General features: G+C 41.6%; 46 protein-coding genes and 1 tRNA gene (2 of these 47 cut by a window edge). 13 read left to right on the forward strand and 34 right to left on the reverse strand.

Features of this window, described 5'->3' with window-relative positions; genetic code table 11:
* Positions 1-115, reverse strand: partial view of an MATE family efflux transporter gene (locus tag E2P86_RS05070; RefSeq protein ID WP_085473808.1) — the start only. It extends 1,241 nt beyond the left edge of the window; 115 of the gene's 1,356 nt are visible here — the first part of the coding sequence; its start codon is at positions 113-115; its stop codon lies beyond the left edge, outside the window.
* A gap of 277 nt (positions 116-392) precedes the next feature.
* Between E2P86_RS05070 and E2P86_RS18320 the strand changes: the two genes are divergently transcribed.
* The 3 genes from E2P86_RS18320 (at position 393) to E2P86_RS05085 (ending at position 3,714) form a co-directional block, all read left to right on the forward strand.
* Entirely contained in the window at positions 393-899 is a 507-nt protein-coding gene (locus E2P86_RS18320) for a Sec-independent protein translocase subunit TatA/TatB (RefSeq protein ID WP_085473809.1), read from the forward strand.
* 189 nt (positions 900-1,088) lie between these two features.
* The gene (locus E2P86_RS05080; RefSeq protein ID WP_134431234.1) at positions 1,089-3,305 is read left to right on the forward strand and encodes a Tex family protein; all 2,217 of its coding nucleotides are present in this window, start codon (positions 1,089-1,091) and stop codon (positions 3,303-3,305) included.
* Positions 3,306-3,429: 124 nt separating this feature from the next.
* Complete coding sequence (locus E2P86_RS05085) at positions 3,430-3,714, forward strand: hypothetical protein (protein ID WP_085473811.1); 285 nt, start codon at positions 3,430-3,432, stop codon at positions 3,712-3,714.
* Here E2P86_RS05085 and E2P86_RS05090 read toward each other — a convergent pair.
* A complete protein-coding gene (locus E2P86_RS05090; RefSeq protein WP_449448551.1) occupies positions 3,706-8,160 on the reverse strand; it encodes a translocation/assembly module TamB domain-containing protein in 4,455 nt (1,484 codons plus the stop codon). The two genes, E2P86_RS05085 and E2P86_RS05090, sit on opposite strands and share 9 nt — an antisense overlap.
* Here E2P86_RS05090 and tsaD point away from each other — a divergent pair.
* Together tsaD and E2P86_RS05100 are read left to right on the forward strand one after the other, a co-directional pair.
* Positions 8,154-9,155 carry a tRNA (adenosine(37)-N6)-threonylcarbamoyltransferase complex transferase subunit TsaD gene (gene tsaD / locus E2P86_RS05095; RefSeq protein WP_085473813.1) on the forward strand — a complete coding sequence of 334 codons (1,002 nt, stop codon included), beginning with the start codon at positions 8,154-8,156 and terminating at the stop codon, positions 9,153-9,155. The two genes, E2P86_RS05090 and tsaD, sit on opposite strands and share 7 nt — an antisense overlap.
* Before the next feature lie 127 nt (positions 9,156-9,282).
* Entirely contained in the window at positions 9,283-10,155 is an 873-nt protein-coding gene (locus tag E2P86_RS05100) for an energy transducer TonB (protein ID WP_085473814.1), read from the forward strand.
* Between the two features lie 77 nt (positions 10,156-10,232).
* On the opposite strand, the gene E2P86_RS05105 is transcribed toward E2P86_RS05100, so the two are convergent.
* Complete coding sequence (locus tag E2P86_RS05105; RefSeq protein ID WP_085473815.1) at positions 10,233-10,634, reverse strand: hypothetical protein; 402 nt, start codon at positions 10,632-10,634, stop codon at positions 10,233-10,235.
* 157 nt (positions 10,635-10,791) lie between these two features.
* Here E2P86_RS05105 and E2P86_RS05110 point away from each other — a divergent pair, with 157 nt between their 5' ends.
* On the forward strand, positions 10,792-11,544 hold the full coding sequence (locus E2P86_RS05110; RefSeq protein ID WP_085473816.1) for a copper homeostasis protein CutC: 753 nt from the start codon (positions 10,792-10,794) through the stop codon (positions 11,542-11,544).
* Between the two features lie 54 nt (positions 11,545-11,598).
* On the opposite strand, the gene E2P86_RS05115 is transcribed toward E2P86_RS05110, so the two are convergent.
* A complete protein-coding gene (locus E2P86_RS05115; RefSeq protein ID WP_085473817.1) occupies positions 11,599-11,778 on the reverse strand; it encodes a spore protein in 180 nt (59 codons plus the stop codon).
* Positions 11,779-11,806: 28 nt separating this feature from the next.
* Positions 11,807-11,877, reverse strand: a tRNA-Cys gene (locus tag E2P86_RS05120).
* A 255-nt stretch (positions 11,878-12,132) separates the two neighbouring features.
* Between E2P86_RS05120 and E2P86_RS05125 the strand changes: the two genes are divergently transcribed.
* Positions 12,133-12,750, forward strand: a complete 618-nt coding sequence (locus E2P86_RS05125; RefSeq protein WP_134431237.1) for a porin family protein — start codon at positions 12,133-12,135, stop codon at positions 12,748-12,750.
* 326 nt (positions 12,751-13,076) lie between these two features.
* On the opposite strand, the gene E2P86_RS05130 is transcribed toward E2P86_RS05125, so the two are convergent.
* The 12 genes from E2P86_RS05130 to rpsL all read right to left on the reverse strand — a co-directional run bounded on the left by E2P86_RS05130 (position 13,077) and on the right by rpsL (position 28,839).
* Positions 13,077-14,417 carry a TlpA family protein disulfide reductase gene (locus E2P86_RS05130; RefSeq protein ID WP_234991269.1) on the reverse strand — a complete coding sequence of 447 codons (1,341 nt, stop codon included), beginning with the start codon at positions 14,415-14,417 and terminating at the stop codon, positions 13,077-13,079.
* Between the two features lies 1 nt (position 14,418).
* Positions 14,419-15,930: a retropepsin-like aspartic protease gene (locus E2P86_RS05135; RefSeq protein WP_134431240.1), complete on the reverse strand. Its 1,512-nt coding sequence runs from the start codon at positions 15,928-15,930 to the stop codon at positions 14,419-14,421.
* Positions 15,931-15,943: 13 nt separating this feature from the next.
* Positions 15,944-17,467 carry a PKD-like family lipoprotein gene (locus E2P86_RS05140; RefSeq protein WP_085473819.1) on the reverse strand — a complete coding sequence of 508 codons (1,524 nt, stop codon included), beginning with the start codon at positions 17,465-17,467 and terminating at the stop codon, positions 15,944-15,946.
* Positions 17,468-17,494: 27 nt separating this feature from the next.
* On the reverse strand, positions 17,495-18,262 hold the full coding sequence (locus E2P86_RS05145) for a DUF4843 domain-containing protein (protein WP_159451859.1): 768 nt from the start codon (positions 18,260-18,262) through the stop codon (positions 17,495-17,497).
* 1 nt (position 18,263) lies between these two features.
* Positions 18,264-19,709, reverse strand: coding sequence for a RagB/SusD family nutrient uptake outer membrane protein (locus tag E2P86_RS05150; RefSeq protein ID WP_085473821.1), 1,446 nt, complete (start codon positions 19,707-19,709; stop codon positions 18,264-18,266).
* A 10-nt stretch (positions 19,710-19,719) separates the two neighbouring features.
* A complete protein-coding gene (locus tag E2P86_RS05155) occupies positions 19,720-23,157 on the reverse strand; it encodes a SusC/RagA family TonB-linked outer membrane protein (RefSeq protein WP_085473822.1) in 3,438 nt (1,145 codons plus the stop codon).
* 170 nt (positions 23,158-23,327) lie between these two features.
* Positions 23,328-24,467 (reverse strand): FecR family protein, encoded by a 1,140-nt coding sequence (locus E2P86_RS05160; RefSeq protein ID WP_085473823.1) that lies wholly within the window; start codon positions 24,465-24,467, stop codon positions 23,328-23,330.
* A gap of 138 nt (positions 24,468-24,605) precedes the next feature.
* Positions 24,606-25,181 (reverse strand): RNA polymerase sigma-70 factor, encoded by a 576-nt coding sequence (locus E2P86_RS05165; protein WP_085473824.1) that lies wholly within the window; start codon positions 25,179-25,181, stop codon positions 24,606-24,608.
* A 125-nt stretch (positions 25,182-25,306) separates the two neighbouring features.
* Positions 25,307-25,612 carry a 30S ribosomal protein S10 gene (gene rpsJ, locus E2P86_RS05170; protein WP_002993539.1) on the reverse strand — a complete coding sequence of 102 codons (306 nt, stop codon included), beginning with the start codon at positions 25,610-25,612 and terminating at the stop codon, positions 25,307-25,309.
* Positions 25,613-25,683: 71 nt separating this feature from the next.
* A complete protein-coding gene (gene fusA, locus E2P86_RS05175) occupies positions 25,684-27,807 on the reverse strand; it encodes an elongation factor G (RefSeq protein ID WP_085473825.1) in 2,124 nt (707 codons plus the stop codon).
* A 131-nt stretch (positions 27,808-27,938) separates the two neighbouring features.
* Complete coding sequence (rpsG, locus tag E2P86_RS05180; protein ID WP_085473826.1) at positions 27,939-28,406, reverse strand: 30S ribosomal protein S7; 468 nt, start codon at positions 28,404-28,406, stop codon at positions 27,939-27,941.
* 19 nt (positions 28,407-28,425) lie between these two features.
* On the reverse strand, positions 28,426-28,839 hold the full coding sequence (gene rpsL, locus E2P86_RS05185; protein ID WP_002993550.1) for a 30S ribosomal protein S12: 414 nt from the start codon (positions 28,837-28,839) through the stop codon (positions 28,426-28,428).
* 426 nt (positions 28,840-29,265) lie between these two features.
* Between rpsL and E2P86_RS05190 the strand changes: the two genes are divergently transcribed.
* The gene (locus tag E2P86_RS05190; protein ID WP_134431243.1) at positions 29,266-29,787 is read left to right on the forward strand and encodes a DinB family protein; all 522 of its coding nucleotides are present in this window, start codon (positions 29,266-29,268) and stop codon (positions 29,785-29,787) included.
* Positions 29,788-30,082: 295 nt separating this feature from the next.
* Here the strand turns inward: E2P86_RS05190 and E2P86_RS05195 are convergent, their stop codons facing one another.
* The 6 genes from E2P86_RS05195 to E2P86_RS05220 form a co-directional block, all read right to left on the reverse strand.
* Positions 30,083-31,063, reverse strand: a complete 981-nt coding sequence (locus E2P86_RS05195) for a deoxyhypusine synthase family protein (protein ID WP_134431247.1) — start codon at positions 31,061-31,063, stop codon at positions 30,083-30,085.
* 34 nt (positions 31,064-31,097) lie between these two features.
* The gene (locus tag E2P86_RS05200; RefSeq protein ID WP_134431250.1) at positions 31,098-32,246 is read right to left on the reverse strand and encodes a calcium:proton antiporter; all 1,149 of its coding nucleotides are present in this window, start codon (positions 32,244-32,246) and stop codon (positions 31,098-31,100) included.
* 220 nt (positions 32,247-32,466) lie between these two features.
* Positions 32,467-32,844, reverse strand: coding sequence for an ACT domain-containing protein (locus tag E2P86_RS05205; protein WP_085473830.1), 378 nt, complete (start codon positions 32,842-32,844; stop codon positions 32,467-32,469).
* Positions 32,845-32,907: 63 nt separating this feature from the next.
* Positions 32,908-33,345 (reverse strand): GNAT family N-acetyltransferase, encoded by a 438-nt coding sequence (locus tag E2P86_RS05210; protein WP_134431253.1) that lies wholly within the window; start codon positions 33,343-33,345, stop codon positions 32,908-32,910.
* 116 nt (positions 33,346-33,461) lie between these two features.
* A complete protein-coding gene (locus tag E2P86_RS05215) occupies positions 33,462-33,743 on the reverse strand; it encodes a GNAT family N-acetyltransferase (RefSeq protein WP_085473832.1) in 282 nt (93 codons plus the stop codon).
* A gap of 64 nt (positions 33,744-33,807) precedes the next feature.
* Entirely contained in the window at positions 33,808-34,686 is an 879-nt protein-coding gene (locus E2P86_RS05220; protein ID WP_134431256.1) for a pirin family protein, read from the reverse strand.
* 225 nt (positions 34,687-34,911) lie between these two features.
* Here E2P86_RS05220 and pdxY point away from each other — a divergent pair, with 225 nt between their 5' ends.
* On the forward strand, positions 34,912-35,784 hold the full coding sequence (pdxY, locus tag E2P86_RS05225; RefSeq protein ID WP_134431259.1) for a pyridoxal kinase: 873 nt from the start codon (positions 34,912-34,914) through the stop codon (positions 35,782-35,784).
* A gap of 13 nt (positions 35,785-35,797) precedes the next feature.
* The gene (locus E2P86_RS05230) at positions 35,798-36,523 is read left to right on the forward strand and encodes a YggS family pyridoxal phosphate-dependent enzyme (protein WP_134431262.1); all 726 of its coding nucleotides are present in this window, start codon (positions 35,798-35,800) and stop codon (positions 36,521-36,523) included.
* A gap of 123 nt (positions 36,524-36,646) precedes the next feature.
* Here E2P86_RS05230 and rnr read toward each other — a convergent pair whose 3' ends face one another.
* From rnr to fsa, 5 genes are all read right to left on the reverse strand, one after another.
* A complete protein-coding gene (gene rnr, locus E2P86_RS05235) occupies positions 36,647-38,776 on the reverse strand; it encodes a ribonuclease R (RefSeq protein ID WP_085473836.1) in 2,130 nt (709 codons plus the stop codon).
* A gap of 558 nt (positions 38,777-39,334) precedes the next feature.
* Complete coding sequence (locus E2P86_RS05240; protein WP_234991271.1) at positions 39,335-39,802, reverse strand: Fur family transcriptional regulator; 468 nt, start codon at positions 39,800-39,802, stop codon at positions 39,335-39,337.
* Positions 39,803-40,836: 1,034 nt separating this feature from the next.
* Positions 40,837-42,042 carry an OmpA family protein gene (locus E2P86_RS05245; RefSeq protein WP_134431264.1) on the reverse strand — a complete coding sequence of 402 codons (1,206 nt, stop codon included), beginning with the start codon at positions 42,040-42,042 and terminating at the stop codon, positions 40,837-40,839.
* A gap of 175 nt (positions 42,043-42,217) precedes the next feature.
* A complete protein-coding gene (locus tag E2P86_RS05250; RefSeq protein ID WP_134431267.1) occupies positions 42,218-44,068 on the reverse strand; it encodes a collagen-like domain-containing protein in 1,851 nt (616 codons plus the stop codon).
* A gap of 518 nt (positions 44,069-44,586) precedes the next feature.
* Positions 44,587-45,246 (reverse strand): fructose-6-phosphate aldolase, encoded by a 660-nt coding sequence (fsa, locus tag E2P86_RS05255; protein WP_085473840.1) that lies wholly within the window; start codon positions 45,244-45,246, stop codon positions 44,587-44,589.
* A gap of 124 nt (positions 45,247-45,370) precedes the next feature.
* Between fsa and E2P86_RS05260 the strand changes: the two genes are divergently transcribed.
* Positions 45,371-46,591, forward strand: a complete 1,221-nt coding sequence (locus E2P86_RS05260) for an MFS transporter (protein ID WP_134431270.1) — start codon at positions 45,371-45,373, stop codon at positions 46,589-46,591.
* Here the strand turns inward: E2P86_RS05260 and E2P86_RS05265 are convergent.
* From E2P86_RS05265 to E2P86_RS18110, 6 genes are all read right to left on the reverse strand, one after another.
* A complete protein-coding gene (locus E2P86_RS05265; protein WP_134431273.1) occupies positions 46,577-47,020 on the reverse strand; it encodes a retropepsin-like aspartic protease in 444 nt (147 codons plus the stop codon). The genes E2P86_RS05260 and E2P86_RS05265 overlap by 15 nt on opposite strands.
* Positions 47,021-47,266: 246 nt before the next feature.
* The gene (locus tag E2P86_RS05270; RefSeq protein WP_085473843.1) at positions 47,267-48,193 is read right to left on the reverse strand and encodes a malate dehydrogenase; all 927 of its coding nucleotides are present in this window, start codon (positions 48,191-48,193) and stop codon (positions 47,267-47,269) included.
* Positions 48,194-48,247: 54 nt separating this feature from the next.
* On the reverse strand, positions 48,248-50,578 hold the full coding sequence (gene tamL / locus E2P86_RS05275) for a translocation and assembly module lipoprotein TamL (RefSeq protein ID WP_134431276.1): 2,331 nt from the start codon (positions 50,576-50,578) through the stop codon (positions 48,248-48,250).
* Entirely contained in the window at positions 50,544-55,817 is a 5,274-nt protein-coding gene (locus tag E2P86_RS05280) for a translocation/assembly module TamB domain-containing protein (RefSeq protein WP_134431279.1), read from the reverse strand. The genes tamL and E2P86_RS05280 overlap by 35 nt, the downstream gene beginning before the upstream one ends.
* A 222-nt stretch (positions 55,818-56,039) precedes the next feature.
* Positions 56,040-56,522 (reverse strand): DUF6169 family protein, encoded by a 483-nt coding sequence (locus E2P86_RS18370; protein WP_085473846.1) that lies wholly within the window; start codon positions 56,520-56,522, stop codon positions 56,040-56,042.
* Positions 56,506-56,670, reverse strand: a complete 165-nt coding sequence (locus E2P86_RS18110; protein WP_159451860.1) for a hypothetical protein — start codon at positions 56,668-56,670, stop codon at positions 56,506-56,508. Before E2P86_RS18110 ends, E2P86_RS18370 begins: the two co-directional genes overlap by 17 nt.
* A 124-nt stretch (positions 56,671-56,794) precedes the next feature.
* On the opposite strand from E2P86_RS18110, the gene E2P86_RS05285 reads away from it, so the two are divergent.
* Positions 56,795-57,466 (forward strand): response regulator transcription factor, encoded by a 672-nt coding sequence (locus E2P86_RS05285; protein ID WP_134431282.1) that lies wholly within the window; start codon positions 56,795-56,797, stop codon positions 57,464-57,466.
* Positions 57,467-57,671, forward strand: the 5' portion of a protein-coding gene (locus E2P86_RS05290; protein ID WP_134431285.1) for a sensor histidine kinase. The gene runs 1,073 nt beyond the window's last position; the window shows 205 of its 1,278 coding nt (coding positions 1-205); its start codon is at positions 57,467-57,469; its stop codon lies beyond the right edge, outside the window.

Consider the following 57,671-nt stretch of genomic DNA (forward strand, 5'->3'; position numbering starts at 1 on the left):
CTGTGTCAGCCGTCTGGACCAAGGTTTGCCCAAGTTGCGAAATAATGACAGGCCCAGCCAATGCAAAAGCACTCCAATAGAAATGCTTGTTTTGTTTGTAGTATGTATTCTGCATAATGAATCCGCAAAAGTACGTATTTAGTTTTAACGGAATCTCCACGAAGCGTGTCTCGAGGACGAATTGCCAATTCTTTTACTTTTGGATGTTTTATTGAAATATCCATAGATAACTAAAATATAAATACGAAATATTATAGCGGTATTCGGTATAATCGTTTAAAAGCGAATCGAAGCACATAGGAAATGTTACTAAATATTTACAACTAAACGTTGATGAATAATAAATTTACACTTACCTTAGTCGCATAATTTTTGATAAAAAGAGAAGAAAAATGACTTTAGGATTCTTAAATATTGGTACGCAGGAAATGATTTTTATTGTAATCATTATCTTGTTATTGTTTGGAGGAAAGAAGCTTCCTGAATTGGCTAGGGGTTTAGGTAAAGGTATTCGGGAGTTTAAAGATGCTTCAGAGGGTATTAAAAGAGAAATATCTGATCAGATTAATAATTTCGAAAAGGATTTGGATGTAACGGTTGAAGATAAACCGGCTTCACAGCAAAATAAATCAGCTACAATTGCGCAAGAAATCAATGAGCAAAAAGAGGGGGAGGCAACAGAAGGAACAGCTGATGAGGGAACAGAAGAGAAAAAGGCTTTCCCTCAATTTAGTACACCAGATCATGCTGTGCAGCATAACCCAGGTCAGCAACCTGGTGATGAACATTACACCTATGGTTACCAAGATCACTTCGCTTCAGACAAAATAGAAGACGAAAATAAAGAAACGGAAACAGCGAAAGCTTCTTCCGAAGGTGATCAAACAAAAAACGTATAAAATTATTTTTTTTAATATAGCGAAGAGAGGCTGAATTATAAGTCTTAATACTCGTCATTGCGAACCCGAGGGATTGGGGTGTAGGAATCTTTAGAGGCGATAAACCGAAGGAGATGGCTATATCGAACCTTGCCGCAGTGACGAGTTTTTAAGTTTTTTGAAGGCAACTCTTTTTTTACTTTAAATCGTATGGGATACGAAATTATTATTTCGAATGAGTTAGGGATAACAGGAAAACAAGTGCTCACCACACTTGGATTGTTAGATGAAGGTGCTACTGTTCCTTTTATCTCGCGGTATCGTAAAGAGATGACAGGTAGTTTAGATGAAGTGCAGATTACGGCGATTCGAGATCGCCTACAGCAGCTGCGAGATCTAGATAAACGTAAAGAGGCGGTTCTGAAATCAATTGGTGAACAAGGAAAATTAACACCAGCGTTAGAAGCTCAAGTTTTAGGTGCTGAAACCATGGCGCTTTTAGAGGATATTTACTTGCCATACAAACCAAAGCGCAAAACTCGCGCTTCCATGGCCAGAGAGAAAGGGTTACAACCACTAGCTGATCTATTGTTAGAGCAGGAACGTATCGATGTTTCTCAACAGGCAGAAGGTTTTATCAGTGAAGAAAAAGGCGTATCTACCATCGAGGAGGCGCTTGCTGGTGCTCGGGACATCATTGCAGAACAAATTGCAGAAGATGCCGAGGTACGTACGCGTGCCCGTAAGATCTTTTTAGATCAAGGTCAGTTTGTTTCACGGGTTGTGGCAGGTAAAGAAGACCAAGCTATTAAATATAAAGACTACTATGAATGGTCTGAGGTGTTGAAAGATGCTCCCTCACACCGGGTGCTCGCGATGCGTCGCGGAGAGAAGGAGGAGATGTTGTATTTGGATATCCAAGTGGATGAACAAGCGGTAGTTCCAGTCATCGAAAAATTACACCTTAAAGGTAACAACGAAGCAGCCAATCAAGTACAATTGGCGATTCAAGATAGCTATAAGCGTTTACTTAAGCCTTCGATGGAGACTGAAGTTCGTGTGGTAACCAGACAAAAAGCGGATGAAGAAGCTATTCGTGTGTTTGCGGACAATGTACGTCAGTTGCTGCTTGCGGCGCCTTTAGGGCAGAAGCGTTTGTTAGCAATTGACCCGGGTTTCCGTACGGGGTGTAAGACGGTGGTATTGGATGCACAAGGTACGTTATTGGAGAATACCGCAATCTTTCCGCATAATGGTGCTGGTGGTCTTGCAGAAGCGGCCAAGACCATTGAACACTTGGTAAAGAAATATGATGTAGAAGCTATTGCGGTTGGAAATGGTACCGCAGGACGGGAAACGGAAGAATTTGTACGTAAACTTGGATTGCAAGGGGTAACATTAGTAATGGTGAACGAATCGGGAGCTTCCATTTACTCGGCATCGGATGTTGCGCGTGAAGAGTTTCCTGATTATGATGTTACCGTTCGGGGCGCTGTTTCTATTGGGCGTCGATTGATGGATCCGTTAGCGGAGTTAGTGAAAATCGATCCTAAATCTATTGGGGTAGGTCAGTACCAGCATGATGTGGACCAACAGAAGTTACAAACAGCGCTTGATGATACGGTTATTTCTTGTGTAAATGCGGTGGGTGTGGAATTGAATACTGCCTCAAAGCAGATTTTGGCGTATGTATCAGGGCTCGGTCCTTCTTTGGCGCAACAGATCGTAAATTACAGAGGAGCTAATGGGCCTTTTAAATCACGTAAGGAATTGAAAAAGGTACCGCGTTTAGGAGATAAGGCATTTGAACAGGCTGCTGGGTTTTTACGGATCCGCAATGCCGAGCACCCGCTGGATGGTTCAGCCGTTCACCCGGAAAGATATTCGCTGGTAGAGCAAATGGCGAAGGATTTAAATGCGAAAGTAACGGATTTGTTAACGGATGATACCTTGCGTAAACAGATTGACCTGAAGAAATATGTAACAGAAGAAGTGGGGCTTCCGACGTTAAATGATATTCTTGCAGAGCTTTCGAAACCAGGGCGTGACCCACGTGAGCAGTTTGAGGAATTCTCTTTTACGGACGGCGTGAATAAGATTTCGGACTTAAGAATAGGTATGCGTCTTCCAGGGATTGTTACGAATATCACGAACTTTGGTGCTTTTGTTGATATTGGCGTACACCAAGATGGTTTAGTGCATTTAAGCCAATTAGCGAACCGTTTTGTGGCAGATCCGAATGAAGTGGTTAAAGTGCAGCAAAAAGTAATGGTGACGGTTACAGAGATTGATGAGCGTAGAAATAGAATTGGTTTGACGATGAAGACTGAAGCACCAAGACCAGTAGCGAAAGGTAAAGCGAAACCGCGTCAAGAGGAGTCTGATATGGCTTCTAAACTTGCTGCATTAGCAAGCAAGTTTAAGTAGGACGGATGGAGGATCATGTCGAATACAAGAATTTGTTTTTACTGACTGTTCCAAAATAAAGGATATAAAAGGTAAAAGGGCGAAAAATTTTTCGCCCTTTTACCTTTTATATCTATATTCAACCATGACAATAACCGAATTTACCGACACATTAAAAAACGCCACACCGCCGGAGGGGCTATCCGTTCAGTTACGGGCACTTTGGTACGATGGTAAGGGAGATTGGCAACAAGCACACGATTTAGTTGATCAGCTCAGTGACCCACAGTCGGCACATGTGCACGCCTATTTACACCGGGTAGAGGGCGATCAATGGAATGCAGGTTATTGGTACGATCGGGCTAAACAGCCCGTCTTTAAAGGATCGTTAAAAGACGAGTGGACAGCGTTGGTCAAACAACTACTTTAAGGGACCTTGCGTCGCTGTTGAATCAACGGGGAGAATATCCTTCTTATCCCGCTTGTCATTCCAGATCCACATCTTCCGCCAGAACTCCGATAAACTATTAAACTCCTGTCTGTATACCACACCGGCAGCACTGATATAATCACTATACGGTGTAAAAAGGAAATTACGTGTATTTAATCGGTTGTAAGCACGTAGGATCAGACTTCCATCTTTCCGTAACTTAAACGTCACCTCCGCGTCAGTTGCTACTTGATCGGAGAACGGCGTCAAGTCCGTCATCAAGGTGTTTTTACTGCGATCACTTACGCCTCCTGTAAGTGTCAAACGATCATCGAAGAAGCGTAGGGACGCTGAAGCATCATTGAAGGATCGGATATTCAGATCGAAGAAGTTCATATTGAGCGACTGCGAAATAATACTGTTCAACTGATTGAAAGCAATCTCCGTTCCGGCCGAAATTAAGGTGTTATTCACTTCCTTACCAAACTCCTGCGTCGAAGCAGGTGTGAAGCTTCGCCTGACAATCAAACTGATCGCTTGCTGGTTGATGTTATTCCCATCTAAGAAGTAACTCTGTAACTCATCCTTGATATACGGATCCTGAGGAAAGGTTAAACCAAACGATATTTCCGGCTGAGAAAGTGTTCCCTTCAACATCATATCCGCTTGTGCCAATACACGATCGTTATTTTCAGTACGCCCTGCAGCATTGTATAGCGGACCTACCGAGGTACGTTGCTGGTAGCTTGCCGCAAGGTTGACCACCGCTTCGGAAGGATTTCCAGCCCAACGTATAGTCCCGCCTTCTTTCAAGTCAAAATACTTGTTGAAAAAATCTTGCGCAGTAAAGTGAAACTTACCCGATAGAATGTGATAATCTCCAAACATCTCAAAATCCCCCAGATTAGAAATTCGTAACGATAGATTACCTCGGCCTGATCCTTTGAGGGAACCAACATTGTTTTCCAAGTTTATTTCCGCATCCGGTGTAATGTTCAAATCCATATTCATGGTTAACCCTTTGAAAAGCTTCCGTTGCGCAGCCTCTTTATTTTTCGTGGAGTCTGTACTGGTGAAATAGATAAAGTCATTTTCACTCACTTTCAAGGAGCTGTTAAAAGGAATTGTGATGGCGGTATTAGGGTTTGAAGTTGCATCGATCGCTATATTGATAGCTGAAGTAGGTCCCTTAAATCCAAACTTACCACTGGCAAAAGCTGTCCCAAAGAAAAGCTCATTATCTTTTCTTGTGGTGTTCAGTATTTGTAGATTACTTGCTACAACATTAATATTTAGTGTCGGGTCAGCCAAGGTGTTTAAGTCTACTGTTCCACTGCCTATGGCTGCCATGCCTTTTGAATCTGTAAAACGAAGGTTATTTAAGTGGATAATATTATTATCGATAAAGGCATTTTGATTGGCCATATTATACTTCGTTTGTAGGTAATTTACCATAAACGAAGCATCAATTATCTGTGCAGAACCACTGATGACAGGATGATTCAATGTTCCTGTGATAGCAATATCGCCGCTCACTTTACCATAAAGGTTAGATACGAGCGTTTTTAGAAAGGGTTGCACAACGAGTAAATCTGTTTCTTTTATTTTACCTCGGAGCTGTAGCGCATCGGTCTTGGATCGTACGTCGTAATAACCGGATAGTTCCACACCTCGACCATCAATATTCTGTAAGGTAGAAATTAGCTTTACCAATCCCGTTTGCGGCTCATAGTCTGCATGGATAGCGAGAATACCGAGAGGTAGATTGTTATAGGTAATCGGTGTTGTTGTAATATGTGTGGAAAAATTAGGTCGCTTAAAGACGGAATTTAATTTAACATCACCATTTAAATGGCCTTGTAAATTTATTCCCATTGGGCTTGTAATCCCCGAAAAAGAAGCAAGATTAAATTCCTTGAAAGCAAGGATGAGGTTGTCCGTCTCATCGTCCGACAATACCCCATTGATTAATACTTCTTGCCGGTCACGTTTGAACAGTAAGTTGTTTAGGTAAAATTTACCCTTCGATACACGTAGATCAGCCTCTTTACTAATATCCCAATGCTCGTTATTCAATACGATCTTAGATTGATCAAAACGAATATAGGCCGGTTTGTTATAGGCAAAATGGATATTACCGTTTAGCAGTAAATGATTAGGACGACTCTCTTCGGATAGTAGAATATTAAAGTGAAGGCTATCGTTCGCTAGTGTATTTTTGATTCTTATATTATCGACATAAACAGAATCAGAAAAACTTATCCTGTCGGCATCTAAATTTAGATCAAATGTTTTATTATCTGCGTCCTCATCAAGTTTTAGATTGGTAACAGTTATTCCTTTGTAGGTCAGGATCGGACTAAAAGCCTCGAACCGTGCGAGATAGTTTTGTGAAGAGAAGCTCGCATAAAGCGTTGCTCCGTTATCGAGCTTTAGGTCGGGGTCAAATAATGCGGAGATGGGGTCAAACGACTTTATTTTTACATTGAGGTCAAAGTTCTGCGGGTTATAGGGTTTGGTGTCAATATTAATCGCTGGTGCATAGCGCATAGCTAGCGAGGTGAAGTAAGCACCAATCGAGTTTAAGTCTATTTGTCCGGCCATCACCATATTAAGTACATCCGAATCAATACGAAGAAGTTTGGATTGCTCGTTCCCGGAGGACTCGAACTGGAACTTTCCGATGGTGAAATCTCCTCTAGTGGAACTCAGGGAAATTTGGTCAGCCTTTACAAAGCCTGTCAGGTTGTTCAAGGTATTTCCTTGCAGTTCTGCATTGACATCGGTTTGACGAATAGTGATGCTATCTTTTGACAGCAGATGGGTTTGCTTTAGCGATAGGTGGTCGATGGTCGAAGAGAAGTTGTACAAGGTTTCTGTTGTTGACCAATCTACTGTACCATCGAAAGCTAATTGGGCATGTGTGTCTTCCACGTGACCAACTGCCGTTAGTTTGTTGGCTAAGAGTGCACCCTCAAAATCGATCTGTGTATAAGGGTAGTTTTTGAAAAAGAAAGAATTGGCGCGTCCCGAAAGCTCGAGTTGCACGTCTTTTGAATCCGTAATTCGACCGTCAAATTTGACATCCAGACCGCTACTGCCTATTTCTGTTGTTTTAATAAATTTACCCAGCTCAAAGGACGGACTTTGTGCATTGCCGGCGAACTGTAACGTAGGTTTTATGCGGATATCACTCACCGTTCTAATGTGTCCAAGTTCTGTTTGTGCAAGTCCATCTGCATGAAAGTTGTGGTAATAGCCAGATAGTTTACCACTATACTGTACCTGACCAAAGGCATCTAAGTGCTCAGGTAGCATAAAATGAGGTAGATTCCCTAATTGAGGGACAAGTGTTTCCACATCCTTGCTGTTTGTGCTTAGATTCGCCACATCGAGATTGAATATTGTCTTCTCGATATAGGGCAATCCATCGATTGTAAAGTTTGCCTGTAAACTTGTTGCTTTTCCTGTTTTTAGGTGTACGTTTTTTGCACGGATATGTTCCACAGTACCATCTAATGTGGCTTCTTGTATTTGGGTCGCAAACTGCACAAACTTCATGTCTGGGGCAAAAAACTCGATATCACGTGAGTCTACCGTGCTATTTTTTAATCGACCCTCGACTCGTACTTTTTCTATAAAATCTTCAAAATCCGAGAATTGATTGTAGTAGAGCCCTACATGATGCGATAGTTGTGATCTGTTGGTCTGCAAGAGAAGGTTCGTAAACAACATATGTTTATTAGAAACCACAGATTGAGCGGTGAGGTTTTTGAGGTGAAGACCAGATTTTTCCTTAAAGGTTAATTGATGTACCTGTGCACGGATCTCTTTTTTTGTTATGTTGATATCTTCAAATGCGCCATTGATATCGGTAAGTTCTAAGTCACTGAAGTCGACACCACGATTATGATGTTTGTATTGGTGATTGGTCAGCTTAAAATAACTATGTTGCAGTTTAAGTTTGTGGAGGTCCAATTGAAGACCCGCAGGTTTCTCGCCTTTGTCTTTCTTAGGTGGATTGAAGTAATCAACGAGAAAGCTGAAATTAGTACTGTCTTTATAAATCTCATAGTTTACAAATCCATCGTCCAGGTGTAATGCGATAACGGAGATTTTGTTATCAAAAAATTTCACGAAGGATAGATTGGCGCGTATCGATTTAACGGCAATCATCTTCTTGCCTTGTCGGTCATCTACGCTAATATTTTTGAGCTCGAGGGTATTGAAGGGACTGAAGTAAACACCATCGACTGTAACTGTGGTTTTTAATTCTTTACTGAGGTATTTAGCTACTTTCTTGGAGGCGTATTGTTGTACTGCTGAAAAATGTAACGACACGGTTAAGGCGACTAGTAGTACTAGGATACCTAAAAGGGACAGCAGCGTTATATTTAGTATTTTTTTGATATTTTTGTATTCTATTAAACTCTCTAAAAATGGCAGTTATACTGGGGATTGAATCATCCTGCGATGAAACTTCCGCTTCTATATGTATAGACGGTGAAATTAAGTCAAATATTATTGCGGGTCAAGCAATTCACGCAAATTATGGTGGGGTTGTTCCGGAGCTTGCCTCGCGTGCACACCAACAAAATATAATACCAACCGTCGATCAAGCGATACAACAGGCAAAAATAAACAAAAATGATATAGATGCAGTAGCTTTTACGCGTGGACCAGGACTTTTAGGTTCGCTTTTGGTAGGGACGTCCTTTGCGAAGTCTTTCGCCCTTGCGCAAAATATTCCCTTGATTGAGGTGAATCATATGCAAGCGCATATATTAGCGCATTTTATCGAGGACCCTAAACCGGCTTTTCCGTTTCTATGTTTGACGGTGTCAGGGGGACATACGCAGATTGTATTGGTCAAAGATTATTTTGATATGGAACTGCTTGGTCAAACACTGGATGATGCTGCCGGAGAGGCGTTTGATAAGACGGCGAAAATATTGAATCTACCGTATCCCGGTGGGCCGCTTATCGATAAGTATGCGAAAGAGGGCAATCCATTGGCTTTTGCATTGCCGGAACCGCAGATTGCGGATCTCAATTTTAGTTTCTCTGGGTTGAAGACAGCCATTCTTTATATGGTACAGGCGCAAGAAAAGGAAAATCCTAATTTTCTGGCCGAAAATATGGCAGATGTATGTGCCTCTGTACAGCAACGTATTGTGACGATTTTGCTCAATAAACTAAAGAAAGCGGCGAAACAAACTGGAGTCAAAGATATTGCGATTGCAGGAGGTGTTTCTGCTAATTCTGGACTCCGCAGCGGTTTGGTAGCTATGGGCGAAAAGTATAAATGGAATGTCTTTATCCCGAAGTTTGAGTATTGTACGGATAATGCTGCTATGATTGCAATAGCGGGGTATCAGAAATTTTTGAAATCGGATTTTGTCGGTCAAGATATATCTCCATTGGCGCGGATGCATGTGTAATGCTGGATGTTGCAGGTATAAAAAGATAAGGACATCGGTGGAAACATCGATGTTTTTTTTGTTTATGGAATTCTTAACATTCCATCATCCTCATAGAAACGAGTATAAACCCTTTAATCTTTTCGTTATGTGGAACAACAAATTAAATATCTATGAAAAAGAGTGGTTAGCGGTTGTGTTTTCTTCCCGTAATCAAAGCTATGGCGCATACGATTTACGACGTTATTCTTCGGTTGCGACAAACAAGGCGCTTTTGACGGTGTTATGTGTGGTGGCACTCCTAGTCGTTTGGAAAGTTGGATACGACCGCCTCCCAAAATCGACAGAAATGAGAGTGGTAGAATATGAATTACCAACCATAGAAGAGATCGTTGTGCCAGATCCACCTGCTAAGGAAGAGCCATTACCCGCTGTAGAGGCTCCGATTCAAAAGATTGCTCAAGATCCTCCAGCACAAGATTTGATTCGTTACGTTGAGCCGAAGGTGACGCATTATAGTAAAGTAACGGAGGATGTTGCTTCTCAGGATGAATTGAAAACGAAGATGTCCGCTCGTATCACGTTGAAAAAAGTGGCTGGCGGTAGCTATGTGGCACAGGGGGAGTTTGGTCCGAAGAAAGAGATGGGAGGAATCACAGGTAATCTCGATGGAAAAGAGGTCGGTGGAAGGGCCAGTGAAAGTACAATTCCTTTTACTTCGGTAGAGATCATGCCTAACCCACGTGGTGGTATGGCGGAATTTGTCAAGTGGGTAGGGGCGGGATACAGGTATCCAGATGCGGCCTTGGAACAAGGCATAAAAGGAAGCGTGGTTATCTCCTTTGTTGTGGAGACTGATGGCTCTTTGACAGATATTAAAGTGGTACGCGATCTAGGTTTTGGTACAGGAGAAGAAGCTATCCGCTTGTTAAAAAAGGCTGCAAAATGGAGCCCTGGCATTCAGAACGGTCGACCTGTACGTGTGAGCTATACGCTGCCGATTACATTGAGTACCATATAAAATACGACCAACTACGAAATCCCAACTATCAACAATGAACTACGAACTATCAACAATGAACTACAAACTATCAACTACTAGGAACGCCCTACTACTAACAGTTTATTTAGCCACATTTGAATAATAGCTGAAATTTCATAACGCTCTTCGCTGGCAAACTTGAACATTACACTTTCTATTGTTGTGGTCATATCGGAATATTCTGGGAAGTCTCCCTCAATATTCCGATAATCAGATAAAATTTCAATGAGGTAGCAATGGATATCATATTCAACAAATTTATTTTGATGATTGTTAGTGGCTTCCAGCCATTCGTATTCGGAGCTGAATCCAGAAAGGATATGCTTGTCACAGACCCGCTTATAGGTTAATCGAGTTTCGATCAACTCTTTACGGATAGATTCTTTTTTGCTTATTAACTCATCAAATATAGAAGACAGCTTACCCTGTATTTCTGTCTCCTTAGAAATAATAGTCATAACCTAAAAATTTGCTGAATAGTTTACTCGCAAAATTAATAACGATAATGACTGAGAAATGTTTTGTAAAATGTTGATTTTGTGCTTGTTGTTATCGAGTAACGAGAAATTTTTATCATTATTTTGAGATCGATCGTATAAATTAGCACCTTTGAGTATGACGGGAAAAGAAAATCATATAAACGGATATAAACTTGAAATATGTTCGAACTCTTCGTATTCTGCATTGCAGGCGCAATTGGGAGGAGCGAGTAGAGTCGAACTATGTCAAAATTTAGAAAATGGAGGAACGACGCCTTCCTACGGACAAATTATGCATACACGTAGTTTGTTGCATATTGGTGTACATGTTTTGATTCGTCCACGTGGAGGCGATTTCGTGTATTCGGAGGATGAGTTTGTAGAAATCAAGACGGATATTGCTTTCTGCAAAGAAGCGGGTTGTGATGGTGTCGTGATTGGGATATTAAATCCAGATGGTTCGGTAGATGCAGACCGTTGTGCAGAGCTCGTCGCTTTAGCAAAACCGATGACAACAGTGTTCCATCGTGCGTTTGATCGCTGTCGGGATCCGTTTGAAAGTTTAGAAACGATTATAGCATTGGGGTTTGATCGTATTCTGACATCTGGTCTTCAGGTAACTGCTGAAGAAGGGAAAGAGCTGCTTCACCATCTGATAGCGAAAGCTAACGGACGGATTGAGATTATGCCCGGTTCCGGCGTGCAGGAAAGCAATATTGTTGATATACTTGCGACCACAGGCGCTACATCGATCCATAGTTCAGCAAAGACTGTAGTGGCTTCTCGAATGACCTACGATAATGCACCTTTAATAGGGATGAATGAGGATACATGGACCACCGATAGGGAAAAGGTCAAGGTGCTTGCTTCATTACTCCAAACAATATAAAGCAAAAAAAGAGATGGTTTTCACCATCTCTTTTTTTTTATCTGTTTTAAACAATTATTTAGCGTCAGCAGCTAATTTGTTTAAGATTGCATCATTTTTAGTGATTTGGCTGTCTTTAGGCATTTGGCTCTTCGAACCAAGCTCAATATTACGGCCTAATTTCAAAAACTGTACTTCCACACGTGAAACAGTTTTATTTCTTCTATCTTTTCTTTTTAAACGTGTAACTCCCATTGTAATCTTTTTTATTGTCAAAAAAACGAGGTCGGAAGCGGATTCGAACCGCTGTAGGAGGTTTTGCAGACCTCAGCCTAGCCACTCGGCCATCCGACCCTTTTCCCGTTCGAGGGAATGCAAAAATAAAATTTACTTTTGACATATACAACGCTTATTGGAAAAAGATTTTCATTTCATTTCTTTTCAACAAAAGCCAGGTAAATCATATATTATTTTTCTGTGTAAATATTGCTTTTTGACGGTTTTAAACCACTTGTATTTAAATAGTTGTCCTAATTTCACATACGTTAACTGTTTTTGGTCTAAATCTTGTAATGGTATGTATATATCAGAAAATTAAAGATTATGATCATGAAAAAAACTTTACTTACACTAGGTGCAGCATTTATTTTAGCTGCCGGAGCGCAAGCACAAACAAGTTGGGGGTTGAAAGCTGGGGTGAACCTTCCTAAACTTTCCTTCTCAGGAAACGATGTTTCAATGTCTACGAAGTCTTCTACGAACTTCTATGTGACAGGTTATGCAGACTTACCTGTAGCAAGTAATTTCTCTATCCAACCTGGATTATCCTTGCAAGGAAAGGGAGGTAAGTTCTCCGATGATAAATTGGATAAAGACTTCGAAACAAAAACAGACTTGATGTATTTAGAGGTGCCTGTAAATGCAGTTTATTATATTCCTGCGGGATCAGGTAATGTATTTATTGGTGCTGGTCCTTATGCTGGAATTGGTTTATCAGGAAAATATAAAGTTGGAGATGTTAAAACGGATGTGGAATGGGGAAGTGGTACGGATAAAGATCTTAAACGTTTTGACTTTGGTATCAATACAATGTTAGGCTACAAGTTGGCTAACGGCTTCTTGATTAATGCAGGTTACGGCTTTGGTTTAATTGATATCGCTGCTGAAAATAGCTTTGGTAAAACAAAGAACAACGTATTATCATTCGGAATTGGCTTCCAATTCTAAGAAGGGAGTGGATTCCTAAGCGTCGTTAACGACAAGCGTGTTAATGAACAAATAGGATTTTAAAACCTTTTAAAACGTCATTGCGAACCTGAGGTATGAAGGTGCGGCAATCTTTTAGTGAGCTAGTGACCAGTGGTTTTTAGCTTTACAAAGATCCCCACGTCGTTCCTCCTCGCAGTGACGTTTTTGCTTTCTAAGCGCCGTTAACTACCAACTATCAACTACCAACTACCAACAATCAACTACCAACTATCTAACTCCAAACAAAAAAAAGGGGCAACGAATAGTTATTCGTTGCCCCTTTTTTGTCTATAAACTAATTAAACCTATCGTGCTAAGCCCTGATCAATTAGCTTGATCAATGCTGGATCACTAGGACGTGGGCTATCCACCGAAATAATATTACCAGCTTTGTCGATCAGCAAATACCGAGGTATACCCGTGATCTTATAAAATTTAGAAAGGTCATTTTGTGGTCCAGCATGCACCTGCAAACCTTTCAATTTCTTGTCTACGTTATATTTGATCCAAGCATCCTTATCCTTATCTACGGAGATGCCAAGGAATGTAATATTCTTACCTTCGTATTTCTCAACTAGTTTTTCCCAGTGTGGTTCTTCTGCTTTGCACGGTCCGCACCAGGTAGCCCATACATCCATCAGTACCATTTTGCCTTTTAAGGAAGATAATGAAAGTTTCGTTCCCTTTGTGTCTTCAAAAGAAAAGTCAATAATTGGAGCTCCTGATTTGGTATCTACTAATTTTAACTCTACACGTTTTGCACGTTCTTTTTGTTCTGGTAGAATCAAGTATGCGCTATACTTTTCATATTGTGCTAGATAGTCACTATATGATTTCGTGGATTCCATAGCGTTAATAGCGTATTGTCCTTTTAGAGCGGTAGTTGGAATAACGGACAGCTGTTGATCAAGATCTGGTTTTTTGCTTAGATCTACCTTTCTAAAGATCAATTGGTTGAGCAGTCTGTTTCCATATGGGAACTTTAAAAGATCATCTTTTAAGAAATGGTCTGGATTAAAATTTACGTAATAATCGCTCATTTCTTCCTTGCCAGGATGCGCGGGTCTTGGTGTATAGATGTATCCAATGGCGATATAGGCGAAATCATAATCTACGATAGATGCAAATTCTTTATCGAAGGTTGGGTTTCCCGTGTTAACGGCTGATTTAATGCCTGCGATTTCTTCATTTAGCTCTTCTACGTCAGGAAAGAAATCAACAAATGTACTTCTTCCTGTCATACCAAATGCTTTTGCAGCCATCTTCTTTGTTCGGTCGTGCCACTTCGCCATTTGCAGGTTTTCTTTCGTGTTTTCGCCAACCAAAGTATAATCCCCATTTGAAAGCTCAATATTTAACTCATCACCTCCTTTAAAATAGAAGTTTTTTGTTGTTCGCAGCGCCAACGAATCACTTCCGCCAAGCGCATACAACCCGGTGTAAGCGGGTGTAAATTTGAAAGCAAATTGTCCTAAACTATCGGGGGTAGAAGTCGCGATTTCACTAAGTTTACCATTGTATACCTTGTATAGATACACCTTGTTTAATGCCTTTTTTACCACTGTACCATTAATAATGCTAGCTTGCTGCGCATACATAAGGGTGGATAGAATGATACCGAATATTGAAAGTGTTATTTTTTTCATGTTAAAATCTTTTTTCAAGAGATAGAGTATGTGTTTTTAAATTGTTGTCCTCCAAGATGTCTACATTCACGCTAAGATTCGCGTCCGACTGAAGGAGGGCGGTTAGTTTTTCTGGTGCATCACGTAATTCACTTCCTTTGATATTACCTATCCGAACCACTTCACTGCCAGCAGGGGATAGGGGGGATGTCGGATTTAATGATTGGAGTATCACCAGCTTACCTTGGTGGTTCCATCCCAGTACGGTTTCCCCTAATAAGAAATCATGTGGATAATGAAAGGTATTATTCTTTGTGAGGAATAGCTCGTTGCGCTGCACATTAATTACAAAGTTATAACGACTCATCAAACGAACGCCGATGGAACCGTCAAAAGCAGGACGCCAATTTTCATTTGCGGAGCTACCTGCCATAAGTGTGATGGGCATTGCCATCAATGGTTCTATACCTGCTAAAGAAAACTGATGACTCCGTCCCGTATATGTAGGCGACACCATGCCTAAGCTTGCTGTCGAACCGTTGTACAATGGTTTGAAGCCGTTTACTAGCAGTCTGTTATCACGAACAAATGGACGGAAACAGATTAAGTGATAGGCAGCACCTGTGTCGAAGACAAAGTTTCCGGTGTAGCTTTTTCCGGGCTTAATCGTTAATTCCCCCTGCAAGGAAAGCATACCATTGGACATACGAAGTGGAACAGATGTCCCTTTACCACTATTTTTGAAATCGCCGAAGTCGAATAAAGAAAGCTCGCTTTTGTCGTAATCTACTTGTACAATAAACCGTTTCACCAGGGTATTACCAATAATCCCATCGACATCGTGACCTACTGTTGCAAATATGGCAATCCCCATATTCTCAAGTTTCAAGGTGTCGAGTAAGATGCTGTTCTTATCGGATACCTGAATTGCAATATTACTCCCTACTACTGAAGCATTGTTTTGACGCGTTACCGTAAGGCCGATTTCGTCGGCTAAGGTTTGACTAACGGCCATACCATCAGCTCCGGTATCAAACAATAGACGTAAGGGACGCGCAAAATTATTGATCCGAACGGAAAGGATAATGGAGCCATCTCTATTTTCAAATGGGATACGGGTCCGTAGCTTGGCGGTCCCGTATCGATTCATGCCATAGAGCTGATCGAACAAGTCGATGTAACGAATCTTTCCATTTGTATCGATATAGATATTGGTTTGGCTCTTCGTGTCTGCGTTTTGATCTACGGCTACCTTAATTTTTTGACCTCCGCTAACGCTTTCCTCCGATAGAATTTTAATATCCTTTATGGGATATTCCTGTATTATGTGCTTTAGGATGCCTTTAGCACCGCCATCCGTATTTCCTGCAACGGTAAAGTCTGGAGATAAATAAGGAAGAATTACTGTTTCATTTTTTTCTTGGAAAGCCAGGCGCAAGGCCTGAACAATTTGTTCAGTGCCTTGACCGTAGCTCTTTTGTAGGCTGAAAAAACCTACAGCTATTAAAATGAACCCATTAATTAGTAATTTCATATTGATTCTTCCCTTATCTTTCACGGTACATCAATGATTGTACTTTACCAAAACCGCTATAGCTGTTCTTAAGTGTAATCTGCGCGTTTAACCCTGGTACATCATAAATGTCCATTTTACCACCTTCGCCAACAGGTTTTGATTCATCATATGTACACACGATAAGATCTTTTTCACCCGTATACTTGGTTGCATTTTGGAAAGAATAGAACCGTAGTATGGTAATTTTTTGATTGCCATAGTCAGCCATAACTTTCGTGGTTTTAGCGAACATATCGTATTCATAAACTTTACTACCTATCGAATAGAATAAGTAACCATACACAGGGCTGACAGCAAAATTTTCGGCTTTGTCGAAATCAGGGATTTTTATTTCCTCAAAGAAAGCTTGTGCATTATTTACAGGATTAAATCGTGCGATGTATCGCTTAGGGGACTGCAAATCTTGAAGTACAGAAAAAACCTCACCACTGTTGTACGGGGTTCGGGTCATGTACAAAAGGTTTTTGTCGATTTGAAAGCTAAAGAGCTTATTTGTTGGGTCAGGAATTTCGGTACATGAAGCTGCGGTTCCTGTATGTTTTACAAATCTTTTATAGGTGTCATCAAAAAAGATGGCTGCAGTTGAACTTGTCGTACTTTCATTGGATGCAATGAATGGCGCAACTTTAAAAGATTGATTTTTTAGGGCGATAAGATTTAATTCAATGCCAAAACGCAATTGGTTAACCCGATCAAAAAGGTATAAATTCCCTCCACTAATCATATAGGCGCGATTGCTGCTATTCCGTTTGATAACATCAGCACTCACTTTGTCAGGAGCGCCAATCATCTCTTTGCTTAATGTATAATTGCTCTGCCAGGCAAATGTATTTGGCTCTAAGCGAAAACCATTTTCTGTTGTGTTGATGTATAACGCATAAGAAAAATTTGCACCTAGGCTTGTTGCTAAACCAGAAGTATAACCGTATAGAGAACGTGGTTTGCCCGTTAAATGAAGGTCTGACTTTGTTGTCGCTAGTAGATCTTTAATCAGGTCGAATTTTGTTCCTGTGGTATGGAGCGAGAGCATATCTACCCGGGCGACATCATTCACTTCTGTTAAGAACATCCACCCTTCGTTTATTTCGTTTACAACGGTGAGTCTAAATGAAAAACGCTTCTCTATACCCGTTTTCTTATTCTTTACCGCGTAGTATATCACCCGTGTTCCCGGCGATAGACGCACTTCGTAATCAATAGCTCGCTCAGTAGAGATCGCAATTTTATCCTCATCCTTAACGCCTGTAAAATATACCCATTCATAGGTATAGTCATCCGGGCTCGCCGTAGGATCTAAGGTGAAACTTAGTTTGGGAGCTAGTTGAAAACGAGAGTTGTACAAAACGGTGGTATCACGTAAATCATATACCGTATCCACGGCATTTAATTCGGTATAGTTGTAGTTCCCTAAATCTTTATTACACGCTGCAAAAACGGCTAACATGGTCAGGATTAAGGAAAGTATGGCTATATTTTTATATATTTTAGATTTCATAATATTTATCTTTTTTGATAGAGGCTCCTATTGCTGTCCCACGGAACCCATTGTCATTGGTGTACCATTATCCTCGTAAATAATATTGCCCGCAGCCTTTTGTTCATTCAAGTAGCGGTGCATCATCTTGGCTAGCGCTGTCATCTCTGATATATCCATAAGATTGATAAAGTATAGAGGCTCCATATCAAATACCTCACACATCAACAAGAACTTCTTCCTGGTGAAAGGCCCGTAAAAGGAATCCAACCAGTAGACGGGCTTAGGGATCATATCATGGGCAATTATTTGATACTTGATATGTGATATCTTTTCACCTGTATTTGGGTTAATGACCCGGTCTTTCATATCAGTATTAAAGTTCTCGTTCGACTCTATATACAGATACAGTTTAAATTCCGTGTTGGCCATTTCTGGTTTTTTTGACCATTTTATAAAGACTGTATCCTGTATTTCGTTTTTGCTGATTACAAAATCCTTGGTTACGAATTCATAGTGCGTTCCTTCTATAGCAGTCGACTTCGGGTCTACTTTTAAGATGTAACTTCGGTCCACATTTTCAGGCTTACTAAGGGTAGCTATCACGATGGGCTGTATACTATCTGTCAAATTGGTTGCAGCGAACTCAATTATGGTAGAATCTTTTAGAATTTCGCCCTGAAATTTTAGCGGACGGTTGGTTTCAAAGAAGTATATGCTTGGTTCGCCACTGTAGTCTATAAGCTTATCTTTCTCACAAGAAAAAGTACTCATCAGCGCGAATAGTATACATATTGTTTGTGCAAATCTTTTCATGTTATTGTCTTGGTTGTGTTTCCGAGTCCGGAAGTGGTACGACATACGTGTTCTTACTCATAACGATGTTTCCAGTATTGGCTGCTCCATTTGGAATATTCGGTAGATTTCTTCGTTTGTGATAAAAGAATAATTGACCTTCTCCGAAGAATTCCTTGCGGTATTCTTTTTGTATTTCTGTATCCATATTGACAGTACCACTCAGGCTCAGAATACCACGTTGATTACGAACCTTGTTTAGATATTCCAATGCTTGACTGGCTATCGGTTCCGTTTCAGCCGCTATGAGGTAAACTTCGCTGAGTCTTAATAAGGGCATTGAGAATCGATATACCTTAGTTTTGTCAACAATATCTTGATATTTGATAAATGTTCTATACGTTTTACTACCATCAGAAGGGACCACCCAAAACGGATTAAAACGGTAATCGTTACCGTTGTTTTCATACCATTCATTTAATCGTGTTTGATTGGTCGAAAGAATATTGGCTCCCGTAAGCGCCGGACTAAAGAGGTCATTATATCGCGCATAAAGGTTACTGTTCTGTATCCCAAAAACCATCTCTGTTGTATAGACTCTATCGGGATTTTCCTTTTCTGAAACCGCATTTTGTACGGTCGTCCAAGGGAAGAAATTACTCACGCCGATGACCTCTTTAGCTGCTAGTAAAGCCGTCGGTTTATCATCGATGTATAAATTTACTCTGGCTTGTAGTGCTTTTACAGCGTAATAGTTAAAACGATAATTTCTGTTACGCATGAAATTATTAGCACCTACTATTGTACCCGGCATAGGGCCATTTTTCAAAATAGGGTCATTCAATAATAACTGTTCCGCAAGTTTGAGGTCAGCTAATACCTCTTCTATTACTTCTTTGCCTGTAAGTAACTTAAGTGTACCACTTTTCGTTGTCTTATTATATGGAATTGCGATGTTGGTCGCATCTGTTTTATATACAGGACCAAAAAGGCGTAATAAATCGAAATGTATAAAAGCTCTGATAGCAATCGCTTCTCCTTTATATATATCGCGCGTTGTTTCAGATAAGCCTGCTCTTTGATAGTGTTTATCTAGCCCTTCAGCAAATTCATTTACATCTAATATTGTGGTGTAAGCTTTTTTCCAGATCTGTTCCATAAGATTCTTGGACTCAGCCGTGGTATAATTGTATTTACTTACTTGGTAGTATTTATTATCCTCCACTAAATTAAAGCGTTGTCCTAATGCTTCTACGGTGCTCATTGTCATGTTTTCTCCATAGAGAGAGCTACTTGCTAATGATATGTAGGCATTATTCAAACGGGCATTAACCGTAGATTCATTTCTGTACGCCTCCTCTTCATCGATAAAACCTTCTGGTTTAACATCGAGATATTTATTGCACGATAACAGTCCACAAAGGATCGTTATTATAGGAAGCACTAATTTGATTGTATTTCTTTTCATAAGATGTCAATTAAAAAGATGCCCGGATACTTAATGAACCAGACCTTGCGAAAGGATAACTAATTCCGCGTTCGCGAAGTACAGTCGAAGCTCTAAAAAATTCGTTTAGATAACCTGTAACATTTAATGATTTCACTTTTAAGGCTTGTAGCCAGGCTTGTTGTGAAAAGGTATATCCGAAATTTAAGGATTCACCTGATAATACATTTTCACGTTGCACAAAGCGGGAAGAAGGGTCACTTAAACTATTTGTTTGTCGGATCGAGACAAAAGATGCAATGTCTCCAGGATTTTTCCAGCGATCATATAAAGCTCTCTTATCTTGGTTCCTTACAATGTTTGTGAATGAGATATTTTCAACTTTGTCGTATAAAGCGGTGTTGAAAATATCAGCTCCATTGCGCCATCTGAAGTAAACACCAAAATTAAAACCTTTGTAGTAAACAGAAGTGGAGAAAACGCTTTCGAAATTAGGGATGGTGTTTCCGACATTCATCACCTCCGCTTTAGTGGGGTCAAAGGTGTACTGTCCCTCTCCTGTAAAGAAAACTTCTCTTCCAGTTAGTGGGTCAATACCCATTGATTTCTTTGCCCAAATAGCAGTAGAGCTATTCCCATCAGCATAGCGAATAAGTGTTTTGTTAAGAGCCTCTTCACCATTCAATGCCGCGAGCGCACCTCCAAAATTTCGATATTGATCTTTGTAATGGTTGGCGGTTGCATTCACCTTCCAAACAAAAGAGCGGTCCTCGTTTTGTTTTATGGTATAATCTACCCGGGCCTCGATGCCTTTTACAACAAGGTTGCCGGCATTGATTGGGGAACGAGGGACACCAGTAGATGAAGGACGGTTACTGCTTACAACCAAAGGATCCGTATCTTTTATGTAGTAGTTAACCCAAGCATTGAATCTTTTATTGAATAAAGAGAAATCAGCAGCAAAGTTGTATTGTTTTGTTGCCTGCGGCTTTAGATCAGGAAACCCGATAGAAGATAAGGCGATCGTATTGCCAAATGAATTGTAGTAGCTGTTGGATCCGTAGTCGTATGTTCTGAAAGAGCTAACGGAGCCATAATTTTGATTACCCGTTATCCCAACATTTGCACTTAGTTTTAACTTGTTGATCCAAGGGTGTTCTTTTAGAAAATCTTCTTGATGCAGGTTCCAACCTATACCAGTCGACCAGAAAGGGGAGTATTGATTTTCACTTCCGTAAGCGGTCGATCCGTCAACCCGATAGGAAAAATCAAATAGATAGCGTGAGTTATAGGCGTAGTTAACTGCAAATAAGCCGTTCAGCGTACGGTAGGTGTTTTTTGCAGCTGAAGGGGAACTATTATTCTTGTACGAATAAGCATAGCGTGGATTACCATCACTACCAATTGGGAATCCTTCTAGGTCCGTGACGAAACTGCCCGATTTACGCTGTGCAGCTTCAACACGAAAGTTAGCGGTAATAGAATGGAGCTGCGCTATAATGTGATTATAGGTAAGCATCGTATTGAAGTTGTACGAATCGTTATCTACTTTACCCTGTCTGTATGTTCCTTTTTGAGTCTCAATTACATTAACAAAGTCATTGCTTCTCGGATCTCGGAATAGTTCGCTAGTGGTAAAGCCCTTCATTACCTGAAGTCCTGTTATCCAATTGAAACGGTCATTGATTTTGTAGGTGAAGCGCATATTATTTTGAATCTCCACGTTCTTGTTGCGATCGTAGGAGTATAAACTCGCTTCATACATAGGGTTAAGGGTATATACGTAGCTGTTTTGAGAGTTTATGGCTCTTTCAAGAAATGGGTCCGTGGTATTTTTTTCAAAATAAGGGTTTGTATTTACCCAAGTAGAGAAGGCGCCATATGGAGATTCTTGTCCCTGATAACCACGAATGAATGTTTCATTGTCAAAGGTGAAATTATCTTTTTTGTATATTAATGAAACAGTTCCGGTCCAGGAGTCTCTGTTCGATTCTTTCATTACACCGTTCTGTCGTTTGTAATTAAAGCTGGCACCATAGGAGAAAGCCTCGGCACCGCCATCGACATAAATGGAAGAATTATTGGTGAAACCGAAGTCGCGGAGAGGTTCTTTTAACCAATATGTATCTACACCACGCATAACATCTGTTAAATGTTTATTGTATAACTCATCCAAGGTTAATTTCCAAGTGAGGTTGCTGGTGTGATATCGCCCCGCTAATCGTTCAAATTCTAACTTTTCAGCAGCGTTCATCATATTGTAGACGGAAAGGTCAGGCACTTCAAAGTTCATGTCATTATTGTAGGTAATGCGAAGCGGACCCGGAGTTGGACGGATCGTCTGGATAACAATTACCCCATTTGATGCGCGCGCACCGTACATTGCAGTGGAAGCCGCATCTTTTAAGATCGTAACCGAGAGAATACGGTTGATATCTAAATCGACAACCGTTCTTAAAGTCGTTTCAAAGCCATTTAAGATGAATAAGGGTTGATTCGGATCCATCCCGTATAAGTCATTCATACTCTGTCCTGGTATACTCGTCTTTCCACGGATTTCAATTTGTGGTAAGCCATTTGGATTTGAACCCATTAAATTGTTCTCCATTAAGATAAAAGAAGGATCTAGAGTTTTCAAGGTTTGGATTACATTCGTATTTCCGACTTGCTTCAACTCTGCGCCTGTAAAGCTAGCGGTAGCACCCGTAAAGCTTTCTTTATTACGGGTAACAAGTCCGGTTGATACGACAATTGCTTCCAACTCCTGATCTGTCTTTACTAAAACAACTTTGATCGGTTCCTTTTTCGGATCAGCTACAAATTCAACCGTCCCATAGCCAACATAAGAAACGATAAACGTTTTGTTACTGGCTGTTACCGGTAAACTGAAATCTCCATCCTCGCCCGAGCTTGTGGCAGCTTGCGGGTCAGACTTCATACGGATAGAAGCTCCAGAAATTCCTTTGCCATCTTTATCCATAACCCGACCCAGGATACGCTGCTGCTTCACCACAGTTGGTTCCGAAGTGTTGCTCTTTTCGCTCTTCTTAATTACAACGGCTTGATCAAAAAAATCGTACTCAAAATTGTTGTCTTTAAGGAGTTCATTTAAGGCTGTTTTGAACGGTGTATTATTGAAGTCAACCTGAAGGTTCTTGACCGTTGATACCTCTGCTTTTTTATAGAAAAACATATAGCCGCTCTGCTTCTCCATCTCTTTGAGGATACCTTCGAAGCTGGCGTTCTGTCGTTTTATTTTAATGTTCTGCCCGTAACTATTACCGTGGACTTGCAATAGTCCGATAACGAGCAGGCTGGCTATAAGGTTTAGTTTCATTAACGTAGATCTTAAAGCACTCTGGAAAGGGGTACGCGTTTGCTTTTTCGGGGTCATCATACATCGCCCGGTTCGTGAAAAAGCAGCTACAGCTAAACCTTTCGCATAGCGTTTTTTTAGCGTAATTTTCATTAACTTTGATTAGTTTGGTTGTGAATAATCTGTTTATAATTTGAGCAGATTGCTCAAATTTCCGTTTGCAGCTGAATGTTATTTTGCCGGGGAGGTGGGCCAACACTTTCCCGGTTTTTTTATTCAGCAATTCTCTTAGCTTTTTGTTTGTTTTAACTTCATTTTTTAGATTAATTGATGACTAGTTTTTTCTTGTTATTCTTGTTCGATACGGCTTTCGCTTTGATGTCAGCGTAGTTCAGTAACTCAATTAGTTTGCCCAGGTTTAGATTCTTCGGGATCTTTCCGCTATATGTAATCGGTGTCTTGCCATCATACTCCACTTCAATATCATACCAACGACCTATTTGTTGAATAATCTCAGCCGCATTTGTGTTGTCGAAGTAGAAGTAACCCTCGGTCCAGCCAATTGCGGTAGTGGCATCGATATGCTGCTTGATTAGATCTCCATCTTTAAGGACTGTCTGTTGATTCGGTTGTAAAACGATGGTGTGGTTGTCGCTTTGGACACGGATTGAACCTTCTGCCAAGGTGGTAACTGTTTTGTTTGAATTAGCATATGCGTTGATATTAAACTTGGTTCCAAGTACTTCAGTCAATTGCCCTTTCGTTTTTACCATGAACTTACGGCTATCAGAAGTCTTGCTTACCTCAAAATATCCCTCACCGCTGAGTGTGACTATTCGATCTTTACCGGAGGCAAAGTGAGCAGGGTAGATGAGTTTAGATTCTGCATTTAATGTTACTTTCGTACCGTCCGATAGCATCACTTTATACTGCGCAGATTTTGGGGTTTGAAGTATGTTTTCGGTGTAAATATCTGCTGTATTAAGGCCTTCAGCTACTGCTGCATAGGTTATTTGCCCTTGTTCATCTTTATAAATAACCGTATTTCCTATTTTTAAAGAGTCATTAAGTTTTATGTTTTCCAAGTCTATGGTTTCACCAGAACCAAGTGTAATAGTGGCTTGATCCGTGCCTGGCGTAATTTTGGCCAGCTCAGCTGCTCCCATTACGTATTCTTGTTGATTTTCGTAGTATTGAAGGCCGATATACCCCAATCCCGATAACAACAAAACAGCGGCTGCAACCTTCACAAAAGTAGACAGTCTTTTAACTTGCTTCGGTCGGGTTAAGGGAAAGAGACGCGCTGCGTTAAGCGCCTTCAGACGCGCAATCCGTTCGGGTGTAATCTTTTGGCTGTTGTCGATATCATCGTACCATTCGTATAATGATTTCCGTTCAGCGTTGGACTCCTTTCGGTCGAAATACTTACGTATGATTGTTGCTATATGCTGATTGATTTTCATCTATTATCTTACTATCAGTAGGCGCTTGTTATAAACGCTGTGATGGTAAGTGTGCTCAACTAGGGTTAGCACCTACGCTATTTTGAATAAAAAGTTGAAAAATATGTAAATGGCTTATTTTCAGTGTATTTTTTTTGTTTAAAAAAATACAATCACGGTGTGTAGGAAGTTTTTTGTTGCGGTACGGATCCTTTTGAGCGCTTTATTTATTTGATTCTCAACCGTAGATTCTGAAATATTCAGCTCCTGTGCTATCTCGCGTATTGATTTTTGATCCTCGCGGCTCATCTTAAAGATAAGGCGGCATTTTTCGGGTAGATTCTCTACTTCTGTTTGTATAATATCGAGAAGGTGTCTGTTAAATAGCTGGTCTTCAATGGATTCTTGGGTGCTGTGGATTTCGAGATCTTCTACGTTTTGCTGTTTGTCGATCAGGTAAGCTTTTTGAAAGTAAGCCATGACTAAATAACGGCATGAAGTAAAGAGATAGGCGGGGAGAGACTGGATCTGCGCTATTTTCTCATGGTTCTTCCAGAGGCTGTAAAAGAGATCGTGGAGGATATCTTGGGCCACAGCATCATCGTTTACTTTGGAAAGAACATGTGCGGCCAAGTCGGGATAAAAGATATGATATAATTCTTCAAAAGCTTGGTGGTCGCCCTGAGAAAGGCGATTTACGAGGTGTTCGTATTTATGCTTGTCGAAAATATTCATATGTTGGTTTGCGAACTTACAAAAAAAATAATTATTACAATGAAATTATTGTAAGCATGCTATGTAAACAAAAAAAACCGCCAGTTGTTACGCTGGCGGTTTTCTTTTTCATGCACTGAAATCTATCACACTTTGATTTCTACTTCAACACCTGAAGGTAGTTCAAGTTTCATCAATGCGTCAACCGTTTTAGAGTTTGATGAATAGATATCCAACAAACGTTTGTAAGCACACAATTGGAATTGCTCACGTGCTTTTTTGTTAACGTGTGGTGAACGTAAAACCGTGTAGATTTTTTTCTCTGTAGGCAATGGAATAGGACCACTCACAACAGCACCTGTAGGTTTTACAGTTTTTACGATTTTCTCAGCTGACTTGTCAACCAAGTTGTAATCGTAAGATTTCAATTTGATTCTGATTCTTTGGCTCATTATATATTGTTTTAAGAGACCTCCTATTAGAGCTATTCACAATAGGAGGTCGGTTTATTATTAATAAAGGATTATTCTACAGATCCTTTAACTCTTCCTTTAGACTTTGCAATTACATCGTCCTGTACGTTACGAGGTGCTTCTGCATAGTGATCAAACTCCATCGTAGATGTTGCACGACCTGAAGTGATTGTACGCAATTGTGTTACGTAACCAAACATCTCAGAAAGTGGAACTAATGCTTTGATTACTTGCGCTCCGTTACGGGAGTCAAGACCTTGCATCTGACCACGACGACGGTTTAAGTCACCCATTACATCACCCATGTTTTCTTCTGGTGTTAAAACCTCCACTTTCATGATAGGCTCCATCAATACAGGAGAACATTTAGGTAGACCTTCACGGTAAGCCATTTTCGCTGCTAATTCGAATGACAAAGCATCTGAATCGACCGCGTGGAATGAACCATCAATCAAACGTACTTTCATACCTGACAATGGGAAACCTGCCAATACACCATTTTTCAATGACGATTCAAATCCTTTTTGAACAGAAGGGATGTATTCTTTAGGAATAGCACCACCAACGATTTCGTTTACGAATTGAAGCGCTGATTTCGAAGTATCGTAGTCCTCATCGATAGGAGAGATAACAACTTTGATATCCGCGAATTTACCACGACCACCTGATTGTTTCTTGTAAACCTCACGGTGCTCTGTAGTACCGTTGATAGACTCTTTGTATGCTACTTGAGGTGCACCTTGGTTAACCTCAACTTTGAACTCACGACGTAAACGGTCGATCAAGATATCTAAGTGAAGCTCACCCATACCTGAGATTACTGTTTGACCAGTTTCTTCGTCAGATTTTACTACGAATGTAGGATCCTCTTCAGCAAGTTTACTCAGACCAATACCTAATTTATCAACGTCAGCTTGTGTCTTAGGCTCAATCGCTAAACCAATAACTGGCTCAGGGAATACCATAGATTCTAATACAATAGGGTGTTTCTCATCACAAAGAGTATCTCCTGTTTTGATGTCTTTGAAACCTACTACCGCACCAATATCACCTGCACCGATACGCTCGATTGGGTTTTGTTTGTTTGCGTGCATTTGGAAGATACGAGAGATACGCTCTTTGTTACCTGAACGTGTGTTCAAGACATAAGAACCTGCTTCTAGTACACCAGAGTACGCACGTACGAAACATAAACGACCTACGAATGGATCTGTTGCGATTTTGAAACCTAATGCTGCGAAAGGCTCTGCTTCAGAAGGTTTACGAGAGATCTCTTCACCTGTGTTCGGGTTTGTACCTTTTACCGCTTCTTGATCTAATGGTGATGGCAATAATTCCATTACCAAGTCAAGCATTGTTTGTACACCTTTGTTTTTGAATGAAGAACCACAAACCATAGGAACGATAGCGTTATCCAATACAGCTTTACGTAAAGCGTCTAAGATTTCGCGCTCAGTCAATGAGTTAGGATCGTCGAAGAATTTCTCCATCAACGTCTCATCATAACTCGCTACTGCTTCTAATAATTTCTCGCGGTATTCAGCAACCTCATCCAACATATCTTCTGGAATTGGAACTTCAGTAAAGGTCATACCTTTATCGTGCTCATTCCAAACCATACCACGGTTGTTGATTAAGTCAACTACACCTTTAAAGTCATCTTCAGCGCCGATTGGCAATTGCAAAGCAACTGCATCAGAACCTAACATATCTTTAACTTGTTTAACAACTTTCAAGAAGTCAGCACCAGAACGGTCCATTTTGTTTACGAAACCGATACGAGGAACTTTGTATCCGTCCGCTAAACGCCAGTTTGTTTCTGATTGAGGCTCAACACCATCAACAGCAGAGAACAAGAATACCAATCCGTCAAGTACACGTAATGAACGGTTAACCTCAACAGTGAAGTCAACGTGTCCTGGTGTATCAATAACGTTTACTTGATATTTTTTGTTACGGTAGTTCCAGAATACGGTAACCGCAGCAGAGGTAATCGTGATACCACGCTCTTGCTCTTGTGCCATCCAGTCAGTTGTAGCAGAACCTTCGTGAGTTTCTCCTAGCTTGTGGTTAACACCAGAGTAGAATAAAATACGCTCTGTTGTTGTAGTTTTACCAGCATCGATGTGTGCAGCGATACCGATATTTCTAACTAGTTTTAAATCTTTTGCCATAATATTTTAAGCAGTTTGCCTTGGAAGGCTTAATGTTTTAATTACACAATAAACAAGTACACCGACCCTGATAAACGATAGTTCGATTAACATGAGTCGGTGTAATCATATTTGCTTTGTAGCTTTCAAGCTTAGAATCTGAAGTGTGAGAACGCTTTGTTAGCTTCCGCCATTTTGTGCGTATCTTCTTTCTTCTTCACTGCAGCACCTTCACCTTTAGAAGCTGAAATGATTTCTCCTGCTAATTTTTCGAACATAGTTTTCTCACCACGTTTACGTGCGTAAGAGATTAACCATTTCATACCTAAAGCGATTTTACGCTCTGGACGTACTTCCATAGGAACTTGGAAGTTGGCACCACCTACACGACGAGATTTAACCTCTACAGCTGGCATTACGTTGTTCAACGCTTTTTTCCATGCTTCAAGACCGCTCTCTTGTGTTTTTTGTTCTACTAATTCTACTGCATCGTAAAAAATAGAGTAAGCGGTAGATTTTTTACCGTCTAACATCATATTGTTTACAAAACGTGTTACCTGAGTGTCGTTAAACTTTGGATCAGGTAAAATGATTCTCTTTTTTGGTTTTGACTTTCTCATTTTCTTTTCCTCCGTTTAATTATTTCTTTTTACCTTTTGCAGGAGCTGCTGCTGCTTGTCCTGGTTTAGGGCGTTTTGTTCCGTATTTAGAACGACGTTGGTTACGACCTGCTACACCTGAAGTATCTAATGCACCACGGATAATGTGGTAACGTACACCCGGTAAATCTTTCACACGACCACCACGGATCAATACGATCGAGTGTTCTTGTAAGTTGTGACCTTCTCCTGGGATGTATGCGTTAACCTCTTTACCGTTTGTTAAACGTACACGAGCTACTTTACGCATTGCTGAGTTTGGTTTTTTAGGGGTAGTAGTGTATACACGCGTACACACACCTCTTCGCTGTGGACATGAGTCCAACGCTGGTGACTTACTCTTATCAACCAGAGCTACTCTACCTTTTCTAACTAATTGTTGAATAGTAGGCATTTACCTGTTTTTGTTTTTTAATTTGTAAAAAATTAATTTTTAAGTCCGCAAAGATAATCAAAGTATCTGAAAATGTAAAGAGCTGTGTGTTATTTTTTTGTGAACGTGTTTTGTTAGTAGTTGGTAGGGGGGAGTTGATGGTTTGTAGTGATTAGATCGTAGTTGGTGGTTTGTGGTTGTTTTGTTGATTTTTTATCTATTACCCTTGCTAGCTTAAGCTTGTAACTCGGACTTATATGATACACAACACGAGCCGAAGGCTCGTGCTAGCGTGCGGTTTTAGTAGCTAGTTGGTGGTTTGTAGCGAGTGTAAAGTACTGAATACTTCATGCGCGCTATTTAATACTAATTGATAGTTTGTATTTTTGAAATCAAGAGTGTGGAGGGGGAGCTGATCCTTAATCATAAAGACTTAATTAAACAAAAATGAATACCTATATACGAAGCGTAATAAAAGAATTTACTGACGGAAAGGCGCTGGCGGATAAAACCATTGCTGTGTTAAGTGATGAGCAGTTGAGCTGGAATCCGGGGGAAGGGAGTAACAGTATTTCCATTATTGTGCGACATATTACCGCTAATATCCGTTCGCGTTTTACTGATTTTCTAACCAGCGATGGGGAGAAGAGTTGGCGGAATCGGGATGGCGAGTTTGAAGACCTAGTAGTCGCACGCGAAGATTTACTTCAGGCTTGGAATGAAAGTTGGACACTGTTGTTGGATCTGCTGAATACATTGACAGAAGCGGATCTAGAACGGACGGTCTATATCCGGGGGCAAGCACATACGGTTATACAAGCGGTGAACCGTCAAGTAGCACATTATTCGTATCATATTGGTCAGATGGTGCTGATCGGGAAAATTTGCCATGGCTTGGATTGGAAAAGTTTAAGTATTCCGCGAGGAGGCTCTCAAGCCTTTAATGATGGAATGTTCGGAAGGAAGTAGCGTTTTGTCACACTAAGCTTGTCGAAGTGCGGTCTAAAGGAGGGGGGCACAAGGGTAACCCGTACGTATGGTTGGTTTGTTGAGTTTGTGGTTTGTAGGTCATAGTTTGTAGTTAGTGCAAAGTATTTATTGTCGTTAAACCGGCATAAAGTCTAGCTGTACTGCGTCCTTCAGAGTTTCTGTCTCTTACTCAGTATGAAGTAGAGCGTATGAAGTATTACCTACTCCCTACTCCCTACTCTCTACTGTGTACTTTCGTGCTTCTACAAACTACCAGCTACTAACTACGCACTAATTACCATTTCAATATCCAAGCGAAAATCAATGGTGCTACAATGGTGGCATCCGATTCAATGACATAGGACGGTGTGTCCACATCAAGTTTTCCCCAAGTGATCTTCTCATTGGGAATACAACCTGAATATGAACCGTAGGACGTTGTTGAATCAGTAATCTGACAATAGTAACGCCATTTCAATAGGTTGTCACGTTCCAAGTCCTGTTCCAGCATCGGTGCTACACACATCGCGAAATCACCGGCTATGCCGCCGCCAATTTGGAAGAAACCAATCCCTTTGCCATTCGCGTGTATTGCATACCAGTCGGCTAGCCATACCATATACTCAATGCCACTCTTTACCGTGCAGGCTTGTAATTCTCCTTTGATCACATAGGAGGCAAAAATATTGCCCATGGTCGAATCTTCCCATCCCGGGACAACAATGGGTAAATTCTTTTCAGCGGCCGCTAACATCCATGAGTTCTTCGGGTCAATTTCGTAGTGCTCCTCCAAGACGCCGCTCAACAGTAATTGGTACATGTACTGATGCGGAAAATAACGTTCACCCTTGGCTTCTGCATCCTTCCAGATCTTTTCAATATGCGATTGAATTCGGCGGAAAGCTTCTTCTTCGGGGATGCAGGTGTCTGTAACCCGATTATATTTATTGTTTAGTAAGTCATACTCATCCTGTGGAGTCAGATCCCGGTAGTTCGGGATTCTTTTATAGTGGGAGTGTGCTACTAGATTCATGATATCCTCCTCCAAGTTGGCACCTGTACAACTTATAATATCAACCTTATCGTTTCGGATCATTTCGGCTAAGGAGATGCCAAGCTCGGCTGTGCTCATAGCGCCGGCAAGGGAGATTAGCATTTTTCCACCCTCTAGCAAATGTTGTTCATACCCTTGTGCTGCATCGACTACTGTTGCCGCATTGAAATGGAGGTAATTTTGGGACATAAACGTGCGTATTGCCCCGTTTTCTTCTTTCATATACTATAATTCAAATTTTAAAACGTCTAAAAAATTAAGGGTTAAACACCAGTAAAATAAACATGGCGAACAGCACGAGGTGAATAATACCCAAGATAGGTGTCGTGCGTTTTCCAAGAAAACTTACCAGGCTTAACATACTTGTCAGTACAAACAAAAGTGTTTCTGTCGAGGTGAGGCCGAATAACACTGTTTTGTTTGTTAGAATCCCGATAATCAGGACGGCGGGAACGGTAAGTCCGACGGTGGATACGAAGGCGCCATGGCACAAGTTGATTGCCCGTTGGAACTCATTGTTTATTGCCGCCTTTATGGCTGTAATTGATTCCGGTGTGAAAACAATAACAGCAATCAGGATGCCACCTAATGCCTTCGGTAGGTTGGCTGTAGTGATGCCGAAGTCTACAACGGTCGCCATACTATGGGATAGCAATACAATGGGGAGTACCATTAAAACCAATATGATACTACGCATCCAGATTTCACTGGAATTCGCGGTGCTCTCTGTCGTTGCTGCGTGTTGTTCTATGATCGCTTTTTTTGGGAAAGAAATTGTCATTTCTCCCGGGGCCGGCTGTATATAAAGGTGCTTGTAGCTCCTCATTTGGAAGAGCAGGAAAAAACCATATAAAACCACGGTGAGCACGGAGATAACTATTGCCTGCGTGTTGGTAAACATACCGCCTCCAGCACCGACAATAAAGTTAGGCAAGAGCAGGGCCAGTCCACCGAGTATAACGATCATCGAGATATATGTAAGTGTCCCTTGTGCATTATAAGATTGTTCCCCATAGCGTAAGCCGCCGAAAAGGATACATAAACCTACGACTAGATTCATGATGATCATCATGACGGAGAAGATGGAATCTTTGCCGATAGTCGGCGATTCCCCGGGGCCAAGCATCACGGCGGATATCAGGATCACTTCGATCAGAACGATCGACAATGTTAAGATCAGTGTGCCATAAGGTTCGCCCGATGTATGGGCGAGTTTGTCTGCTTCCTTGACTACACCAAAGGATGCTGCAATGATGGCGCCCAGAAGTACCGTAAAACCTAGGGCGGCGGATGGGATGGTCATGTTATCGCCAATCAGCATATGTCCGAAAAGCATAAATACGAGGACAATAAGCCAAACTGATACCAGACGAATAAGTGTGCTTTTCGTTAGAATGTTGTTCATACTTTCTTTGCTTTATAAATATTCACGATGCTTAAATAACACCGAACAGGGAATAACTGTTTCGGTGTTTTAAAAGCGCAGTGTAATAGTGAATTATCACCTTGATTACAGCAGCAAAGTTCCGTATTGTGAAGCGAGAAAGTTTTTACATTTGTTAAAAAATGAAGGGGCCAGCAGATATCTGCTGGCCCCTTCATGTTGAATTGTTTTCTTTTGTTTTTTATTCAACCGCTATGGCTGGTCGCTTGGATGCTTCCATGATAGGGATGTTCGCTTCGGTTGGAACATAAATAACCTGGTGTATTTTTCCGGCTTTAAGCGCTTCGCCAAAAGCTCCAATAAACTCTTGTTTTCTATATTCTGGATATTTTTGTGCGGCTTCGCCCATAATTTTTATGGCTTCAGCCTGTAGGGAGGCTGCTTCTTTCTCTGCGCGCGCTTGTTCGATTAATATTTGTCGTGATTGTGTCGCTTCAGCTAATCTTGCTTTACCGGCCATCTCTTGTTGCCAAACCGAGTAACGTGGTAAGCCAAACATAAGTGCTAAAATAATAACGACTAAAAAGGCGAGTCCGCCCACAATTGCTGTTCCATTCATGATAAGTTGTTTTAAAGGGTTTCTGTAAAAATAAACAAAATATCTCGTATGGGGGAGGGGGCTTTATTCTGTGGGATAAAGAAGGTGAAGAAGTGGGTATGGTTTTCCCATGCCATCCTTTTCTGATCGAGCAATCTGTTTATACCCTTGTTTTAGGTAAAAGCCAACAGCTTGTTCATTTTGTTCATTTACATCCACCTTGGTGACGCCGAGGGTATGGACCACAAATTGTACGGCAGCTTTTCCAAAGCCCTTTCCACTTTCGGTAGGGGATACAAATAACATTTCGAGGTTGTCTTCGGAAACACTTAAAAAAGCTTTGGCTGCATTTGCTTCTTCCATTATGTATACCTCAAGCTGCGGTAGAAAGTCGGTTGGGATCAAGCGTTCGAAGAGTTTGAAATCTTCGTGTGATAAAAAATGATGTGTCGCTAAAACAGCGGAACGCCAGATTTCCATAATAACGGAATAGTCGCTTGGTGTCGCAGGTCTGATTATCATCGTGTCTTTATTTGCCGGTAAATCTAGCGAAAACTTCGAAAAGGATTAGAATGTCTTTGAAAGCTTAAGAGGACTGCCACGTTACTGCGCTTATCGCAGTAGCGTGACAGCGTCTTTTAAAAAAGAACGTCTTTAATCTCTTCTGTTTTGTCGAATACGCTTTTTGCAAAAGGACACAGTGGTAATATCTTGATGTTATTTTCTCTGGCAAAATCTACAGCTGCCATCACCATTTGTTTTCCGACACCACGACCATTAAATTCAGCGTTTACTTCGGTGTGGTCGATAATGATTTTACTGTCTCCTGCCCAGGAATATGTCATTCTGCCGGCTTCTTTACCATCTTCAGTGGCTTTGAAAAAACCTTTGCGGTCTCTGTTGAATTGTTCTACTAGCATAGCGTTTATTATTAATTGTTTAATATTTACTGTTTTATACGCATTACAGCGTACTTGTTGTCTTTTATTCTTCTAAATGCCCAAATTTTCCTGCATTATAATCATCAATTGCCTGCATGATTTCCTGATGACTGTTCATGACAAACGGACCATGTGACACGATAGGTTCGTTTAGCGGTTCTCCACTCAAGATCAATACGACGGCGTCGCTGGAAGCTTCTATTTCAAAAGACGTGCCGTCATTTTTAAATAAGCCAAAATGATCAGAAGGGATAATATCCTTGCCGTTTACGGTTACTTGTCCTTCGATCACCAATAGTGCCGTGTTGTAGTGGGCCGGAAAGTCTAAAGAAGCTTTTCCGTTTTGCTTCAAGTGTGCATTAAAAACATGAACGGGTGAAAAGGTCGAGGCGCTTCCTGTTGTGCCGTTATATGTACCGGCAATGACTTCCATGAAACTTCCGTTATTATCTAACGGGTGTCGAGCGATATCTTTGTTGCTTAACGCTTGGTACTTTGGAGTCGACATTTTATCCTTCGTAGGTAAGTTTACCCACAATTGCACCATTTGAAAATCACCTCCCGTCTTACTGAATTCTTCCGCGTGGTATTCTTTATGAAGAATGCCTGAGGCAGCAGTCATCCATTGTACATCGCCTTCGGCAATAGTGCCGCCACCGCCGCTACTATCATTGTGCGAGACGCTACCTTTGTAAGCGATGGTTACTGTTTCAAAGCCGCGGTGCGGGTGTACGCTGACGCCGCGTGGTTTGTCTGTTGGTGGAAAGTAGAATTTTGAATTGTAGTCCAATAGGATGAACGGATCCATTCGTTTTGACCCCATGTTGTTTCCGCTAGGGATGAAGTTGTGTACCCGAAATCCATCGCCGACAAAGTGTGGCGTTCTTGGATTGATGATTGCTTCTATGTTTTTCGTTGCCATGTTGTTTTTCCTTTCTTGCTTTGTGTAGTACAAAAGTACATCGCCCGAACAGACTTTGCATTGATGTAGGATAAGAAGTTTTTGGTGGGGTTGGACTATATGTATTTAAAGATACTGGTGCGCCAATAAACGAATAGAATAGGGCACCTTTGTGCATCAGTGAACAATTAGGGGAGCTTATGGTTTTGTATATGGATAGTTTATTTTATTCCAAAGAATCTAAATATGGCAAAAAGAAAGGGATCTTCCATCTTATCGATACAGAGCATGGTATCGTCGGGGTATGTAGGCAATAACGTGGCAGGATTGGCAATTGCACTTCATGGTCTTGATATGGTGAATGTGCCGACTGTCTTTTTATCGACACACACCGATCATGCAGTTTATTATGGTGCTAGTACGGCACCTGAGTTATTTCGAGATTTGCTTCGTGGTGTTGCGGCGATCCCGGTTTACGAAAGGTTGGCTTGTATCGTTAGTGGTTATATCAATGATGCTTCCTTGATGGTTGCGGTTGTTGATTTTGTGCAACATTGGAAAGAGGGAGGTGGTAATAGACCTTATGTGTATGATCCTGTCTTTGGCGATATGCGTACAAATGGTTTGTATTTGCCAGCAGCGGTTGCGGATGCTTCGATTGCGACATTGCTTCCAGTATGTGATATTATGACCCCTAATCATTTTGAGTTGAGTTACCTGTTGGGACGTAAGTTTTCGACGATCAACAATTTGTTGGAGGCTGTGTCAGCCCATTCTGTGTTAAGGGATAAGGCTATTGTGCTTACGAGTGCTCTGCTTGAAGATACACCGGCAGATAAAGTGGAAACGGTATTAATCTGGAAGGGAAAGGTGCGGCGTTTCTTGGAGGATATGGTGCCGGTAGAGGCTGTGGGAACGGGAGATTTGTTTACGGCCGTACTTTCGGCTCAACTTACCTTAGGACAGTCTTTGGAAGAAGCTATTCCTTTGGCGAAATCTTTTGTGGGAGCGGTATTACGGCAGGTGCTTGCTGGCGGAGAAACAGAAATGGGAGCTTACGCGTTGCTGCAAGCCTTGCCTGTCTTGCAAGGGAGTCGGGGTGAGGTAAAAAAGCAATAAATTGAAATAAGGTATGGAAGAAAATATTTTAAATAATTTGCATCATATTCGATCTCGTATCGAAAAAGCTTGTGCTGCGAGCGGACGTCGTACGGAAGAGGTGAAGTTGTTATTGGCGACTAAGACGGTGTCGGCCGATCGGATAGCGGTGGCCCTAGGTGCTGGGGCGACTTTGATTGCGGAGAATAAATTGCAAGAATTAAAAGCAAAGTATGAGGCTTTGCGGTCTATGCCGCATACGAATCACTTTATTGGACATTTGCAGACGAATAAGATAAAAGAGCTTTTACGCTACGACGTGGCGTGCTTACAGTCGCTCGATCGGCTCGAGCTTGCGGAGAAGCTGAGTCAAAGGTTGGTGTTGGAGGGAAAAACGATGGATGTACTTATTCAGGTAAATACGTCGGACGAGGAAAGTAAGTTTGGGGTACATCCAGATCAAGCGCTGGATTTGGTTCGTGCGGTTGCGTTGTTGCCAAATGTAAGAGTTCGGGGCTTGATGACTATCGGGCTCTTTAGTGCGGAAGAGGAAAAGGTGCGTGTTTGTTTTCAGCGACTCAGAGCGGTCCAGGAGCTGGTGAAAGAAGCAGCGATCGAAGGTGTGGAGATGGTGGAGTTGTCTATGGGGATGAGCGGCGATTTGGAAATTGCTATTGCTGAGGGGGCGACGATTGTTCGTGTGGGAACGGCGGTGTTCGGTGAACGGCAGTATCCGGATAGTTATTACTGGAAAGAGTAGTTTGATGGCGAGGGAGGTTCGCGTCAGCATCGATATAATGAAAAAAAGGCTGGGGTAAACAATGTCCCCAGCCCTTATAAAAACGGTTTGATTATGTTGTCAACCTGATCGGTTAATCAAATATTAGGTTAGGAGTGTGAAATCGATCTGACGCTTTTCGAGGTCGACCTTCTTGACTTTAATTTGTACTTCGTCGCCAAGCTGATATTTCTTCTTCTTACGCTGTCCAATGATGGCATAGTTCTTTTCGTCCAGCGTGTAGAAATCATCTGTGATATCACGTAGGCGTACCATTCCTTCACACTTGTTTGCTTCGATTTCCACATACATGCCCCATTCGGTTACGCCGGATACAATTCCTGTAAACTCGATGCCGATCTGGTCTTGAAGGTACTCCGCTTGTTTGTACTTGATGGATGCACGTTCTGCTTCGGCAGCTTTCTTTTCCATTTGTGAGGAATGTTCAGCCATCTTCTCGTAGTGTTCCGCATTGACTTTTGTTCCGCCATCCAAATAGAATTGGAGTAAGCGATGTACCATGACGTCAGGGTATCGACGGATCGGAGATGTGAAGTGTGTATAATAATCGAAGGCCAGTCCGTAGTGGCTTGTGCTCTTTGTAGTATAAATTGCTTTCGCCATAGAGCGCACGGCAAGCGATGTAAGCAAGTTTTGCTCTTTACTGCCCTCTATCTTCGTCATTAGTGCATTAAGCGATTTGGCGGTCTCTTTATCCGTTTTAATCGAAAGCTTGTGTCCGAAGCGCGAAGCAAATTGTGAAAAGGTTGTTAGTGTCTCTGGATTTGGTGTGTCGTGAAAGCGGTAGACAAAAGTCAGCTTGTTCTTCCCTTTGCCTTGCTTGCCAATAAATTCGGCTACTTTCCGGTTTGCCAATAGCATGAAATCTTCAATTAACTTGTGTGCGTCTTTCCGAACCTTGGTGTATACGCCAAGTGGTTTTCCGTTTTCGTCCAGATGAAATTTTACTTCTTCACTTTCAAAGCTGATAGCACCATTTTTGAATTTGCGCTCACGCAAGATATATGCGAGTTCATTTAGTTTTAAAATCTCTTCAGCAAAATCTCCCGTTTTGTTTTCAATAACCTCTTGCGCTTCCTCATAAGCAAAGCGTCTATCCGAATTGATCACCGTGCGGCCAAACCACTGGTCATGGATGGTTGCTTTGTCGTCCATCTCAAAGACTGCCGAGAAGCATAGTTTGTCTTCATTGGGACGGAGTGAACAAACGCCGTTCGACAGGCGTTCGGGAAGCATCGGAATCACGCGGTCCACCAAGTACACGGAGGTAGCTCGATCAAAGGCCTCTTTGTCCAGTTCGGTATTTGGAACAACATAGTGGGAAACGTCTGCAATGTGTACACCAATTTCATAATTGCCATTGTCCAGTTTTTTGAAAGAGATAGCATCATCAAAATCTTTGGCATCAAACGGGTCAATCGTGAAGGTTGTTGTGTTCCGGAAATCACGACGTTTCTTGATCTCCTCGGCTGGTATTTCTTCCGGGATGGCATTGGCTTCTGCTTCTACTTCTTTCGGGAAGGAAAGAGGAAAACCATAGTCTGCCAAAATTGCATTCATCTCGGTGTTGTTCTCTCCCTTTTTACCCAAAACAGACTTTACTTTTCCGATTGGATTTTTGGCATCTTTGGGCCACTCAACGATTGATACGACGACCTTCTCGCCGGCCTTGGCGCCATTCAGATTGTCCAGAGGAACGAAGATGTCATGAAGCATTTTCCGATCGTCTGGTAAGAAGAAAGCGTAGGAGCTGGAGATGCTGATCGTGCCCGTAAAATCGGTCTTGGCACGTTGTAAAATTTCGACTACTTCACCTTCGCGTTTGCGACCTTTCCGGCGCTCGTAAACGTGCACTTTAACGATGTCATTATGGAGGGCCTGACGCAGCTTGCGTGGGGCGATATAGATGTCGTTTTCAAACTCGTCTTCCGGGACAATATAAGCCGATCCGTCGGCTGTCATATCGACCTTTCCTGTTACGTATACTTGCAGCTGGCGAAGCTTGAACTTGCCGCGGTCAGTCTGCACGAACTTGCTTGATTTTGATTCGTCAGAAAGGATGTCGGCAATAGCGACCTTGGAGTCGGTGTCTACCACATTCAGCTTCGCAGCAACCTGTCTGTAGTTCAGAGCAGCATTTTTGTTTTTTTCAAAAATGTCAACAATCAGTTGCGTCAGGACTTCTTTGTACGGGTTTTCTTTTTTCTGTTTCATCTGTCTTTCTTTCGTGTCTTAAAAAGGACTTTCGTTATATGAGTTGCTCCAAGGGGAGGGGAGTGTCTTTGCTATAATTAAGAGCGCTCGCTTCGTATATCGATTGTTAGTTTTCCTATTGTCTAAGGTACGGAAAAAAGATGTACAAGGGGATGTTGTATAGGGATTTCTTTTGAACGGATTCGTGTGGAATTTGTTTTGTTTATTATTTGTTTATTTTAGCTATATTATCTATTTGATTTTTAGGTTTTAGTATTTGTTTTGCTAAAATTGTTAAATGTGTTAAGGTGAGTTCTGAGCCCTCTAAGACTCTTTTGTATGGAGGCGGTTGTTTTTGGTTCTGCTTGTTTGTTTTGCTAAAAATTATATATCTGTTTGTTTTGTTTATTTAAATGTGTGTATTTTGTTATAGTACAGTTATTTAATTTTTGATTGGTAAAATTTTAGCTTTTTTATATCACGTTGTTTTAGCTCGTTGATCAAGGCTTTTTTTGCGGAGGTGGTTTTGTCGGTTATAAAAAGAAAATGCAGTAAAGCTGGCGCTTCAGCCTGCATTTCCTAGTCTTCTTTTTGGCAGTCAGCACATAGTCCGACCGCATTGATAGCAAGTGATTGCATGTTGAATTTTGCGGGCAGTTGGATCTTAGGAAGGCTAATCTCCTCCAAGCAATATACCGAGTTACATACCGAACAAATGAAGTGCACATGTTGGTCATGGTGGTGGTTTTGACTACACCCTGGCGCACATGCAGCATAGGTTGCGGTACCATGCAAATCAAATATTTTATGTACAATTCCCTTCTCTTCGAAGCTGGCTAGGATACGATATAAGGTCACGCGATCAATCTCCTTACCCAATGTCTTCTCTAGGTCTGGCTGTGAAATAGCTGCGTCTTTTTGCGTTATTTCTTCTAAAACACGCAATCTGTGAGGTGTTACTTTCAGCCCATTTTGCTTTAGCAACTGTGCGAAATCCTCTTGTTTAATTATTCTTTTTTCCATCATCACAAAGGTAAAATTACACATTTTTTTGTCGATAATGAAACGCGTTCATTCGGATTGGGTGAGGATGGTTTGTTCGTAGGTTTTGGGCATTTCAAGTGGTAGGTTATGGCGGTTCTAGCAAGGACGCAGCTGACGTTCTTTTGGTTCAAAATGTGCTCGGGAAATCGTTATCTTGACGAAAGCAATGCTGGTGTTATTTATAAAAAACTATAAAATATTTTGTGTGCGTTTCTTCTGAGATCGAGGAGTTGTAGTGCTTTGGACAGCTCTTGTACTCCCTTGTTTTGACATTTTCTTATGATGCGGTTCGGGGTTGTTTCTGGATGGATGGGCTCATGTTTTTTTACTTGTTTTACTGGACCCATTGCACGAATATCCGCTTGGGTATACCTGTTTTTACTCCTGTCAAATAGTCCGGTTTCTGTGAGATTGTCTCGTCGCTGCGCTCCTTGTAATGACGTTTTTTAATGAAAATAAGTAGGGGATTTAGTTAGTCGTTGATTGTTTGTAGTTGGTGGGGCTTAGTAGAAAATGGCTTTGTAGACACAAGATTTAACTGCGCTGAACCCTTCGGTGTTTGTGTCTTTTTAGTGGAGAATTCTTTTGTAAATTAGTCTAATTATTGTCTTTAGATCCCTCCACGTGCCTCGCTCGGGATGACGAGAGAGGGAGTAATTCTGTGAATAATTCTATAGCAAGCAAGTACAAAATGGGCTCATTATGGTACTAATTTTAACACTTCTGAACACCTCTATTCGTCATGCCGACGGTAGGAGGTATCTTTAAATCCTATAGGTAAATACCCTAAAATAGGATTTACTACGTCTAAATATTTTCTTTAGATCCCTCCTCGTGCCTCGCTCAGGATGACGAGGGAGGGAGTAATTATGTGAATTATTGTATAGCGAGTAAGTACAAAATGGGGCTAATGATCGTACTAATTATAACATTTCTACCCCCCTCTAGCCGTCATGCCACAGAGAGAGGTACACCTTTTTACATACAAAAAAGACTGCCTTTTTAGGAGGCAGTCTTCTTCAGATCTACACTACGCCTTACGGTAATTTATTCCAATACTCCATGTTTTTAATATACTCAATGGTTACCTTACGGTCGCCTTCACGCGCTGTTGCGGTTTCCGTTGGAGGTAGGCTAGCGGCATTCTTGCCGACCCCTCTGCTCTTCAACATGCTTGCCGAAACCCCTCGTGCAATAAGTGCAGACTTGACAGCAGCGGCTCGATCTTGAGAGAGTGTCTGGTTGTAATCAACAGCTCCGCGGCTATCTGTAAACCCGGTAATTAAGAACTTGTAGTTCGGCATTTTCTTTAAGATAACAGTGGCATCGTCCAGTACTTTGTTTGACTCTTGTGTGATGGTGCTCTTATCGAAATCAAAGTTGATATTCGAGAATAACAAGAATAATGGATCACCCTCTGTGCCTACGAGTTTCTCTACAATAACCTCTTTGACGATCTCTACAGGCACTTCCTTGGTTACGATTTTTTCTACGTAACGGATCTCTGGGGCTCCCGGATCAACTGACCGTGTACTCGCTTTGCTGCTACCGAAGCGCAGCATAATACGTGCTGTGGCATGCGGGAAATTGAGGCGTTTACTGCTGAATGTGGTCAGATACTTGCCCTGAACCCCAAATCCGACGCGGTCGTTGAACCAACTGTTTACCCCGAAACCAAAGGTCATCGGGAAGAAGTTCTTCTTGGTGTCCGTGTTCTTATTGAATTGGTCGCTATGCTGCCATTCCAAGAAGTTACCTTCAAAATTCTCCAGCTGATTTTGGCGGATAATATAGAAGTCCTTATGGTAGTAGTTGACCCCTACGCGGAAGTAAGGTTCCACATATTTACGTTTAAATAGTGGTGTCAACCGAAACTGTATTCCCGGGCCAACCATGGCGAACATTTTGTTTTTTTCCTTGCCGATATCGTTCTCATCAAAGGTCTTTACGGCCCCCAAGGTTCCTTGGAGGTCAATATAAAACCAAGGATTCAGCTCGCGGGCAAGGTATATATTGCCGCCAAACATCATATCCCGCAACTTCAGTTTATAGCGGTCGCCCTCTGCGGAAGAGGCGTAGTTCTGAAAATTAATTCGGCTAAGGAATTGGAAATCTACGCCGAGACCAATCTCGGTCGATTTCTTGTATTCCTGCCTGCTACCCGTGTCAAATGTCCCGGTTTGCGCTTGCGTCGAAACATACGAAAAGAGCGATATAGCGAATATTGTGGTTGTCTTTTTCATCGTCTTTTACCGTTACTATTTCCTTTCTATGTATAGTTTTGCAAAGCTCAATTTTTTGCTTTTGCTGACAAACTGTATGGTGGTCGTGTATTTGCCTTTTTCAGTTGCATTTCCTGGAGGGAACACTTTTATATAATCATCTGCCCCATATAAATTAAGAACCTCGGCAGGCACGTCATCGGCTTTTACGGCCTGAATTTGGTATGACAAATATGCCCCTCCTAAAACAACAATGTCTTGTACATTTTCTACGTGTAGGTATGTAGATCTCTGATGTAATGCCAGGGTCAAAATTTGCCGTAATATAGTCTGGTCGGGTGACCTCATAGGTTCCAACTACCATTCCTGGGAAGTTCGGATGTTCGACAGCACCATTTCCTATCGTAGGTGGTACTCCTGGAAATTTAACGACAAACACAGCCTCTTCTCCAAACTCAAAGACCGCAGGACGTGCTGGAACATTGAGCAGATAATTGCTGGACTCTAATTTATTGTCTGATTTAGCTGACGCTAGAATAGGGATATCTTTTTCGACATCGTTTACGAGTGAGAAGAATACTTTACCATCAGGGCCAGCTGTCTGCGTATATTTCTGGCCTTTATAGATTATGGTTACCTTTGCACCCTCCTCCGTGTTAAACTCAAAGATCTCTTTTGTGTTATCAGCAGGGTCAATGGCGTTTTTAACGAATGACAATGGGGTAATCTCAATTGGAACGCCAGGTGCAGACTCCCCAGATAAATACTTCCAGAAATCATCTAAATCAGTCTCTGTAGGAGGCCATGGATTATTTTGTTTGTCAAATATTTCTCCATCCTTAACGGCTTCAACCCACATTGAATAGGCACTGACACCGTCAGTGCCATCCTGACCAGCAGGTCCCGCAGGTCCAGGTGAACCGGTATCTCCTTTCTCTCCACGTGCGGGAAGTCCCGTATCTGTACCATCGATTTCCCAATTTCCAGCATCATTTATTTTTACTTTAGAGCCATCTACTCCGTTGCTTCCATCAGTTCCTTTTGAAGGATTACCCGTATCTACACCATCAATTTCCCAGTTTCCTGTTGTCGAGCTTATGGTTATTACCGATCCTGGTTTACCCGCTGGCCCCGGAGCTCCATTTAAACCTTCTGCCTTTACACCTGTATCGACTCCGTCAATTACCCAGTTGCCAATGGCGTTAATTGTGATAACAGATCCGTCCTTACCGTCAACGCCGTCTTTGCCTTTGGTCGGTACGCCCGTATCGACGCCATCAATATGCCAGTTGCCATTGCCGCCAATCGTGACTTTAGAACCATCTTTTCCCACAGAAGGTTTACCGCTATCTGCACCATCAATAAACCAATTGCCGTTTCCGCCAATAGTAATCACGGTACCAGGTTTGCCCGCAGGTCCTGCTGGTCCCGGATCTCCTTTTGAGGGTCTTCCTGTATCTTTGCCATCGATAAACCAATTACCATTTGAGCCAATCGTGATTACCGTACCATCTTTTCCATCTTTCCCTTTTGCTGAAATGCCACTATCTTTTCCATCGATTACCCAGTTGCCATTCGTGCCAATTGTTATTACGGTGCCATCTTTTCCTTTAGCGGGTATGCCGGTATCTTTATCTCCAATTTGCCAGTTTCCTTTATCGTTGACGTGTGGGGTTAAGCCCGCATCTCCCTTAGCACCCGTCATAAATTTATAGAAATCAGCCTGTGTGTTTTTACCCGCAGGCCATTTTGAACCTGGATTGTGGGGATCATCGACAGCCCCGCTGGCAATATAATCTTTCCAGATATCGTATGAACTCTTTCCATCATCTCCCTTATCTCCTTTTTCGCCTTTTAGAAACTTAAAGAAGTTTGGTAAATCGGTTCCTTGGGACCATTGTATCTGTCCGCCTTCAACGGCCTTTACCCACTCTTTGTATGCACTCATCCCCGCTGGTCCTGGTGGGGCAAGGATGTCGAGGTCATTACATGATGTAAGATGCAGTAACGTTATAAACAAGACTGCAGTGTAAATTATTTTCTTCATAAGAGTTTTATTTTTATCGTTTACAACAAAATAATTTCTTTATTGTTTGTTTTGTTTAAAATGGAGAAAAATTAAAGGGGAGGGGAGTTTGTGCTTGCCTGTAGTTCGTGGTTGGTTGTTAGTCGTTTGTAGAAAGTACTTCCTACTCTATACTCTTTATGTCGCTGCCTTACGGAAACTAGGCTGTTATGCTACGTTGATGTATCGGATCGATACCCTTAATGTACGGGTTTAGTACCTCTCCCGTAGGCCCCCAGTACCTATGTCCTACTAAGCCCGTACATGCGTAGTAGGATAACCGTACATGAATGGTAGGGGAAGCGGGGCACCTCTAAAGATGAATTGGAGATTCCGTGAATGTGCGTTGGAGATTCGAGAGACGGTTTGTTGGGGGAATCATCTCACTGGATGTTACTGGTTGGATGGATTTTTCAAGGTGGTTTGATAGGGGATAGAAACAAAAAAGCCTTTGAGCAATAAACTCAAAGGCTTTATATGTTTGTTATGAGGTAAGTTGATTATTTACCTGCTGCTTTTGCGTGATCAGCTAAGAACTGAGCAAGACCGCTATCTGTCAATGGGTGCTTTAACAAGGCAGTAATAACAGATAAAGGACCAGTCATCACATCTGCACCAATTTTAGCACATCCTAAAAGGTGAGCACTGTGGCGCACGGAAGCCGCTAAAATTTGTGTTTGGAAACCATAGTTATCATAGATAAGACGGATTTCTTCAATCAAGCCTAAGCCGTCAACTGAGATATCATCTAAACGACCTACAAAAGGAGAAACGTAAGTTGCACCTGCTTTTGCAGCCAACAACGCTTGTCCAGAAGAGAATACTAAAGTACAGTTGGTTTTGATACCTTTACTGCTGAAATATTTGATGGCTTTAACACCGTCTTTGATCATCGGGATTTTTACAACAATCTTTGGATTCAAAGCAGCTAATGCTTCACCTTCTTTGATCATATTTTCGTAGTCTGTTGCAATAACCTCAGCACTTACATCTCCATCAACGATATCACAGATAGCTCTGTAGTGGTTAAGTACATTCTCTTCACCGCTAATGCCTTCTTTAGCCATTAAACTTGGGTTGGTTGTTACGCCATCCAATACGCCTAAATCTTGTGCTTCTTTGATTTGAGCTAAGTTTGCTGTATCAATAAAAAATTTCATTTTGATTGTTGATTTATAGTAATTTAAAAGATTTTAATATCGTGTTTTTCAATTTATGGTACAAAAATAGCTATATTATTTTCAATTCTTGTATAAGTTTGTTCAAAACATTACGAAGCTCCATATGGATATATTTCGCTCCCTCTCTTACCGGAACTACAAGCTGAATTTTATTGGTCAAGCGATCTCGCTTTTAGGTACGTGGATGCAGCGTGTAGCTATCAGCTGGCTGGTTTATGAGATGACGGGCTCTATATTTTGGCTTGGTTTCGTGCAGTTTATCTCGCTTTTGCCTTCTCTTGTATTATCTCCTTTTGTGGGATCTTTTGTAGATAAACATAAAAAATATAGGTTGGTCTTTGTAACGCAGATTGCGTTGATGATCCAAGCGGGCGTATTGACGCTCGTTGTAGGGATGGGCTGGGAGACGGTCTTGATTCTCTCTGTATTGGGATTTCTTCAGGGGGTAATCAATGCATTTGATGTCTTAGGTAGGCAATCTTTGTTGGTTAGTTTAGTGGATAATAAAAGAGATCTGCCTAATGCCATAGCACTTAACTCGTCTGTATTTAATGCGGCACGGATGGTCGGGCCAGCAATTGGCGGGGTGTTACTGACGAATTACGGCGAATTTGTCTGTTTTGGCATAAACTTTCTAAGTTTTATACCGGTTATTATTTGTTTGATGCTCATGAATGTCGTCGAAGAGGAGATTAAATTAACGAAGGAAAGTAATTTGGAGGGACTGGTGGATGGATTTAATTACTTGAAACGATCGCCCCACCTCGCGTCATTGATTATTGTGTTGGCCTTTTCTAGCTTACTTGTCATTCCCTATACTTCGTTGTTACCCGCTGTTGCCAAAGATTTGTTTAATGGAAATGAGGCGACTTTCTCGTGGTTTGAGAGTGCGGCTGGTTTGGGCGCAATGATTGGTGCAATCAATATGGCACGTTTACGTACAGGACAAAATTTACGTTATCGTGTCTTGTTCTCCGCGCTATTAATGGGGCTGTCTCTCTTGTTGTTGGCGTATGCACATTTTTTACCGACAGCCTTGCTTTTTACGGCGATGGTATCTTTTGCTATGATGATGCAGAACTCATCTATTAATACCTATTTACAAACGCATGCTATGCCACACTACCGAGCCCGTGTCATCAGCTATTATGTAATGGCGTTTCAAGGCGTAGCGCCTTTGGGGACGTTGTTGGTTGGTGCCGTTGCGGAGTATACAGGTATTAAAACCACCTTATACATTATGGGTGGGGCAGGAGTGGCGATTGCTATTTTCTTTTACGGCTATCTTCGTCAACATATTCACCGACCTTTATTCAAGTTTTAGACCACGCTGATTTAAAGTGAGCGTGAGCTCCTTGTAATTAATCTTTGCTGCAAAACGACGGAGAATATCTCCACCCAGAATGCCTATCACTGGAGGGAATTCCATTTGTTCGTACGCATAGTTGATGGCACTTAAGTCGAGTATGGCCGCATTGAACTTCTTAGTCTGCCAATGCATTATCCGCAATTCCGGAATAATAATACTATAACTTTGCATGCTGTTTGTACCTAAACCGGTGGATAGAATATCGGTGTGCAACATTTCTTCTTCCTGTATGCCGATGTTAAGAAGCATGGTTTTGTCGAGCACAGTTTTGGAAGCTCCGGTATCGACTACCATCTTATGTGCTTGTCCAAATAGTTCGACGCGGACCAAGATATGGTAGCCATCACCTTGTAGATTTAGTATTTCTAATGGTATTTTTTGCATGTTTTTTTTAAAAATTCTTCAAGAAACTGAGTTTGTTTCCGCTTTTTCGCTGTTGGTTCTTAACGCCTTTAACCTCGCCGGAATACGGGTGCGAGCCGAAGGCTCGTGTCCTCTAATAAAAGATATTATGTAAGTCCGGGTTAAAATCTCAAATTAGCATGGGTAATAGATAAAAAAGACACAATACCTTGTGTCTTTTTTATTTTCCTTCGACCAACTATAAACTATAGTCTACCAATTGTCCAACTAATCACCCAACACCGCATTCATGGCACGAACAGCATCTGCGGATGCTTTAAATAGGGCAGCCTCTTTGTCGGAAAGCTCTAGCGGTACAATGCGGTCCCAACCTTTTTTGTTTATGATGACGGGAACACCAATATTGATATCTGTTTCACCGTATTCACCTTCCAAGTAAACGGATGCCGTGAATAAGCGATTTTGATCCCGCACAATGCTTTCAACCATGGCAGCTGCTGCTGCACCAGGTGCATACCAGGCCGAAGTGCCGATCAATGCTGTAAGTGTAGCGCCGCCCACCATTGTTTTCTTTACGATTTCATCTTGTTCCTCTTCCGTTAAGAAATTCCGTACCGGAACGCTGTTCCACGTGGCATGCTGGATGAGGGGAATCATCGTTGTATCACCATGTCCACCGATAACAATTGCATTTAAGTCGTTCGCTGAAGCATTAAGTTTATCTGCTAACTGATATTTAAAGCGCGCAGAATCCAAAGCACCTCCCATTCCGATAATTCGGTTCTTTGGAAGTCCACTTGATTTCAGTGCCAAATAGGTCATCGTATCCATCGGATTTGATACGATCAAAATAATGATATCAGGTGAATGTTTAACTAAGTTTTCGACGACCGATTTCACAATCCCCGCATTGGTTCCAATCAGCTCTTCACGCGTCATTCCGGGTTTGCGTGGAATTCCCGAAGTAATCACAGCGACAGCAGAGCCTGCGGTACGGCTGTAATCATTTGTAACACCTATAATTTTAGAATCAAAGCCCAGCAAAGCCGAGGTTTGCATCATATCTTGTGCTTTCCCTTCAGCCACACCCTCCTTGATATCCAAAAGGATAATCTCTTCAGCCATGTTTTTTCGAACTAGATTGTCGGCTGTGGTAGCACCAACAGCGCCTGCACCAATAACTGTGATTTTCATATCGCGTCGTTTTAAAAGATCAAAAACTACTATATGCTAAATATAAGAAAAAAATTAAAAAGGATAGCCGATTGCTAGGTTGAAAATCAAATTATTATGACGCCATGTTGAACTGCCGAAGTCAATTTCCTTAAACACCCAACGTTCGCTCGAAGGCCGGTATGGCACGCGGATCGGTAGCGCTAAATCGGTACGTATAATCAAGAAATCCAAGTCAAATCGTAAGCCGGCACCAGCTCCTACAGCCAATTCTTTCAAGAAACTACCCGTAAGCTTTCCACCGGGTTTGTTTTCATCCTCTCGCTGCAACCACACATTTCCCGCATCGATAAAAAAGGCCCAATGGAACATCCCTGAAATCTGTGCCCGGTATTCGGTATTCAGCTCCAGCTTGAAGTCTCCCGTTTGGTCGGCAAAGAAATTTTCTTTACCAATATTTTCTGGCATGGAACTTCCCGGTCCGACAGAACGTGCTCGGAATGCACGTAAACCATTTGGTCCGCCCGTGTAATATTGTTTCAGGTAGGGTAGAGACTTGGAGTTACCATACGAATAACTTGTACCGATCATAATGCGCGAAGCCAGTGTAGATTTCGGTGTTAGTTTCATGTAATGACGAAAGTCGGCTTCAACTTTTACGAATTGCGAATAGGCGGTTCCAAACAACGTCTCCACTTTGTTGTCTTTGTAATTGGCTCCTTGGATTAAACCAAGCACATTTCCGGACGTATTTAAGCCCGCCTTAGCATAAAAGGTGTGCTGCTTGTTTTCCATGCTATTGGTAAACGTGTAGCTATAATTTGGGCCAAACGAGAACTGCGGATCTACAATATGTCGGAGCGTAGGGACGGTATCCATCTGTGCTTGATACTCCGCGGAGATATTGCGCGGTTGCACATATATAATCTCCAACAAAGCAAGATCATGTTGCTTTTGTTCATGCTCCTTCCAATTGTAGCCGTAGTTGATTGTTAACGAATTCAGGGTATATGCATTTCGACGGTTCAAGAATTCATAGCCTACTTTGGTGTATGTTTTTGGAATAAAGCGACGCGAAGGAGCCCATTTGTATACGGATAATAACCGAGGCCACGTGATGCTTACTTCCGCACCATAGCGGAGATAGCTGGAATTTAGGTTTACATTGCCACCGGTTTGTGTTTCATACCCTCCAAATAGCGTGAGGTTCACTGTTTCAAACCCTTTGAAGGCGTTTCGTACCGTCCAGTTGACATTTCCTTCCGTTCCGTTGTAGACTGAAGCTGTTTTAGCCAGTGCCTCAAAACGCAGCGAGCGCTTCGGTAACGGCGTTAAGTAATAGTAGACATCCATGCTATTCGTGGAGTCAGGTGTATCTACAAAATTGTTTTTTACAAACTTAAAGGCATTTAGGTTGACCAAATGACTAATCGTCAAGTTGTGGTCCTGCCGATTGTAGGTATCGCCACGTTTAAAGAAAATATGGTTCGCCAGTACCTTCTTGCGGTAGGTATTCTGTCGGTCGATGATGTAAAAATTATTTTGGTACAATTCATACCGTTTTGGGTTGGATAGCGTATATCCGCCATCTGTTACCTTATAATTAGGATGAATAAAAATATTACCGATCTTTTGTGGATGTTTCGCTTTTTCAGGTGTTTCTGGCTTTAGCGTTACATACATATTGACTTTATGATTGCCAATCGTGCTATCCACCTCCACCAGTAGGTTGTCTGGTGAAAAATAATAGTATCCTTTATTCTTCAGGTCATTGTCAATCCGCTCACGCTCGTTAATAATAACATCGAGGTTATAGTTACTCCCGACTTGGAGTAAAGACTGATTGCGTGTGCTGTAGATATCACGTCCCAATTCTTTTAAGGAATCTACTTCAAAATTGATTTTGGCAATACGATAGATGTTACCTGGAAAGGCGTTGTATTTTACTTCCCCAAGTTTTCCTCTTATAATGGTATCCGATGTGACATAAGAATTAAAGAAACCAAGGTTCTCCATGCGGTTTCGCAGGATATTCTCATTGTATTCTCGATTGACATCACTCAAAAGAACAGGCTCTTCACCACGTTTTTTTAGCCAGTTGCGGACCAGATTTTTTGTGGTATCAGCACCGCCACCGGCGTAGTACATCCCCAGTTTGAACCGCTGCCCCAAAAACTTTTTATTAGGTTTAGGGGTCAGAAGTGTTTGCATATACGTTTCAAAGGTTGCTTTACGCTGGGCATCCATACTATCTTTATGGATGGTTACGGTACCTTTGTCGTATAGGAATTCATCTTCCGCGAGGTGTTTAGTACCACTGCAGGCGGCCAAAGATGCCAAAATAAGTAGGCTTCCGAAATAGAATAGTGTATTACTTTTCATTGGTATTCCTTTCTTCCTCTTCATTTCTGACGGCTTTTGGTGTGGTATCAATCACGCTTTTTGCAGGCGGTTGATTGTTTTTCTCACGTTGTTTTTTTAGTTCTTCTTTTCGTTCCTTTTCTTTTCTTTTTCGGTATTCCGGACTGTGGGTCATCAGGCTATCCTGAATAACTGTGCGGACACTATCGCGGTAAACGGAGTCCATTTCCATACGTTCCACGTTAAACCTGCGTCGGAAGCCGCGACTTTCGGTATTATAATACTGTTCGAGTGCTTTCGAAGACATAAACAGTTCTCGGAAACGATCGTAGCTCATATTAATAATAAAACCGATACCTGTTTCTACAAATTGCCCTTGTAGCGTGGCTTGGTATTGATTTTTCCGATATACCCGTGCAAAATAACGGCCATCTTTTGAGAGCTGATATTCTAGTGATATATCACCCGCAATATTCGTCTGATTTTCTCCTGGTCTTGTTTTACCTTCTACCTCAAAATTGGAACCTATTGTAATCTTAAGCCGCTCATCAAAAAGCATCTTGGAAATGCCGACATTTAAATCGGTACGTGTCTCCGCATTGCCCGTTAGGTAATCTTCCTCTGACTGTAAGTTGAAGTCGAGCTCAACTCCTTTGATCAAATCGGATGCTAAATTGTTCAACTGGTTGGTCAACAAAGAACTTACTGTACTTCGTACCATGGATTCTGTGCCACCGCCGGAAAGACTTTCAAATGGATTAGCAGACATGAATCTACCTAATGCAATAAGTGAGAACACTTGCTTATTCAATTCGGCTGGATCTTCACGTAAGTTGGATAAAGCGATATTTACTTTACTGATGACATCTTGAGAAGCAATAGCATTGTTCTCATCCAGATCGATATCAAAATTAATGGTTGGCTTAAACAGCTCGCCTGTCAGGATCAGTTTCACATCGAATGGAATTCGCTGTTTGTATAGGTTCTGATTTTCGGAGCCTATCTGTGACTGTACGAGTTCCAAGGAAGAAAATTTGTTGGAATAGAGCGCCGTTATATCCAGTTGCGCATCAAGTGGGTCGCCGTTCCAGACAATGGTACTTCCCTTTTGGAAACCAAAATCTTTGGCGATAGGACCGAAAGAGAAGGTATATTTTCCCTTTTCAACGGTAAAGGTTCCCGACATGGTAATCTTATCGCTGGCATCGATTGTGGTATTCAGCTCTGCAATACCTTGAATCAATAGCGCATCTTTGGTTCCTTCATCTAACACAATCTTAAACTTAGCGTCTCGATCGGTAGTAAGATTCAAGGCAATATCGTAGCCCGATAAATGCGTAGCAGTGGTCATGGAGTCTAAGCGTGCAAAGACGTTGGATCTCGCCGTATCGCTACGGTTCACAAATTTTACTACGCCATCGCGTTGTGCAATCCCAGGGTCGTCATTTGGTACGATAAATACAAAGTCAGTTTTGCTGTTCGCCTTTACGTTACCATCGATCCGTGGTTTGTCCAAATTTCCGGTAATGCGCAGGTTGGACGTAACATACAGTTTACCGTAGAATAAGTCATTGTCTTCTCGCGTCGAGTTTACTGCCGCAAAATCGTTGGTATTTAAATTCAGATTGAAATCAAAATCTGTATATGTTTTCGTTTTTATAGTCCCGTTTAACTTCGCCAGGTTTCCCCGTGCATCTTTAATCTCAAATTGCTTAAATTGGATCCCTTGGTCATTGAAATAGACAGTTTGTTGATTCATCAATAAATCAGCATTCAACATATCAATGTTCAACCGGGCATCCAGGAAGGTGGCATTACCGTTAATCCGAGGTTCGTCAAGATGACCTGTTATTTTCAAGACACCGCTCAGGTCGCCTTCACAGTTTTGAAGGTATCCCATACTGAAGGCTTGAACTGTAGACATTTTCATCGGACTGAGCGATAAGGTCGCATCAATGGATCCCTTACCATCTGGCGGTTGTACATAATCACCGACCAACTGAATATCGTTTCCATTTTCAGTGACACGAACATCTACCGAGAAGGTGTTTTCTTTTACATTATTTACTTTCACGAGCACATTACCAATGGTATCTTGACCGAAGTAAAAACGATCTATAGTAAGGTCAGATACAAAGACAGGACTTCCTTCGAGGCGTGAGACGGTGGCCGTACCATTAATTCCACCGCCGAGGTTCAACATTTCTGAATCGAGGATTTCAGTGAATGTTTCGATTCTAAAATTATTGAATGTGAGGTCGATCGGTGAGTTCATGACACTATCTTGCGATTGGATCAACAGTTGTTGGCCATCGTTTTTCAACCTAAAGTTATGTGCCAATATCCCTGCCTCGCCAAAGCTAATCGCATTGGTCGGGTCAATCTGCCAGTTATCGTAGTTCAACATCAACCCATCTTCGTTGAGGCTTAGGATGTAGTTGCTTTCGGTAACCCGCATCTTCGCGCCTAAATGGTAGCGTTCTTTATCTTTACTGTCCTTCACCCATAGTCCAAAGTCCATGTTGTTTTCGAACACACTGCCACTAAATACGGTGTTGCTCAGCTCGATATTATTGACTTTGATTTTTTCTATCAGCGCTGAATAGTAAAGGGTACTATCGGAGGTCGTGATATCTACCCCTATATCCTCAAACATCATCCCATCGTACTGTACTTTGGGAGCCAGAAGTTTTGCCATTACACTTTTATTCGTACTATTAAACGTACCATCGAGTGTAATATCCTGCATGGATTCTAGCTTCGGGAAGAAATCCCGGATAAACCGCGTATTGCTTAGGCTGGCACTAAATTCAAAGTTTTGAGGGGTATACTCCATTTTTGATGGAGGTGTTCCTTTGGGATTATAATACATATGTACAATATCCTGCATGGCCATCGGTAGCTCCGTTAAGGTATATCGACCCACTAAGTGGGCTTTCAGGAACTCAGAGCGTAGTACCAAGGTATTTCTGTTGGTATCTGCTTTAGCGGTCAATGAAACAGTATCCAGGGTAAAACGTTCGTTATTGTAGGCGATGGAGGAATTGGAAACAATGATGGAACCATTCAGGTGATTGATATCGGCTGTCTCAAAATCAGCAAGAATCTTTCCGTGATACCGGAAATCATCGTCCATCAACTTCAGGTTTTTGAGGTTGATACTATCAATCATCATTTCCGCGTGTATCTTCGGATACTTATTACGCATGTCGGCGGCAAAATCAACGTTAAACTGTACGTTGGGATCCGGACTAATGATTTTTCCGGCAATATCACCATCGCGGGCCTGCACATCAAGATCCACGTTGCGGTAGGTATATCCCATTGCTTCCAACATATTCAGTTGGCCAACAATATGGGCATTCATGGTTTTGGGGCTTATCCCGGTTCCTGTCACCTGCGCTTCAGCCGAAAGGTTACCTAAGACGGAGTCTTGTTTTAAAAGACTACCGATATCGAAATTATCAATGGTGACATACGCATCGTAAGTCGTGTCACGACCCATTTTTAGGTTTCCATTTACAGAAGCATTACCTTTTTCAGTGATGAGACTTAGGTTCGCATCAAAGCCTTTTGTACCTCCCTTGAAGGTTCCGGCTAGGCTGATCGAGTTTGGAAGAGCAAAATTTTCGGGTAGGAGCGACTTAGCAATTAAGCGCTCTATATCTGCACGTCCGGTTGTTAATTTTTTTAGATTCAGATCTATAGCCATTTTGTCTACATCAGGCAAGCCTTTGATGTTCATGCTGGCAATCAAATGTGTTTTATCTAGTGTTTTAAACTCAATATGGGGAATAGTGAGGTTGTCTACACGTCCACGCACATTTCCATCGATATAAAAGCTACGCGTCATAAGAGGCTTCATAACTTCCATTGTCGCTAAGTCGGGCGCAAAGTATTGGATGTCACGCATGTCGATGGTCGATCTTTTTATTTTGGCATCAATGACCATGAGCCCCGGATTTTTTGCAATAGCGTCTAATGATGGATAGCGTACTTTAATGTAATCGCGGATAACGGTATTTGGTGTCTGAGCAATTAGATTTTTGATCTCAGCCCCTGTGTCTGTATAGACAAAATCACCCTGTAGTTTTTTTATTGTCAAGCCAGAACGATCTTTAGCGACTAAAGCTTTCAAAGACCCGGATATAGAATCAGCTGCGTAGTATAAGTCTTCGAGATCGGTGGTAAGGTCGCTGATGCGGATGTTGAAATAATCAAATCCTTTCATGCGGGGCTGGTTGTCGTCGCGATAGATTACATTGGTTTTATTGACCAATAGTTTTTCTGCGGAGACGACCCAGTTAACAGGTGCTTCGGAGGTGCTTGCGCTAGGTGTTGATGTTTTTTTCTTTGCTATTTTAGCAAATAATACCTGAGCATCGGCTCCGTCCAAGATTACTTCGCCAACCTCTACCACTTCCTTGTTCAGGTCGATCTTATGGAGTTCCGCAAGCAGTGTTTTAATATCGAACTTGGTATCCATAGCCGAACCAGCATCCTTATAACCAACTCGTATGTTGCGTAAATCGAGATCTCGAATATCAATATCCGGAAGGAGGTCGTTAGCTGCGTCGGCCTTTGTCTGGACAATACCAAAATCTTCAGCCTTAGGTCCCGCTGTTGCCGGAGCGGTCTGCCATTGCTCAACATCAGCCTGCAAACCATCAATGACTACCTTCGGAAGGCTGAAGGCCATGTTTTTTGTGAGATCAAATTTCTTGATGCTTGTTTCTAAGAGTCGCAGGTTAATATCAGCTTTGGTACCGATTACGTCATCTTTATATACAAAATGAACCCGCTTGAGGTCTATATCTCCGAGATTGAAACGTAACGGAGCTGATGTATCTTCTTTTTTTGGTTTCTTTTGAGGTGAAGCAAAGGCTTTAACAATATAATCGAAGTTGAATGAACTATCAGGAAGGGTACGGTTTATTTTTGCTGTAATGCCTTCGAGCGCAATAGACTTTACTTCCACCGTGCTGTTTAGGAGTTTCCACATGCTGATATCGACCTTTAGTTTTTCGCCTGCCAGGAGGGTGTCACGGGATTGGTCTTCCATGTAGATGTTCTCCAACACGACACTGGTCGGAAAGGTAATGTTTACATAACCAATGGAAACAGGAGTTCCAATTTTCTGTTCCACATAATTGGTTACTTTGTTCACAACATAGTTTTGAACGGAAGGGATTCGGATCAGGAATATAACCAATAGTAGGAGCGCAATGAGCGAACCTACGATCCACAGGATAGTTTTTAAAGCTATTCGTCCAAATTTATTCAAAATCTGTGCACTTTTTGTATGTAATTCAATAAATGATAGTCTTACCTTAGAACGTAAAAAAAGTTTAAATGTTTATATCGACAATAAAATAATTCTTTGTGTAAAGGCATCACAAAGATAGTATTTGCATAGCACTTAAAGGATTGTCGATGAAAATTAACTATGTTCCCATTTTTTTCCTAAATCTAGGTGCGAGAACATGAATATGTGGCGCAAGATATGTCAACTTAATTTCCAAAAATCAATGGTAAAGTAAAAGGCATCCATGATTTTCTGTTTCTCAGGATTGTCAGGTTTGACTAATAGTGAACCGTAGAAGTCTTTTTCAGCGCTTTTCTTCGGTGTGTCGAACTTCTCGAGCTTAAATGAGGATTCTTTAAACCATCGGTCGAAAGTATAAAAACGATGATGGGCTTTTCCGTCTAGGTTCGTACAGAAAAATAACAATGCACTGCGAGGTTCTTGAGTGAAATATTCTTCAATAATTGAAATAATCGTGTTTTTTATTCTTTGGTCGTAGTGTTGTGGTTTTCTTTTGTCCGCCAGATGACAGGAAAAACCGAATGAGAGTAGGTTGATCTCCGATCCGTATTTATCTTGGAGTACGAATGCCGTAAAATATGCAAAGTATGTATTTCCCGATCTGGTTCGGAAAAAGTAAGATTTGCCGTCTTTATGACGATATACCTTATAACGGGCGAACAAACTCGATGTTTTCTATAGTCGATAGGTCATGACCGTCATCAATGGCTTTGGTAATCCGCCGTTTATCATCTGCTAATTTTTTGAAAGGATTTACTTTCTTGTCGGCAGTTTTTTTTATATTCCCTCTTTTCTCTTTTTCTGCTTTCATCGTATACGAATATAATAAAAAATACTGATAATTAAGGTGTTAGTTGGTTTCTTGTGCGCTTAAAACAGAACATTCCCATTTTTTTCCTAAATCTGTTTCTAAAATTGTAGCTTTAAGTATAAGTATGAAGATTTTAATCATTGAAGACGAAGTTGAGCTAAGTGCTGTTATCCAAGATTTCTTGGAACAGGAGAAATTTTTGGTCGAAACGGCTTTTGATTATGCGAGCGGTCTGGACAAAATTTCCAATTACGACTATGACTGCATTCTTCTGGATATTATGCTGCCAGGAGGTTCAGGTATGGAGCTCCTCGCACAGCTACGTGCCTTGGGGAAGAGCGATTCCGTGATTATTATATCGGCTAAAGACGCCGTAGAAGATAAGGTGCAAGGATTAGAGCTAGGGGCTGATGATTACCTCGCGAAGCCGTTTCACCTGGCCGAGCTCCATGCACGAGTTAAATCTATTATCCGGCGTAAAAATCAACATGGTGAGAATATTATTCATTATAAAAGCGTTTCTCTATTCCCTGATGAGCGTAAGGTGTTGGTTGGAAAGAAGGAATTGATTCTCAATAGAAAAGAATACGATTTGTTTTATTACTTCATGATCCGCCCGGAAAAATTAGTACAGAAAACAACCCTTGCGGAAGCCGTTTGGGGGGACCATGCCGATCAGGCGGACAGCCTCGATTTTATCTATTCGCAAGTTAAAAATTTGCGTAAAAAACTGAAAGATCAAAAGGCAGGTATTGACTTACAGGCCGTTTATGGGGTGGGATATAAGTTGGTTTAAATGAAAATTTCACTCAAGAATTATACGATACGCTACTTAATTATCGCCTTTTTGGTGATAATGGCCGTTTGGGCATCATTGTTTTATGCGTATATCTTGGACGAGGTGTATGATAATGTCGACGATGGGCTGAAGAACCAGAAGATAGAGATTTTGCGCGGGGTGTATGAAGAGCCCGAGCTTTTGGAAACTTCCGAATATGGGA

Origin of the sequence: Sphingobacterium psychroaquaticum, assembly GCF_004421025.1 — a bacterium.
GTDB lineage: Bacteria > Bacteroidota > Bacteroidia > Sphingobacteriales > Sphingobacteriaceae > Sphingobacterium > Sphingobacterium psychroaquaticum.

Coding starts and splice junctions, on each gene's coding strand:
- E2P86_RS18320 (WP_085473809.1), top strand. CDS start 393: ATGACTTTAGGATTCTTAAATATTGGTACGCAGGAAATGATTTTTATT.
- E2P86_RS05080 (WP_134431234.1), top strand. CDS start 1,089: ATGGGATACGAAATTATTATTTCGAATGAGTTAGGGATAACAGGAAAA.
- E2P86_RS05085 (WP_085473811.1), top strand. CDS start 3,430: ATGACAATAACCGAATTTACCGACACATTAAAAAACGCCACACCGCCG.
- tsaD (WP_085473813.1), top strand. CDS start 8,154: ATGGCAGTTATACTGGGGATTGAATCATCCTGCGATGAAACTTCCGCT.
- E2P86_RS05100 (WP_085473814.1), top strand. CDS start 9,283: ATGTGGAACAACAAATTAAATATCTATGAAAAAGAGTGGTTAGCGGTT.
- E2P86_RS05105 (WP_085473815.1), bottom strand. CDS start 10,634: ATGACTATTATTTCTAAGGAGACAGAAATACAGGGTAAGCTGTCTTCT.
- E2P86_RS05110 (WP_085473816.1), top strand. CDS start 10,792: ATGACGGGAAAAGAAAATCATATAAACGGATATAAACTTGAAATATGT.
- E2P86_RS05115 (WP_085473817.1), bottom strand. CDS start 11,778: ATGGGAGTTACACGTTTAAAAAGAAAAGATAGAAGAAATAAAACTGTT.
- E2P86_RS05125 (WP_134431237.1), top strand. CDS start 12,133: ATGAAAAAAACTTTACTTACACTAGGTGCAGCATTTATTTTAGCTGCC.
- E2P86_RS05130 (WP_234991269.1), bottom strand. CDS start 14,417: ATGAAAAAAATAACACTTTCAATATTCGGTATCATTCTATCCACCCTT.
- E2P86_RS05135 (WP_134431240.1), bottom strand. CDS start 15,930: ATGAAATTACTAATTAATGGGTTCATTTTAATAGCTGTAGGTTTTTTC.
- E2P86_RS05140 (WP_085473819.1), bottom strand. CDS start 17,467: ATGAAATCTAAAATATATAAAAATATAGCCATACTTTCCTTAATCCTG.
- E2P86_RS05145 (WP_159451859.1), bottom strand. CDS start 18,262: ATGAAAAGATTTGCACAAACAATATGTATACTATTCGCGCTGATGAGT.
- E2P86_RS05150 (WP_085473821.1), bottom strand. CDS start 19,709: ATGAAAAGAAATACAATCAAATTAGTGCTTCCTATAATAACGATCCTT.
- E2P86_RS05155 (WP_085473822.1), bottom strand. CDS start 23,157: ATGAAAATTACGCTAAAAAAACGCTATGCGAAAGGTTTAGCTGTAGCT.
- E2P86_RS05160 (WP_085473823.1), bottom strand. CDS start 24,467: ATGAAAATCAATCAGCATATAGCAACAATCATACGTAAGTATTTCGAC.
- E2P86_RS05165 (WP_085473824.1), bottom strand. CDS start 25,181: ATGAATATTTTCGACAAGCATAAATACGAACACCTCGTAAATCGCCTT.
- rpsJ (WP_002993539.1), bottom strand. CDS start 25,612: ATGAGCCAAAGAATCAGAATCAAATTGAAATCTTACGATTACAACTTG.
- fusA (WP_085473825.1), bottom strand. CDS start 27,807: ATGGCAAAAGATTTAAAACTAGTTAGAAATATCGGTATCGCTGCACAC.
- rpsG (WP_085473826.1), bottom strand. CDS start 28,406: ATGAGAAAGTCAAAACCAAAAAAGAGAATCATTTTACCTGATCCAAAG.
- rpsL (WP_002993550.1), bottom strand. CDS start 28,839: ATGCCTACTATTCAACAATTAGTTAGAAAAGGTAGAGTAGCTCTGGTT.
- E2P86_RS05190 (WP_134431243.1), top strand. CDS start 29,266: ATGAATACCTATATACGAAGCGTAATAAAAGAATTTACTGACGGAAAG.
- E2P86_RS05195 (WP_134431247.1), bottom strand. CDS start 31,063: ATGAAAGAAGAAAACGGGGCAATACGCACGTTTATGTCCCAAAATTAC.
- E2P86_RS05200 (WP_134431250.1), bottom strand. CDS start 32,246: ATGAACAACATTCTAACGAAAAGCACACTTATTCGTCTGGTATCAGTT.
- E2P86_RS05205 (WP_085473830.1), bottom strand. CDS start 32,844: ATGAATGGAACAGCAATTGTGGGCGGACTCGCCTTTTTAGTCGTTATT.
- E2P86_RS05210 (WP_134431253.1), bottom strand. CDS start 33,345: ATGATAATCAGACCTGCGACACCAAGCGACTATTCCGTTATTATGGAA.
- E2P86_RS05215 (WP_085473832.1), bottom strand. CDS start 33,743: ATGCTAGTAGAACAATTCAACAGAGACCGCAAAGGTTTTTTCAAAGCC.
- E2P86_RS05220 (WP_134431256.1), bottom strand. CDS start 34,686: ATGGCAACGAAAAACATAGAAGCAATCATCAATCCAAGAACGCCACAC.
- pdxY (WP_134431259.1), top strand. CDS start 34,912: ATGGCAAAAAGAAAGGGATCTTCCATCTTATCGATACAGAGCATGGTA.
- E2P86_RS05230 (WP_134431262.1), top strand. CDS start 35,798: ATGGAAGAAAATATTTTAAATAATTTGCATCATATTCGATCTCGTATC.
- rnr (WP_085473836.1), bottom strand. CDS start 38,776: ATGAAACAGAAAAAAGAAAACCCGTACAAAGAAGTCCTGACGCAACTG.
- E2P86_RS05240 (WP_234991271.1), bottom strand. CDS start 39,802: ATGTGTAATTTTACCTTTGTGATGATGGAAAAAAGAATAATTAAACAA.
- E2P86_RS05245 (WP_134431264.1), bottom strand. CDS start 42,042: ATGAAAAAGACAACCACAATATTCGCTATATCGCTCTTTTCGTATGTT.
- E2P86_RS05250 (WP_134431267.1), bottom strand. CDS start 44,068: ATGAAGAAAATAATTTACACTGCAGTCTTGTTTATAACGTTACTGCAT.
- fsa (WP_085473840.1), bottom strand. CDS start 45,246: ATGAAATTTTTTATTGATACAGCAAACTTAGCTCAAATCAAAGAAGCA.
- E2P86_RS05260 (WP_134431270.1), top strand. CDS start 45,371: ATGGATATATTTCGCTCCCTCTCTTACCGGAACTACAAGCTGAATTTT.
- E2P86_RS05265 (WP_134431273.1), bottom strand. CDS start 47,020: ATGCAAAAAATACCATTAGAAATACTAAATCTACAAGGTGATGGCTAC.
- E2P86_RS05270 (WP_085473843.1), bottom strand. CDS start 48,193: ATGAAAATCACAGTTATTGGTGCAGGCGCTGTTGGTGCTACCACAGCC.
- tamL (WP_134431276.1), bottom strand. CDS start 50,578: ATGAAGAGGAAGAAAGGAATACCAATGAAAAGTAATACACTATTCTAT.
- E2P86_RS18110 (WP_159451860.1), bottom strand. CDS start 56,670: ATGAAAGCAGAAAAAGAGAAAAGAGGGAATATAAAAAAAACTGCCGAC.
- E2P86_RS05285 (WP_134431282.1), top strand. CDS start 56,795: ATGAAGATTTTAATCATTGAAGACGAAGTTGAGCTAAGTGCTGTTATC.